This window comes from Enterobacter sp. DTU_2021_1002640_1_SI_PRY_ASU_LCPMC_013 (assembly GCF_032389435.1).
In the GTDB taxonomy this organism is placed as follows: Bacteria; Pseudomonadota; Gammaproteobacteria; order Enterobacterales; family Enterobacteriaceae; genus Enterobacter; species Enterobacter hormaechei_C.
Genome location: NZ_CP135594.1, coordinates 1,264,737 through 1,322,407 on the forward strand (window position 1 = coordinate 1,264,737; position 57,671 = coordinate 1,322,407).

53 protein-coding genes, 7 tRNA genes and 1 pseudogene (2 of these 61 cut by a window edge) are annotated in these 57,671 nt (G+C 54.4%); 17 read left to right on the forward strand and 44 right to left on the reverse strand.

Annotated features, from left to right (window positions below):
* From RS584_RS06005 to cspE, 7 genes are all read left to right on the forward strand, one after another.
* Positions 1-84: the final stretch of a hypothetical protein gene (locus tag RS584_RS06005; protein ID WP_032620077.1), read on the forward strand. It extends 318 nt beyond the left edge of the window; the window shows 84 of its 402 coding nt (coding positions 319-402); its start codon lies beyond the left edge, outside the window; the stop codon is at positions 82-84.
* A 53-nt stretch (positions 85-137) separates the two neighbouring features.
* A complete protein-coding gene (locus tag RS584_RS06010) occupies positions 138-431 on the forward strand; it encodes a copper-binding protein (protein WP_045328957.1) in 294 nt (97 codons plus the stop codon).
* Between the two features lie 11 nt (positions 432-442).
* Positions 443-1,699: a TolC family protein gene (locus RS584_RS06015; protein ID WP_315749100.1), complete on the forward strand. Its 1,257-nt coding sequence runs from the start codon at positions 443-445 to the stop codon at positions 1,697-1,699.
* Positions 1,696-2,895, forward strand: coding sequence for an efflux RND transporter periplasmic adaptor subunit (locus tag RS584_RS06020; protein WP_315749101.1), 1,200 nt, complete (start codon positions 1,696-1,698; stop codon positions 2,893-2,895). The genes RS584_RS06015 and RS584_RS06020 overlap by 4 nt, the downstream gene beginning before the upstream one ends.
* The gene (locus RS584_RS06025) at positions 2,892-6,008 is read left to right on the forward strand and encodes an efflux RND transporter permease subunit (protein ID WP_315749102.1); all 3,117 of its coding nucleotides are present in this window, start codon (positions 2,892-2,894) and stop codon (positions 6,006-6,008) included. Before RS584_RS06020 ends, RS584_RS06025 begins: the two co-directional genes overlap by 4 nt.
* A 161-nt stretch (positions 6,009-6,169) precedes the next feature.
* Positions 6,170-6,745 (forward strand): lipid IV(A) palmitoyltransferase PagP, encoded by a 576-nt coding sequence (gene pagP, locus RS584_RS06030; RefSeq protein ID WP_032647688.1) that lies wholly within the window; start codon positions 6,170-6,172, stop codon positions 6,743-6,745.
* A 190-nt stretch (positions 6,746-6,935) separates the two neighbouring features.
* Positions 6,936-7,145: a transcription antiterminator/RNA stability regulator CspE gene (gene cspE / locus RS584_RS06035; RefSeq protein ID WP_002439184.1), complete on the forward strand. Its 210-nt coding sequence runs from the start codon at positions 6,936-6,938 to the stop codon at positions 7,143-7,145.
* 219 nt (positions 7,146-7,364) lie between these two features.
* Here cspE and crcB read toward each other — a convergent pair whose 3' ends face one another.
* Positions 7,365-7,748 (reverse strand): fluoride efflux transporter CrcB, encoded by a 384-nt coding sequence (gene crcB / locus RS584_RS06040; RefSeq protein ID WP_017382474.1) that lies wholly within the window; start codon positions 7,746-7,748, stop codon positions 7,365-7,367.
* Positions 7,749-7,815: 67 nt separating this feature from the next.
* On the opposite strand from crcB, the gene RS584_RS06045 reads away from it, so the two are divergent.
* Both RS584_RS06045 and tatE read left to right on the forward strand, forming a co-directional pair.
* Entirely contained in the window at positions 7,816-8,604 is a 789-nt protein-coding gene (locus tag RS584_RS06045) for a deaminated glutathione amidase (protein ID WP_047717940.1), read from the forward strand.
* 125 nt (positions 8,605-8,729) lie between these two features.
* A complete protein-coding gene (tatE, locus tag RS584_RS06050; RefSeq protein ID WP_003858723.1) occupies positions 8,730-8,933 on the forward strand; it encodes a twin-arginine translocase subunit TatE in 204 nt (67 codons plus the stop codon).
* A gap of 80 nt (positions 8,934-9,013) precedes the next feature.
* Here the strand turns inward: tatE and lipA are convergent, their stop codons facing one another.
* From lipA to leuS, 14 genes are all read right to left on the reverse strand, one after another.
* Positions 9,014-9,979, reverse strand: coding sequence for a lipoyl synthase (gene lipA / locus RS584_RS06055; RefSeq protein ID WP_006809637.1), 966 nt, complete (start codon positions 9,977-9,979; stop codon positions 9,014-9,016).
* A gap of 207 nt (positions 9,980-10,186) precedes the next feature.
* Complete coding sequence (locus RS584_RS06060) at positions 10,187-11,140, reverse strand: YbeF family transcriptional regulator (protein ID WP_032647690.1); 954 nt, start codon at positions 11,138-11,140, stop codon at positions 10,187-10,189.
* Between the two features lie 291 nt (positions 11,141-11,431).
* On the reverse strand, positions 11,432-12,073 hold the full coding sequence (gene lipB / locus RS584_RS06065; protein ID WP_017382471.1) for a lipoyl(octanoyl) transferase LipB: 642 nt from the start codon (positions 12,071-12,073) through the stop codon (positions 11,432-11,434).
* 94 nt (positions 12,074-12,167) lie between these two features.
* A complete protein-coding gene (gene ybeD / locus RS584_RS06070) occupies positions 12,168-12,431 on the reverse strand; it encodes a DUF493 family protein YbeD (protein WP_003858718.1) in 264 nt (87 codons plus the stop codon).
* A 107-nt stretch (positions 12,432-12,538) separates the two neighbouring features.
* Positions 12,539-13,750 (reverse strand): D-alanyl-D-alanine carboxypeptidase DacA, encoded by a 1,212-nt coding sequence (gene dacA, locus RS584_RS06075; RefSeq protein ID WP_003858714.1) that lies wholly within the window; start codon positions 13,748-13,750, stop codon positions 12,539-12,541.
* Positions 13,751-13,889: 139 nt separating this feature from the next.
* Positions 13,890-14,996 carry an endolytic peptidoglycan transglycosylase RlpA gene (gene rlpA, locus RS584_RS06080; protein WP_315749103.1) on the reverse strand — a complete coding sequence of 369 codons (1,107 nt, stop codon included), beginning with the start codon at positions 14,994-14,996 and terminating at the stop codon, positions 13,890-13,892.
* A 16-nt stretch (positions 14,997-15,012) separates the two neighbouring features.
* A complete protein-coding gene (mrdB, locus tag RS584_RS06085) occupies positions 15,013-16,125 on the reverse strand; it encodes a peptidoglycan glycosyltransferase MrdB (RefSeq protein WP_015571139.1) in 1,113 nt (370 codons plus the stop codon).
* Between the two features lie 2 nt (positions 16,126-16,127).
* Complete coding sequence (gene mrdA / locus RS584_RS06090) at positions 16,128-18,029, reverse strand: peptidoglycan DD-transpeptidase MrdA (RefSeq protein ID WP_015571138.1); 1,902 nt, start codon at positions 18,027-18,029, stop codon at positions 16,128-16,130.
* A 28-nt stretch (positions 18,030-18,057) separates the two neighbouring features.
* Positions 18,058-18,525 (reverse strand): 23S rRNA (pseudouridine(1915)-N(3))-methyltransferase RlmH, encoded by a 468-nt coding sequence (gene rlmH / locus RS584_RS06095; protein WP_003858701.1) that lies wholly within the window; start codon positions 18,523-18,525, stop codon positions 18,058-18,060.
* 3 nt (positions 18,526-18,528) lie between these two features.
* On the reverse strand, positions 18,529-18,846 hold the full coding sequence (gene rsfS / locus RS584_RS06100) for a ribosome silencing factor (protein WP_003858696.1): 318 nt from the start codon (positions 18,844-18,846) through the stop codon (positions 18,529-18,531).
* Positions 18,847-19,114: 268 nt separating this feature from the next.
* Positions 19,115-19,780: a nicotinate-nucleotide adenylyltransferase gene (gene nadD / locus RS584_RS06105; RefSeq protein ID WP_003858694.1), complete on the reverse strand. Its 666-nt coding sequence runs from the start codon at positions 19,778-19,780 to the stop codon at positions 19,115-19,117.
* Complete coding sequence (gene holA / locus RS584_RS06110) at positions 19,773-20,804, reverse strand: DNA polymerase III subunit delta (protein ID WP_017382469.1); 1,032 nt, start codon at positions 20,802-20,804, stop codon at positions 19,773-19,775. The genes nadD and holA overlap by 8 nt, the downstream gene beginning before the upstream one ends.
* Complete coding sequence (lptE, locus tag RS584_RS06115; protein ID WP_006809628.1) at positions 20,804-21,373, reverse strand: LPS assembly lipoprotein LptE; 570 nt, start codon at positions 21,371-21,373, stop codon at positions 20,804-20,806. Before lptE ends, holA begins: the two co-directional genes overlap by 1 nt.
* Before the next feature lie 14 nt (positions 21,374-21,387).
* A complete protein-coding gene (leuS, locus tag RS584_RS06120) occupies positions 21,388-23,970 on the reverse strand; it encodes a leucine--tRNA ligase (RefSeq protein WP_015571136.1) in 2,583 nt (860 codons plus the stop codon).
* 214 nt (positions 23,971-24,184) lie between these two features.
* Here leuS and RS584_RS06125 point away from each other — a divergent pair, with 214 nt between their 5' ends.
* Positions 24,185-24,667, forward strand: coding sequence for a zinc ribbon-containing protein (locus RS584_RS06125; protein WP_003858689.1), 483 nt, complete (start codon positions 24,185-24,187; stop codon positions 24,665-24,667).
* Between the two features lie 80 nt (positions 24,668-24,747).
* On the opposite strand, the gene rihA is transcribed toward RS584_RS06125, so the two are convergent.
* From rihA to miaB, 10 genes are all read right to left on the reverse strand, one after another.
* The gene (gene rihA, locus RS584_RS06130; protein ID WP_315749104.1) at positions 24,748-25,689 is read right to left on the reverse strand and encodes a pyrimidine-specific ribonucleoside hydrolase RihA; all 942 of its coding nucleotides are present in this window, start codon (positions 25,687-25,689) and stop codon (positions 24,748-24,750) included.
* A gap of 120 nt (positions 25,690-25,809) precedes the next feature.
* A complete protein-coding gene (locus RS584_RS06135; protein WP_006809622.1) occupies positions 25,810-26,535 on the reverse strand; it encodes an amino acid ABC transporter ATP-binding protein in 726 nt (241 codons plus the stop codon).
* Positions 26,532-27,209 (reverse strand): glutamate/aspartate ABC transporter permease GltK, encoded by a 678-nt coding sequence (gene gltK / locus RS584_RS06140; protein WP_315749105.1) that lies wholly within the window; start codon positions 27,207-27,209, stop codon positions 26,532-26,534. Before gltK ends, RS584_RS06135 begins: the two co-directional genes overlap by 4 nt.
* Complete coding sequence (gltJ, locus tag RS584_RS06145) at positions 27,210-27,950, reverse strand: glutamate/aspartate ABC transporter permease GltJ (protein ID WP_015571133.1); 741 nt, start codon at positions 27,948-27,950, stop codon at positions 27,210-27,212.
* Between the two features lie 155 nt (positions 27,951-28,105).
* Positions 28,106-29,011, reverse strand: a complete 906-nt coding sequence (locus RS584_RS06150; RefSeq protein ID WP_003858681.1) for an amino acid ABC transporter substrate-binding protein — start codon at positions 29,009-29,011, stop codon at positions 28,106-28,108.
* A gap of 380 nt (positions 29,012-29,391) precedes the next feature.
* Entirely contained in the window at positions 29,392-30,930 is a 1,539-nt protein-coding gene (gene lnt / locus RS584_RS06155) for an apolipoprotein N-acyltransferase (protein ID WP_315749106.1), read from the reverse strand.
* A 5-nt stretch (positions 30,931-30,935) separates the two neighbouring features.
* On the reverse strand, positions 30,936-31,814 hold the full coding sequence (gene corC / locus RS584_RS06160) for a CNNM family magnesium/cobalt transport protein CorC (RefSeq protein ID WP_003858679.1): 879 nt from the start codon (positions 31,812-31,814) through the stop codon (positions 30,936-30,938).
* Between the two features lie 84 nt (positions 31,815-31,898).
* Positions 31,899-32,366: an rRNA maturation RNase YbeY gene (ybeY, locus tag RS584_RS06165; protein ID WP_003858677.1), complete on the reverse strand. Its 468-nt coding sequence runs from the start codon at positions 32,364-32,366 to the stop codon at positions 31,899-31,901.
* Positions 32,363-33,409: a PhoH family protein gene (locus tag RS584_RS06170; RefSeq protein ID WP_003858674.1), complete on the reverse strand. Its 1,047-nt coding sequence runs from the start codon at positions 33,407-33,409 to the stop codon at positions 32,363-32,365. The genes ybeY and RS584_RS06170 overlap by 4 nt, the downstream gene beginning before the upstream one ends.
* A gap of 163 nt (positions 33,410-33,572) precedes the next feature.
* The gene (gene miaB / locus RS584_RS06175) at positions 33,573-34,997 is read right to left on the reverse strand and encodes a tRNA (N6-isopentenyl adenosine(37)-C2)-methylthiotransferase MiaB (RefSeq protein WP_315749107.1); all 1,425 of its coding nucleotides are present in this window, start codon (positions 34,995-34,997) and stop codon (positions 33,573-33,575) included.
* Positions 34,998-35,132: 135 nt separating this feature from the next.
* On the opposite strand from miaB, the gene ubiF reads away from it, so the two are divergent.
* On the forward strand, positions 35,133-36,308 hold the full coding sequence (gene ubiF, locus RS584_RS06180) for a 3-demethoxyubiquinol 3-hydroxylase (protein WP_003858670.1): 1,176 nt from the start codon (positions 35,133-35,135) through the stop codon (positions 36,306-36,308).
* Between the two features lie 114 nt (positions 36,309-36,422).
* On the opposite strand, the gene RS584_RS06185 is transcribed toward ubiF, so the two are convergent.
* The 12 genes from RS584_RS06185 to nagB all read right to left on the reverse strand — a co-directional run bounded on the left by RS584_RS06185 (position 36,423) and on the right by nagB (position 43,288).
* Positions 36,423-36,497: transfer RNA gene (locus RS584_RS06185), tRNA-Gln, on the reverse strand.
* A 34-nt stretch (positions 36,498-36,531) separates the two neighbouring features.
* Positions 36,532-36,606, reverse strand: a tRNA-Gln gene (locus RS584_RS06190).
* A 41-nt stretch (positions 36,607-36,647) separates the two neighbouring features.
* Positions 36,648-36,724: transfer RNA gene (locus RS584_RS06195), tRNA-Met, on the reverse strand.
* Positions 36,725-36,741: 17 nt separating this feature from the next.
* Positions 36,742-36,816: transfer RNA gene (locus RS584_RS06200), tRNA-Gln, on the reverse strand.
* Positions 36,817-36,848: 32 nt separating this feature from the next.
* Positions 36,849-36,923 (reverse strand) — tRNA-Gln (locus RS584_RS06205).
* A 23-nt stretch (positions 36,924-36,946) separates the two neighbouring features.
* A tRNA-Leu gene (locus RS584_RS06210) sits at positions 36,947-37,031 on the reverse strand.
* Positions 37,032-37,039: 8 nt separating this feature from the next.
* Positions 37,040-37,116: transfer RNA gene (locus tag RS584_RS06215), tRNA-Met, on the reverse strand.
* Positions 37,117-37,341: 225 nt separating this feature from the next.
* The gene (gene asnB, locus RS584_RS06220; RefSeq protein ID WP_015571128.1) at positions 37,342-39,006 is read right to left on the reverse strand and encodes an asparagine synthase B; all 1,665 of its coding nucleotides are present in this window, start codon (positions 39,004-39,006) and stop codon (positions 37,342-37,344) included.
* A gap of 250 nt (positions 39,007-39,256) precedes the next feature.
* Entirely contained in the window at positions 39,257-40,009 is a 753-nt protein-coding gene (nagD, locus tag RS584_RS06225; RefSeq protein ID WP_003858667.1) for a ribonucleotide monophosphatase NagD, read from the reverse strand.
* A gap of 45 nt (positions 40,010-40,054) precedes the next feature.
* Positions 40,055-41,275, reverse strand: a complete 1,221-nt coding sequence (locus RS584_RS06230) for an N-acetylglucosamine repressor (RefSeq protein ID WP_315749108.1) — start codon at positions 41,273-41,275, stop codon at positions 40,055-40,057.
* 8 nt (positions 41,276-41,283) lie between these two features.
* Positions 41,284-42,432, reverse strand: a complete 1,149-nt coding sequence (gene nagA, locus RS584_RS06235) for an N-acetylglucosamine-6-phosphate deacetylase (protein ID WP_315749109.1) — start codon at positions 42,430-42,432, stop codon at positions 41,284-41,286.
* A gap of 55 nt (positions 42,433-42,487) precedes the next feature.
* A complete protein-coding gene (gene nagB / locus RS584_RS06240) occupies positions 42,488-43,288 on the reverse strand; it encodes a glucosamine-6-phosphate deaminase (protein ID WP_003858663.1) in 801 nt (266 codons plus the stop codon).
* 325 nt (positions 43,289-43,613) lie between these two features.
* On the opposite strand from nagB, the gene nagE reads away from it, so the two are divergent.
* Both nagE and glnS read left to right on the forward strand, forming a co-directional pair.
* Positions 43,614-45,563, forward strand: coding sequence for a PTS N-acetyl glucosamine transporter subunit IIABC (nagE, locus tag RS584_RS06245; RefSeq protein WP_017382457.1), 1,950 nt, complete (start codon positions 43,614-43,616; stop codon positions 45,561-45,563).
* Between the two features lie 169 nt (positions 45,564-45,732).
* Positions 45,733-47,400 (forward strand): glutamine--tRNA ligase, encoded by a 1,668-nt coding sequence (gene glnS, locus RS584_RS06250; RefSeq protein ID WP_254308509.1) that lies wholly within the window; start codon positions 45,733-45,735, stop codon positions 47,398-47,400.
* 58 nt (positions 47,401-47,458) lie between these two features.
* Here the strand turns inward: glnS and RS584_RS06255 are convergent, their stop codons facing one another.
* The 3 genes and pseudogenes from RS584_RS06255 to RS584_RS06265 all read right to left on the reverse strand — a co-directional run bounded on the left by RS584_RS06255 (position 47,459) and on the right by RS584_RS06265 (position 51,304).
* The gene (locus RS584_RS06255; protein WP_315749925.1) at positions 47,459-48,457 is read right to left on the reverse strand and encodes an ABC transporter substrate-binding protein; all 999 of its coding nucleotides are present in this window, start codon (positions 48,455-48,457) and stop codon (positions 47,459-47,461) included.
* A gap of 951 nt (positions 48,458-49,408) precedes the next feature.
* A pseudogene (locus RS584_RS06260) lies at positions 49,409-50,269 on the reverse strand (ADP-ribosylglycohydrolase family protein); the annotation flags it as partial.
* A gap of 33 nt (positions 50,270-50,302) precedes the next feature.
* A complete protein-coding gene (locus RS584_RS06265; RefSeq protein WP_315749110.1) occupies positions 50,303-51,304 on the reverse strand; it encodes a LacI family DNA-binding transcriptional regulator in 1,002 nt (333 codons plus the stop codon).
* Between the two features lie 515 nt (positions 51,305-51,819).
* On the opposite strand from RS584_RS06265, the gene chiP reads away from it, so the two are divergent.
* Complete coding sequence (gene chiP / locus RS584_RS06270; protein ID WP_017694280.1) at positions 51,820-53,217, forward strand: chitoporin ChiP; 1,398 nt, start codon at positions 51,820-51,822, stop codon at positions 53,215-53,217.
* 47 nt (positions 53,218-53,264) lie between these two features.
* Positions 53,265-53,591 carry a ChiQ/YbfN family lipoprotein gene (chiQ, locus tag RS584_RS06275; protein ID WP_032102682.1) on the forward strand — a complete coding sequence of 109 codons (327 nt, stop codon included), beginning with the start codon at positions 53,265-53,267 and terminating at the stop codon, positions 53,589-53,591.
* 142 nt (positions 53,592-53,733) lie between these two features.
* On the opposite strand, the gene fur is transcribed toward chiQ, so the two are convergent.
* The 4 genes from fur to ybfF form a co-directional block, all read right to left on the reverse strand.
* On the reverse strand, positions 53,734-54,180 hold the full coding sequence (gene fur / locus RS584_RS06280) for a ferric iron uptake transcriptional regulator (RefSeq protein WP_010428651.1): 447 nt from the start codon (positions 54,178-54,180) through the stop codon (positions 53,734-53,736).
* A 291-nt stretch (positions 54,181-54,471) separates the two neighbouring features.
* Positions 54,472-55,002 carry a flavodoxin FldA gene (fldA, locus tag RS584_RS06285; protein ID WP_003858653.1) on the reverse strand — a complete coding sequence of 177 codons (531 nt, stop codon included), beginning with the start codon at positions 55,000-55,002 and terminating at the stop codon, positions 54,472-54,474.
* A 155-nt stretch (positions 55,003-55,157) separates the two neighbouring features.
* Positions 55,158-55,445, reverse strand: coding sequence for a LexA regulated protein (gene ybfE / locus RS584_RS06290; RefSeq protein ID WP_003858652.1), 288 nt, complete (start codon positions 55,443-55,445; stop codon positions 55,158-55,160).
* Between the two features lie 128 nt (positions 55,446-55,573).
* Complete coding sequence (gene ybfF, locus RS584_RS06295) at positions 55,574-56,347, reverse strand: esterase (protein WP_315749111.1); 774 nt, start codon at positions 56,345-56,347, stop codon at positions 55,574-55,576.
* Positions 56,348-56,530: 183 nt separating this feature from the next.
* Between ybfF and seqA the strand changes: the two genes are divergently transcribed.
* Positions 56,531-57,076, forward strand: coding sequence for a replication initiation negative regulator SeqA (seqA, locus tag RS584_RS06300; protein ID WP_003858650.1), 546 nt, complete (start codon positions 56,531-56,533; stop codon positions 57,074-57,076).
* A 24-nt stretch (positions 57,077-57,100) separates the two neighbouring features.
* Positions 57,101-57,671, forward strand: the 5' end (the start) of a protein-coding gene (pgm, locus tag RS584_RS06305) for a phosphoglucomutase (alpha-D-glucose-1,6-bisphosphate-dependent) (RefSeq protein WP_003858649.1). The gene runs 1,070 nt beyond the window's last position; 571 of the gene's 1,641 nt are visible here — the first part of the coding sequence; it begins with the start codon at positions 57,101-57,103; its stop codon lies beyond the right edge, outside the window.

The following is a 57,671-nucleotide window of genomic DNA, read 5'->3' on the forward strand; positions in this document are numbered from 1 at the left end:
TCTGCAAGCCATTCTGCGTGGTCCGTTACCCCTCCTGCTGTGGGGCCGCCGGCAACGATCCGCTACTGCCGGTTTCGGGAGTAAAAACCTGTTAATTCGTTGATTTTATTTACTTAACGTTTAACAGGAGTTTTATCATGCGTACCGTATTCCTTTCCGCGCTGGTTGGCGCGTCCGTCTCTTTCGCTTCTTATACCGTTCAGGCAAACCAGACCTGGCAGGGCCACGGCGTGGTTCAGTCGATCTCTGACAGCGCCGTCATGCTCCGGCACGAGGCCATACCGGAACTAAAATGGCCAGCAATGACCATGCCGTTTACTTTATCTGCCGGCGCCACGCTGAATGATGCCAAACCAGGGGATGAAGTGACCTTCACGCTTGAGCGTGCGGGTGACGGTTTCCAGATTATCTCGCTGACGCCAGCGCGCTAAGCGAGGTCACCATGAAACAACACACACTGAGCCTGTGGCTCGGTGGGGTGTTGTTCGGCCTGTTAACCTCCGCCGCGCAGGCGGAGCCGTGGACGCTCGAACACACCCTGACCGAAGCCCAGCGCTACTCGGCAGAACTCTCTGCCAGCCGTAACGAAGCGCAGGCGCTGGATGCGATGGCGGATTCCGCCATGCAATTACCTGACCCGAAACTGAAATTCGGCATCGAAAACGTGCCGGTACAGGGCAGCAACGATCGGCGGCTGACGCGCGAAGGGATGACCATGCAGAAGGTTGGCATCATGCAAAGCTACGTCAGCTCAGAGAAGCGGGAACGTAAAGCGCAGACCTTTCAGGCGCAGGCGCGAAGCGTGCTGGCAAAATCCGAAGCCGTCCGCGCCGCGCTTCAGCGTGATACCGCCCAGGCCTGGCTGGATCTGGCGCTGGCCCAGCAGGCGCTGAACACGGCCAGAACGCTGGTACGCGAAACGGAACGCCAGCGCGGCGTGCAGAAGGCGAGCGTCGGGGCGGGAAGCGCAACGCCGGACAGCGTACTGGCCCTGCGAATGATCCTCAGCGCCATGCGCGACAAAGAGACGCTGGCGCAGCGGGATGTGCAGCTGGCGCAAAGCCGTCTGCTGGAGCTTACGGGGCACGCGATTACGGCGGTTCGCGGTCCGCTGCCGCGCTATCAGCGTCTTCCTGCCGATGAAAAAACGTTGCAGGAGGGGATCGTCAGGCACCCGGAAGTGGAGGCCGCACGACGTGAAGCCGAGACCGCGAAAGCGCGTTCAGCGCAATCTGCCGTGGCGGCGATACCCGATGTGGATGTGGAGGTTTATTACGCCCACCGCGCCGAAGGCTATGACGATATGGCTGGCGTGATGTTCAGCGTGGATCTGCCTTTGTTCCAGTCAAAACGTCAGGACAAAGATTACGCCGCCGATGTTTCCCGCTCAATGCAGGCGGTGGATCAACTGACGCTGCTCAAACGTGAACACATTGCCCAGGTGCAAACGCTGGTGGCGCAGTATCAGGCTGCGCAAACGGTGTGGCAGCGACAGCGGGACGAGGTACTACCGTTGCAGCGTCAACGGCTGGCGGTACTGACGGCGCAATATCGCTCTGGACAGTCGGCGCTTCCGGCCCTGCTGGAAGCGCGTCGTGGCGTACTGGATACGGAACTGGCGGTGAACCAGGCGGAGCGCGAAATGGCGCGAACCTGGGCTGCCGTGAACTGGCTGATCCCGCAGGAGCTGGCACAATGAAAAAAACAACGTTAATGGCGATTGCCATCGCGATAGCTGCCGCTGGCGGCTATTTTGTCGGACAGAAGCAGACGCATCAGCCGGCTGCTGCTGCACAACCCTCTGAACGTAAGGTGCTTTACTGGTACGACCCTATGGTACCCGGTCAGCGCTTCGATAAGCCGGGTAAATCCCCCTTTATGGATATGGATCTGGTCCCGCGCTACGCCGATGAAGCACAGGCGGCGTCAGGTGTGGCCATCAGCACTCAACAGCAGCAAAACCTGGGGATGAAAACCGCCAACGTTGAGATGCGCCAGCTGGTTTCGCCGTTCTCGGCCTTTGCCACGGTTGCAACGGATGAACGTAACGTCTCGGTGGTGTCAGCCCCGGCCAATGGCGTGGTGTCAAAATTGTTTGTTAATGCGCCGCAGCAGCAGGTGAAAGCCGGAGAGGCGCTGGCGCAACTGTGGATCCCGCAATGGACCACCGCCCAGCAGGAGTACCTCGCAGTTCGTCAGCTTGGCGATGCCGCATTGACCCGCGCCGCACGCGAGCGGCTGGCGTTGCAGTTTATGCCGGAAGAGGTCATTCGTTTGCTGGAGCGTAGCGGTAAGCCGCAGACCACGCTCACCCTGCGCGCTGACCGGGCGGGCTATGTGGTGAAGCTGGACGTGCGGGAAGGGGCGCAAATCACCGCAACGGCGCCGCTGTTTGAGATCGCCAGCCTCGATCCGGTCTGGCTGGTGGTCGACTACCCGCAAACGCAGGCGCAGTCTCTGGCAGTGGGCAGCAACGTGGTAGCAACGTCAGAAAGCTGGCCGGGGGAGCAATTCCACGGCACGGTCAGCGAATTGCTGCCGCAGATGGAGGCGACCACGCGAACCCTGAAAGCCCGTATCGTACTGGAAAATACCGCACATAAGCTGAAGCCAGGCATGTACCTCTCCGTCAGGCGTGCGGAAGAGCTGAAAGGCCCGCCGGTGCTGGCGGTGCCGGAAGAGGCGGTGATTAACAGCGGAGAGTCTGCGCGTCTGCTGCTGGCCACCGGGGACGGTTATTTCCAGCCTGTGACGGTGACAACCGGCCTGACGGCGCAGGGCTGGACGGCGATCCTGTCCGGGGTCAAAGAGGGCGATAAGGTGGTGACGTCCGGGCAATTCCTCATTGATTCCGAAGCCAGCCTGCGTAGCGTGATGCCGGAGGTGACTCCATGATTGCCGCTGTGATTCGCGCCTCGTTGCGTAACCGCCTGCTGGTGATCCTGGCCGCGCTGATGATGGCCGGCTGGGGCTGGTGGGCGGTGCAGCGCGCGCCGCTGGACGCGTTGCCCGATCTGTCTGATGTGCAGGTCATTATCAAAGCGAGTTACCCCGGAAAAGCGCCGCAGGTGATTGAAGATCAGGTGACCTGGCCCCTGACAACCTCCATGTTGTCCGTGCCGGGTGCTAAAACCGTGCGTGGTTTTTCAATGTTTGGTGACGCTTATGTGTATGTGCTGTTTGAGGATGGCACCGATCTCTACTGGGCGCGATCCCGGGTGCTGGAATATTTAAGCCAGGTACAGGCGCAGTTTCCGCCAGGCGTGAAGGTGTCGCTGGGGCCAGATGCGACGGGCGTGGGCTGGATCTACGAATATGCGCTGATCGACCGTAGTGGAAAACACAGCCTGGCAGATCTGCGGGCCCTTCAGGACTGGACGCTTAAGTTCGAGCTTAAGACGGTACCGAATGTATCTGAAGTGGCAAGCATTGGCGGAATGGTGCGTCAGTATCAGATCGTGGCGGACCCGGCGAAGATGCGCGCGCTGAATATTACCCACAGCCAGCTATCGGGCGCGGTGCAGGCCGCCAATAAAGAGAGCGGCGGCGCCCTGCTGGAGATGGGCGAAGCGGAGTATATGGTGCGGACAACGGGCTATTTGCGCTCGCTGGAGGATTTTCGCAATGTGGTGATCGCCACCCGCGATGGCGTACCTGTCCTGCTGAAAGATGTCGCCACCATTGGCATTGGCCCGGAGATCCGCCGGGGCGTGGCGGAGCTTAACGGTGAAGGGGAGGTCGCTGGCGGCGTGATCGTGATGCGCTACGGGCAGAATGCGCTGGAAACGCTTCGTGCGGTAAAAGCGAAACTGAGCGAGCTGCAAAAAACGCTGCCGCAGGGCGTCGAGATTGTTCCGGTCTACGATCGTTCCACGCTGATTGAGGAATCGGTCAAAACGCTGACGCACAAGCTGCTCGAAGAGTTTGCCGTGGTGGTACTGGTGTGCGCGCTGTTCCTGTTCCACCTGCGCTCCGCGCTGGTGGCGATGGTCTCTCTGCCGCTGGGGATCCTCGGGGCTTTTGTGGTGATGCACTATCAGGGCATTAACGCGAATATGATGTCGCTCGGCGGGATCGCCATTGCCATCGGGGCGATGGTGGATGCGGCAATTGTGATGATTGAAAACATGCACAAGGTGCTGGAGCAGTGGCGGCATGATAATCCGGGCAAGGAGCCCGCGCCGGGGGAATACTGGCGTCTGGCGGAAAAGGCGGCGGTTGAAGTGGGACCAGCGCTGTTTTGCAGCCTGTTAATCATCACGCTGTCATTTATACCGGTTTTTTCGCTGGAAGCGCAGGAGGGGCGAATGTTCTCGCCGCTGGCGTTCACCAAAACCTGGTCGATGGCCGTGGCCGCCGGGCTTGGGATCACCCTGGTGCCGGTGCTAATGGGCTTTTTCATTCGCGGGAAAATCCCGGATGAGAAGGCAAACCCGATCAACCGCCTCCTGATCCGCCTGTATGAGCCGCTGCTGGACAAGGTACTGACCTTCCCGAAAATGACGCTGGCACTGGCATGTCTGCTGCTGATCGCCACACTGTGGCCGCTGAGCCGCCTGGGAAGCGAATTTATGCCGCCGCTGGATGAAGGGGATTTACTCTATATGCCCTCCACGCTGCCGGGGATCTCTGCTCGCGAGGCATCGCGGCTGCTTCAGCAGACGGACCGCTTGATCAAAAGCGTACCGGAGGTCGCGAGTGTGTTTGGCAAAGCCGGTCGCGCGGAGTCGGCAACCGATCCCGCGCCATTAACCATGCTGGAAACAACCATTCACTTTAAGCCCCGCGAGCAGTGGCGGCCAGGAATGACGCCGCAAAAGCTGGTGGAGGAGCTTGATAAAACCGTGTCGCTGCCGGGTATTGCCAATGTGTGGGTGCCGCCTGTCCGTAACCGTCTGGACATGCTAGCAACCGGGATCAAAAGCCCGGTAGGCATTAAGGTGAACGGCAATAATATTGCCGACATTGAGCGTGTGGCCCGGCAGATTGAGCAGGTGGTGAAGGGCGTTCCTGGCGTCTCCTCTGCGCTGGCGGAGCGTCTGGAAGGCGGGCGCTACGTGGATATTCGTATCGACCGACAAAAAGCCGCGCGCTACGGCGTTTCCGTCGATGAACTGCAAAGCCTGGTCTCCACGCTGGTCGGGGGTGATAACATTGGCGAGGTGATCCAGGGACGCGAGCGGTATCCCATCAACCTGCGTTATCCCCGCGATTTGCGTGATAACGTCGACACGTTGCGGATGTTGCCGGTAGTGACCGCCAGCGGTAGCCAGGTGGCGCTGGGGGAATTGGCCGATATTGTCGTGACGGAAGGCCCACCGATGCTAAAAAGTGAAAACGCGCGCCTTTCCAGCTGGATCTACGTGGACTTGCGCGGGCGCGATCTGAAGTCCGCCGTGGATGAAATGCAAAAACGGGTGGAGGAGAAGGTGGTATTGCCGCAGGGCGTGTCTCTCTCCTGGTCCGGGCAATTTGAATATCTGGAACGGGCGACCGCGACGCTCAAAATAGTTTTACCTGTCACGCTGATGATTATATTCGTCCTTTTATGGTTAACCTTCAGGCGGATATCAAATGTCCTGATAATAATGGGGACATTGCCGTTCGCGCTTATTGGGGGCGTGTGGTTATTGTGGCTGCTTGAATATAATTTGTCAGTGGCGGGGGCTGTTGGTTTTATCGCCCTTTCCGGGGTGGCGGCAGAATTCGGCGTAATTATGGTTCTTTATTTGAATCATGCGCTCGATAAATATCACAGGCTGGAGCCTGAAGGGGGAAATACGGTGCTGATGCGGGCGATCCACGAAGGTGCCGTGCTGCGCGTGCGTCCGAAGGTGATGACGGTCGCCACTATTATGGCAGGACTGCTGCCCATCATGTGGGGCAGTGGGAGTGGCTCGGAGGTGATGCAACGTATTGCCGCGCCGATGATTGGTGGCATGGTAACGGCACCGTTATTGTCGATGTTAGTTATTCCTGCACTCTACAAATTGTTACATCAACGTTAAATATGTCAACTGCATGTGCTTATTCAGGCATGCAGTTTATGTATCCTCAGATTATTCCCAGAGACGGGATGGTAATTAGGAATAACACCCATGCTGTTAAGCGTTCATTCAAGTATTCTGTGTTAAGGTCTGCACCGAATACTAAATATGGTAATGGCATTGTGATTGTAAGAATTAAATTTCCCCTGATTTTGTTGTTTATTATTGGGCAGTTATCGTTTGCGTCTGCTGTTAATGCAGAGAGCAATACAGCGGATAAAGGCTGGTTCACCACCTTCACGGATAACGTCGCGCAAACATGGAACGAACCTGAGCATTACGATCTCTATATTCCGGCCATTACGTGGCATGCACGTTTTGCCTACGATAAAGAAAAAACTGACCGTTATAACGAGCGTCCGTGGGGGGCCGGCTTCGGTCAGTCTCGCTGGGATGAAAAAGGTAACTGGCATGGCCTGTACCTGATGGCGTTTAAAGACTCCTACAATAAATGGGAGCCTATTGGTGGCTACGGCTGGGAAAAAACCTGGCGTCCGTTATCAGACGACAACTTCCGTCTGGGGCTGGGCTATACGGCAGGGTTCACGGCGCGTGATAACTGGAAATACATTCCTGTTCCGGTACTGCTGCCGCTTGCCTCCATCGGCTATGGTCCGGCAACGTTTCAGATGACCTACATACCGGGTACCTATAACAACGGTAACGTTTACTTTGCCTGGATGCGGTTTCAGTTTTAACTGAATTTTTCTGCTAAATCGGCCAAAAAACGCACAGACACTGAAATGTAAAGGATAAAAATCGAACAGCGAAAATTAACGCGACTTTTGTCACTTTTTATCAAATATCCGCTGGACAAAACGCCTCACAATTGTTGTACTGATACCCGACACAGCATTTGTGTCGTTTTTTAATGTAAAGGTAATTTTGATGTCTAAGATTAAAGGTAACGTTAAGTGGTTTAATGAGTCCAAAGGATTCGGTTTCATTACTCCTGAAGATGGCAGCAAAGATGTGTTCGTACACTTCTCTGCAATCCAGTCTAATGGTTTCAAAACTCTGGCTGAAGGTCAGCGCGTAGAGTTCGAAATCACTAACGGTGCCAAAGGCCCTTCTGCTGCTAACGTAATCGCTCTGTAATTCAGACGCGTCAGCAAGAATTTCAAAACCCGCTCAATGAGCGGGTTTTTTTCGTTCTGAATCAACCAATAAGATAGATCTTCAGGAAGCTGGCGACGATCGCGACGCTTAGCAATACCATACCCACGCCTGACAGAGTTTCTTTCATGCTATCACCCTCGTTCAATATTGAGCCAAGAGTGACAGAGAAAAATTAAGCCAACATTAAGGTTGCCGCGCTTAATGTCCGCTGGCGGAGGAAAATAACCAGAATGCGATCGCAGTCATCGCAAACGAGCCAAGCATGTTAACGGCAATGTTGGTCAGCGCCCAGCCCATCCGGCCTTCCTGAAACAGAAATACTACCTCCGCAGAGAAGGTAGAAAACGTTGTTAAACCGCCGCAGAAACCGGTCGTAATCAGAACCTTCCACATAGGGTCGATGTTGGTCATACGATTAAACCAGGCCAGCCCCATCCCAATAATAAACGCCCCGATCAGATTTGCCGCCAGTGTCCCCATCGGAATGGCCTGATGCAGAGGGTTAAACCGCATGCTTAAGAGCCACCGCGCAACGCTACCCGTGCCTCCACCAATAAAAACGGCTATAAGTAGTTGTAACACTGTCAATACCTGCTATTTGCTGTGTAAGTGCGTCGAGTGTAACGCTGTTTTGAACCGGGAGACAATTATGTATGTTGCAGTAGGGCAGTTCGCGGTGACGCCGGACTGGAATGAAAACGCGGAAAAATGCGTCTCCCTGATGCATCAGGCGAAGCAAAAGGGGGCGTCGTTGCTGGTACTTCCCGAGGCGTTACTGGCCCGTGATGATGGCGATCCAGACCTGTCGGTAAAGTCTGCGCAAACGCTGGAAGGGGCGTTTCTGAAACGACTGCTGGCCGAAAGCGTTGGCAACACGCTCACCACCATATTGACGGTCCATATTACGTCCTCGCCGGGGCGCGCGGTAAACACGCTGGTGGCGATACGTGAGGGTGCCATCGTCGCGAGCTACGCCAAACTTCATCTGTATGATGCGTTCAGCGTTCAGGAGTCGCGCCTGGTCGATCCGGGGAGTGTAATTCCGCCGCTGATTGAGGTGGAGGGATTTAAGATTGGCCTGATGACCTGCTACGATATCCGTTTTCCCGAGCTGGCGCTGAACCTGGCATTGCAGGGGGCCGAGGTGCTGGTTCTGCCTGCCGCGTGGGTCAAAGGACCGCTTAAGGAGCATCACTGGGCGACGCTGCTGGCAGCACGTGCGCTGGATACCACCTGTTACGTGGTAGCCGCGGGTGAATGTGGTAACAAAAATATCGGGCAGAGCAGGGTTGTCGATCCGCTGGGGGTGACGGTTGCGGCAGCAGCGGAGACGCCTGCGTTATTGCTGACGGAGATAATTTCCGCCCGAATAGCGCTTGCGCGTCAGCAATTACCTGTTCTGCGCAACCGCAGGTTTGCGCCACCGCAATTAATGTGATGTTTTTTTCAACAATGCTTGATTCACCTTGTTACAGATTGCTATTGTGTGCACGCGCCAAATGACCGTTAATACGTTCAGGTTTTTTGGCGGAATGCAGCCTGTTTCATGTAAAGAAGGTATTTATGGGTGAGATTAGTATTACCAAACTGCTGGTGGTTGCCGCACTGGTCGTCCTGCTGTTCGGTACCAAGAAGTTACGCACGCTGGGTGGAGACCTGGGTGCTGCCATTAAGGGCTTTAAGAAAGCAATGAACGATGACGACGCGGCAGCAAAGAAAAGCGCCGAAGATGACATCACTGCACAGAAGCTTTCACACAAAGAGTAATGGCAATGCTGCAAGGCTTGCATAAAAAAACCGGCTCACGAGGCCGGTTTTTTGTTTTACTGTAAATAAATTTTACAGCTTTATTTCACTTCTTCGCCCTTCGCCTGCATATCGGCGTGATAAGAGGAGCGAACAAACGGACCGCACGCGGCATGGGTAAAGCCCATCGCCATCGCTTCGGCTTTCATTTCATCGAACTCATCCGGGCTCACGTAACGCTGTACAGGCAGGTGGTGACGGCTTGGCTGGAGGTACTGGCCCAGCGTCAGCATGGTGACGCCGTGGCGGCGCAGATCGCGCATCACTTCAATGATCTCAGCGTTGGTTTCACCCAGGCCGACCATCAGGCCGGACTTGGTTGGAATATGCGGATGGGCTTCTTTAAAGCGCTCCAGCAGCTTCAGCGACCAGTTGTAGTCTGCACCGGGACGTACCTGACGGTAGATACGCGGTACGTTCTCCAGATTGTGGTTGAACACGTCTGGTGGCGTCGCGGTCAGAATATCGAGCGCGCGATCCATACGGCCACGGAAGTCCGGCACCAGCGTCTCAATTTTAATGTTCGGGCTTTTTTCGCGGATGGCGGTAATACAGTCAGCAAAATGCTGAGCACCGCCATCGCGCAGATCGTCGCGGTCAACGGAGGTGATAACAACATAACGCAGCGCCATATCGGCAATCGTCTGCGCCAGTTTTTGCGGTTCGTTTGCGTCAGGCGCAACAGGACGGCCATGGGCAACGTCACAGAACGGACAGCGGCGGGTGCAGATGGCACCCAGAATCATAAATGTCGCGGTACCGTGATTGAAACATTCAGCAAGGTTAGGGCAGGAGGCCTCTTCACAGACAGAGTGAAGGCCATTTTTGCGCATCGCCGCTTTGATCCCCTGGATACGCGAAGAGTCGGCCGGAAGTTTGATTTTCATCCATTCCGGTTTTCTTAACAGCGCCTCGCGCTCTGTAGCCACGTTTTTAACCGGGATAAGGGCCATTTTATCGGCATCGCGGTATTTAACACCGCGTTCCATCACAATGGGTTTACTCATAGCGTGCGTGTTCCAGTTGCGAATATCGAAGGAAAGCGTTTCAATTCAAGGGAATGTTGTAATTATCAACTATTTTTGAACGAACGACAGGCAGTATATCATTTAAAGGGGCGATAAAGCAGCCTGCCAGGTCGCCAATTTGTAAAATAGTTGTTGTTTTGTGCCTTTTGCCCCGCTTGCGGCAGGGGCTTGTGCTGAAAGGCGGGATCAGAACGCCTGGCGGATCACGTTAATGACGTTTTCCAGCACCGGATCGCGCAGGCTTAGCTTGTTGTAATGCAGTGAGATTTCAACAGATTCCGTCGTAAGTTGACTCAATGGAATGCTCTCCAGCGGCCAGCACTTTTGAAGCAGAGTGAAGAGACGCACAGGCATAATACAGAGCAAATCGCTGCTGCCAATAAGGGCCGCGAGGGTAAACATATTGTAACTGCTGAAGCTGATCAGACGGTCCGGGAACAGTTCGTCAATACGCTGGCGCAGCGGATCCGGACCCTGCCCCTCGGACATAAAGGTTGCATGTTCGTAATGACGCAAATTTTCAGGCGTCAAAGCTGCGCCCAAAGCAGGATGACTCTGACGACACACGAGCGCCAGAGAGTCGGTATAGAGAACGTTATGCCCTAATGCCCTGGCCGCGAAGCTGTTGCTGTCGATGATCAGGTCCGTCTGGAATTGTGCCAGCTGAGTTTCCGGATCGTTAACGGGCACGTTGCGGATCAGCAGCTGTGGCGCATGCTGTTTAACAGCCTGGTAAATAGCGGGCATGACCAGAACGCCCACAGAGGGAGAGGTGCCTATGGTGATGGTTCGTTGCTTATCGTAACTGCCGGTGAGATCCAGCGCGCCCAGAATCGATTCCAGACCCTGGCTGATGTACTCATGCAGATGGGTGGCGTACGCGGTGGGGGTTACGCCCTGGCCTTTACGAATAAATAAGGGATCGGGAAATATCGCGCGCAATTTTTGAATTGACTGGCTAATAGCGGAGGGCGTGAGATTAAGAATTTTCGCAGCATTAACGATACCTTTGTGGACATATACCGCCTCAAAAATAGTCAATAAATTGAGATCAATATTACGTAAAGTCCGGAAAATTTGCGGCTTATCTTCGCCGCTGGTTTCATTCAGGCGTTTGGCTGGTAAATTAGTAGGCTCCACGCTCTTACTCCGTATCCATTCACAATATGAATGATAGTTGAATTTATTTATTATGCTTGCAGAGATTCGTAAAGTGTTTCGCAAGTTTCCCTTGTTTATCGAAAACAAGCAGTTGGGTGATTATCACGCACGTTACACGATACCCGGTGATGGTACTATTAAGGTTCTAATTAATATGGGACGCTAATATATGGGCGACTCGAAAATATAGAATATGCGGTTTATTGTAAAGCGTAAATGCGGTAATTAAGCAGTGGCTGGTCAAATAACCGAACCACTGCCGGAAGTGTGTTAAGCAGCAATATATTCGTAGTCAGGATTGTTAAGCAGCGCTAAAAACTTCTTCAGAAGCACGGGGCGGATATTCTCAGGGGTGGCGGTATCGACCCACTGGCGCATTTGCGTCATTTCCATACCGGCATACCCGCATGGGTTGATGCGCTGGAAAGGGGTCAGATCCATATTGATATTCAGTGCCAGCCCGTGGAACGAGCAGCCTTTACGGATACGCAGCCCCAGCGAACAGATCTTCATCTCTCCCACGTAGACGCCCGGGGCATCGGCGCGAGGGTGAGCATCGATACCGTACTCAGCGAGCGTGTTCACCACGGTTTGTTCCAGTAAGGTCACGAGCTCACGCACGCCCAGCTTTCTGCGTTTCAGGTTAAGCAGGACATACATTACCTGCTGGCCCGGGCCGTGGTAGGTTACCTGTCCACCGCGATCGCTCTGGATCACCGGGATATCACCCGTCATCAATAAATGTTCGGCTTTTCCTGCCTGGCCTTGAGTAAACACCGGCAAGTGTTCAACCAGCCAGATTTCATCAGGGGTGGTGTCATCGCGCATATCGGTAAAGTCATGCATAGCCTGAGAGACTGGCTCGTAAGGCTGTAGCCCAAGATGGCGGACAAGAATTTTATCCTGGTACAAAAGGACGTCTCCGAAGACAAGGGAGAATAGGTAACGGGGAGTATATCACAGCGGGGAAGTGGGTTACCCGGCAAACCGGGTAACCGCTGAGGGACTACAGCACCATACGAACAATTTCGATATTGCCGAGCTCTTCGTACAGCGTCTCAACCTGCTCAATATGTGTCGCAGTGATGGTGATTGAGACCGAGTGGTAGTTACCTTTGCTGCTCGGTTTGACTGATGGAGAGTAGTCACCCGGCGCATGGCGCTGTACCACTTCAACCACCTGATCAACCAGCTCAGGTTTCGCCAGACCCATTACTTTGTAAGTAAAAGGGGTAGGGAATTCAAGCAGTTCGTTAAGTTTGGTTTTCATGTCAGCTCCGGCGTGTGTATAAAAAATAATAACTCCCGCCACGGGGCGGGAGTTTTACTGATACGTAGTATATGGGGATCAAAATCACACTTTCAAGTGTTCAATTTTTAACCAAACCAGTGATGGAACATCAGCTTAATGTAATCAATGATTTTGCCGAAGAAATTGCCTTCAGGAATTTCCTCCAGCACCACCAGCGGGCGCTGATCGATGGTTTTGCCATCCAGTTGGAAGTTAATGGTACCCACGACCTGATTCTTTTGCAGCGGGGCGTGCAGCTCTGTGGTATTCAGCACGTAGCTGGCTTTCAGATCTTTCATACGACCGCGTGGGATCGTCAGATAGAGATCTTTGTCCACGCCCAGGGAAGCGCGGTCGTTATCGCCAAACCAGACAGGTTCAGAGGCAAATTCTTTACCGGCTTTCAGCGGGTTCACGGTTTCGAAGAAGCGGAAGCCCCAGGTCAGCAGCTTTTTGCTTTCCGTTTCGCGGCCTTTAAACGTACGTCCCCCCATCACGGCAGAGATCAGACGCATCTGGCCTTCAGTGGCGGAGGCCACCAGGTTATAGCCGGCTTTATCGGTGTGGCCAGTTTTGATGCCGTCGACGTTCAGGCTGTTGTCCCACAGCAGGCCGTTACGGTTGGTCTGACGAATGCCGTTGAAGGTGAACTCTTTCTCTTTGTAGATAGAGTACTCGTTTGGCACATCGCGGATCAGCGCCTGACCGATCAGCGCCATGTCACGCGCGGAGCTGTACTGACCCTCGGCGTCCAGGCCGTGAACGGTCTGGAAGTGGCTGTTTTTCAGGCCCAGGGCGGAGACGTAGCTGTTCATCAGGCCCACAAATGCGTCCTGGCTGCCCGCTGCAAAATCGGCCATGGCCACGCAGGCGTCGTTACCGGACTGCAAGTTGATGCCACGGATAAGCTGAGAGACCGGAACCTGCATGCCTGGCTTCAGGAACATCAGCGATGAACCTTTGAACACCGGGTTGCCGGTTGCCCACGCATCGTTACCGATGGTCACCAGGTCGGTTTCTTTGAATTTGCCTGCTTTCATGGCCTGGCCGATAACATAGCTGGTCATCATTTTGGTCAGGCTGGCCGGATCGCGGCGGGCATCGGCGTTCTGTTCTGCCAGAACTTTGCCGGAGTTGTAATCAATCAGGATGTAGGATTCCGCGTCGATCTGCGGAACGCCAGGGATCATGGTCTTGATGTTCAGGTCGTCCGCGTGAGCTGCGGAGAACGCAGCAGCGCAAAGGGCCGTGGTCAGCGCCATGCGCTGCACAAAACGAGCAGAAAAAGTGGTCTTCATGGTCAGAACTACGACATCCGTGATGGAATTAAAAAAAGTGCCTTACTATAGCAAATGCTATACGGGCAGGCATCCGACTTTCATCATGAGAGTGTTAACGTGCTTTACACAAACTGACATTTCGGATACCACCGAATAATTATTTTGCAACAGCGATAAACGACTGGAGCTGCGCCTCGCTCTGCAAACGCTGTTGCAGGGACGCTGCCTGCGATTTGCTGGCAAACGGACCCATCTGGATACGCCATACCGCACCGTTTTGCTCAACGCGGCCTGGCACGCCAAACTGCTTGCTTAAACGCTGCTGATATTGCTCTGCACGGGTCCGATCGCTGACGGCGCCAACCTGAACCACGTAGCTGCCGCTCGCCGTCGCAGGCGCCGCAGTCTGCGTAGCAGCAGGCGCGGTCACCGGGGCGGGTTGTGTAGCGGGTGCAGCAGCGACGGGCGCAGGCGCTGGGGCAGGTTCATTTGATTCAATCACGCCCGGCGCTAACGTGGTGGGTGCGCCAAGGAAACCACTGCTTTTCACCGGGGCGCCTGTCGCGTCTTCACTTTGCAGCGTATCGTTGCTGATAGCGCGCACTTCACCCTGCGGCTGTGTGGGCTCTGCCGGCGTTGAAGCGCCCCCCATACCACCGCTCAGATCCGGGCGAGCGGGCAGGGCATAGGTCTGTTTCGCGACCGTGGTACAGGCCGTGCCCGGGCCAGACAGTGAACCATCCTGCGCCACGATAATCGGGTCGATACGCACTTTAGTATTGTTTGAGGTGTTCAGACGGTCGGCCGCCGCGCGGGACAGGGAGATCACGCGATCGGTGCCGTAAGGACCGCGATCGTTGATACGCACCACGATCATTCGGCCATTCGCCAGGTTAGTGATGCGCGCATAGCTCGGGACAGGCAACGTCGGGTGTGCCGCCGTGATCTGCATCGGATCGAAGGTTTCACCCGACGCGGTCAGGTTGCTGCCGGGCTCAGCGTCATAGATGGCAGCAAAGCCAGCCTGGCTGAAACGGGAAGGATCCTGAACGATTTTATAGCTTTTACCGTCGCGCTGATAATCCTGATTCACGCTGGCGTTCAGCGGTTCATAAACGGGATCGGCACCGCTAATCTCAACAATCGGGCCATTACAGACCGCAGGCTGCGGCGGCGCGACGGTTGCCTGTTGCTGACCATCATCACTTGTACAGGCGGCAAGTAAACTTGCTGCGATGCAGATCCCCAGCCACTGCTTACGCATTGCGATCCCCTTATTTTTATACGCTTTTGGACAACATTTTCCTGTGGGTATGGATCGACATGACGATACCAAACCCGGCCATCAACACGATCAGTGCCGAGCCCCCGTAACTCACCAGCGGCAGCGGTACGCCAACAACCGGCAGAATACCACTCACCATACCAATATTTACGAAGACATAAACGAACAAAATCAACATTAATCCGCCTGCCATCACGCGACCAAAGGTGGTTTGCGCGCGCGCGGCAATCCACAAACCTCGCATGATCAGCAGCACGTAGAGTGCAAGCAGCACCAGGATGCCAACCAGCCCTAACTCCTCAGCCAGAACGGCAAAGATAAAGTCGGTGTGGCGTTCCGGTAAAAATTCGAGCTGCGACTGCGTACCGTGCAGCCAGCCTTTACCACGCAGGCCTCCGGAGCCAATCGCAATCTTCGACTGAATAATATGATAGCCTGCGCCCAGCGGATCGGTCTCGGGATCGAGCAGCATCATAACGCGCTGACGCTGGTAATCATGCATCAGGAAGAACCAGAGGATAGGGATAAACGCGGCAACCAGCACCACGGCGATACCAATCAGACGCCAGCTCAGGCCGGACAGGAACAGGACGAACAGGCCGGAGAGCGCGATAAGAATTGAAGTACCGAGGTCCGGCTGTGCGGCCACGAGCAGCGTCGGCAGGAAAATCAGCACCAGCGCAATGGCGGTATTTTTCAACGACGGCGGGCAGACGTCGCGGTTAATAAAGCGCGCCACCATCAGCGGGACGGCGATTTTGGCGATTTCCGACGGCTGGAAGCGGACAATCCCCAGATCCAGCCAGCGTTGCGCCCCTTTCGAGATGGCGCCGAAAGCATCTACTGCCACCAACAAAATAATACAGAAAATATAGAGATAGGGCGCCCAGCCCTCGTACACGCGCGGCGGTATTTGCGCCATCACCACCATAATGACCAGACCCATGGCGATCTGGCCGATTTTACGCTCCATCATGCCGATATCCTGGCCGCTGGCGCTCCAGATAACGAGGGCGCTATAGACCAGCAGAGCCAGCAGGATCAGCAGCATGGCTGGGTCGATGTGGATCTTGTCCCACAGCGATTTTTTATTCGGATTATCCGTCATGATTATTGGTCCTCCGCCGCAGCGGCTGCCGGGTTTTCAGCTGGCAGTTCGGTGTTGTTGTCACCCAGCATGATGTGGTCGAGGATTTGACGCATGATGGTACCCACCGCCGGGCCTGCGCCGCCGTTCTCAAGAATCATCGCCACCGCAACCTGCGGGTTATCATAAGGGGCAAACGCCGTCATGAGCTTGTGGTCACGCAGACGTTCGGCAATTTTATGTGCATTATAAGTTTCATTCGCTTTCAGACCGAAGACCTGAGCCGTACCTGATTTCGCGGCTACCTTATACGGTGCGCCAGCGAAATATTTGTGCGCCGTCCCGTTAGGGCGGTTGGCTACACCGTACATGCCGTCTTTCGCGATTTCCCAGTACCCGGAATGAATGTCACCCACCGGCGGCTCGTGCGGCTGTATCCACGGCACTTTTTTGCCGTCTTCAACGGTGCTTTGCAGCAGGTGCGGCACTTTCACAACGCCATCGTTAATGAGGATCATCATCGCCTTGTTCATTTGCAGCGGCGTTGCCGTCCAGTAGCCCTGGCCGATCCCCACCGGAATGGTGTCACCCTGATACCAGGGTTTTTTAAAGCGCTTCAGCTTCCATTCGCGGGTTGGCATGTTGCCGGAACGCTCTTCCGCCAAATCTATGCCGGTGTAATGCCCGTAGCCGAATTTGCTCATCCATTCAGACAGACGGTCAATACCCATGTCGTAGGCAACCTGATAGAAGAAGGTATCCGCCGACTCCTCCAGTGATTTGGTCACGTTCAGATGGCCGTGGCCCCATTTTTTCCAGTCGCGGTAGCGTTTCTCAGAGCCAGGTAACTGCCACCAGCCGGGGTCAAACAGACTGGTATTACGGGTGATGACGCCCGCGCTTAGCGCAGACACGGCAACATACGGTTTAACCGTTGAAGCTGGAGGATAAACCCCCTGCGTCGCGCGATTCACCAGCGGCGTGTTTGGATCGTTGAGCAGGCCGGAGTAATCCTTGCTGGAGATGCCATCCACGAAGAGGTTCGGATCGTAGCTTGGCATCGAAACCATCGCCAGAATACCGCCGGTACGCGGGTCGGTCACAATAACCGCAGCACGGCTACCCGCCAGCAGCGTCTCGATATACTGCTGTAGCTTCAGGTCGAGTGTCAGATAGACGTCATGTCCCGCCTGCGGGGGAACCTCTTTCAGCTGACGGATCACGCGGCCACGGTTGTTAACTTCAACCTCTTCATACCCGGTCTGACCGTGCAGCACGTCTTCGTAATAACGTTCGATCCCCAGCTTGCCAATATCATGGGTTGCGGCGTAGTTAGCCAGCTTGCCGTCTTTATCAAGGCGTTCGACGTCTTTATCGTTGATTTTGGAGACGTAACCAATGACGTGCGTCAGCGCGGAGCCGTAAGGATAGTAGCGGCGTTTATAGCCTTTGACCTCCACACCGGGGAAACGGTATTGGTTAACGGCAAAACGGGCGACCTGCACTTCCGTCAGGTTGGTTTTTACCGGAATGGAGGTGAAGCGGTGAGAACGTGCGCGCTCTTTTTTGAACGCAGCGATATCGTCATCAGTCAGGTCGACAACGCTTCTCAGCGCGTTCAGCGTATCCTGCACGTTATCCACTTTCTCGGGCATCATCTCTATCTGGTAGATGGTGCGATTAAGCGCCAGCGGCGTGCCGTTACGATCGTAGATAATGCCGCGGCTGGGCGCGATGGGCACCAGCTTGATACGGTTTTCGTTTGAGCGGGTCTGGTAATCGGTATAGCGGACAATTTGCAGATTATAGAGGTTGGCGATCAGCACGCCGGTAAGCAGCAAAATCCCCGTAAAGGCGACCAGCGCCCGGCGCACAAACAGCGCGGACTCAGCCGTATAGTCGCGAAAAGAATTCTGTAGTTTCATCCGCTGCTTAAATTACCCTGGTCAGTCATTACTCGCGGTGATAAGGGTGGTTGGTAGTGATGCTCCATGCGCGATACAAACTTTCTGCCACGAGAACCCGTACAAGCGGGTGGGGCAGCGTCAGCGCCGAGAGTGACCAACTTTGTTCTGCTGCCGCTTTGCAGGCGGGAGATAACCCCTCTGGTCCGCCAATCAACAGACTGACGTCCCGACCATCCTGCTTCCAGCGCTCCAGTTCGTGCGCCAGCTGCGGCGTATCCCAGGGTTTGCCCGGAATATCGAGGGTCACGATGCGGTTTTTGCCTGCGGCAGCCAGCATCAGTTCTCCCTCTTTATCGAGAATACGTTTGATATCTGCGTTCTTGCCGCGCTTTCCTGCTGGGATCTCCACCAGTTCGAACGGCATATCTTTTGGAAAACGACGCAGATACTCAGTAAAACCGGTTTGTACCCAGTCCGGCATTTTGGTGCCGACGGCGACCAGTTGCAACTTCACGCATTAACCCCAGAGTTTTTCCAGCTCATACAGGCGACGGCTCTCTTCCTGCATGACGTGGACAATCACATCGCCGAGATCGACAACCACCCAGTCAGCGGTCGCTTCACCTTCAACGCCCAGCGGAAGCAGCCCTGCCGCGCGCGATTCCTGAACAACATGGTCAGCAATCGAAACAACGTGACGAGTTGAGGTCCCGGTGCAGATGATCATGCAGTCGGTGATGCTGGATTTACCCTTAACGTCGATAGCGATGATGTCCTGACCTTTCAGGTCATCAATTTTGTCGATAACAAAATCCTGGAGTGCTTTACCCTGCAAGTTTTCCCCCTGGGTGAATGAGATTGTACAACTATGAATTCGTGGTCAGTCAGTATACCTGAACTGACGCCAGTCGCGGGACAAATGTCACCGCCCGGCTTTTGAAGGCGGGTATCATCCCACCCTCCGCCTGATATTGCATCGCCATTTTTGTAAAACAATTTCTGTAAAGCAGCGATCGGCGGGAAAGTCTGGCAGCGGAGGATATCAGTATGGCTTAGCCTGTCAAGGCAGGATAATCATTAACGGACAATTTCGCCGGCGATGCTCAGACATCTGTACTTTTCTGATACAGACCGTGTGCGTGGATATAGGCCAGCACGGGCGAGGGGAGGAGATCGTCACAGTCTAAACCCTGCTGGAGACGCTCGCGGATGAGGGTTGCGGAAATATCAAACCACGGCGTTTCAGCGAGATAAATTTTCCCGGCGGGGAGACTGTGCAGGTCTTCTATATTGTCCGTCAGATGCGCGTCAAGCCACTGCTGATGCTGTGCGTCGCGCATGGTCAGCGGGTAGCCCGGACGGCGGCAGACCAGCAGATGACTGTTTTCCAGAATGGTTTCGTACTGGTACCAGCTGGGAAAGTTGAGCAAGGAATCCTGGCCGATGATAAACGCCAGCGGTTTCATGGGCCCTTGCTCAGCGCGCCACTCCCGCAGCGTTTGCGATGTCCAGGAAGGGGTATCCCTGCGCAGTTCACGCTCATCCAGCGTGAAGAGAGGCTTATCGGCGATAGCCAGTGCGAGCATCGCTTTACGCTGCTCGCTGGTTGCTTCTGGCTGAGGACGGTGCGGCGGAACATTGTTGGGCATGATGATTACCCGCTGCAACCCAATCAAATTCGCGAGGATTTCTACCGGCTTAAGATGCCCATAGTGTACCGGGTCGAAGGTCCCGCCATACATTGCCTGTAAAGAATGCATATCACCCATCGATAAATACGTCTGCCAGCGCCTTATGGCAGAGCAGCAAAGAGAGGCTCTCCAGCTCCGCCCAGACAGACTGGCCGTAATCCTGTTTTAACGTCAGTTCGGCGCGCATCAGAAGTTGTACTGCCTGACGCAACTGCTCCTGGCTCAGGCGGTTTATCGCCTCCGTGGTCATCGCCCGACGGTTTTGCCAGACGCGATGTTTGTCGAATAAGGCGCGCAGGGGCGTGTGTGCTGACTGGCGTTTAAGGTTGTTCAGCAGCAGTAATTCGCGCTGGAGCGTACGGAGCAGGATGACCGGCTCACTCCCTTCCAGGCGCAGCTGTTGCAGGATGTGCAGAGCACGCTTACTTTTCGCCGACAGCAGCGCATCAACCCAGTGGAAGGGGGTAAAGTGCGCGGCATCATTCACCGCCTGTTCCACGCGCGGCAGCGTCAGCTTACCATCGGGCCACAGCAGGGCGAGCCTGTCCAGCGCCTGCGCCAGTGCCAGAAGGTTGCCTTCGTAGCAGTAGCACAGGAGCTGGCTGGCGGCCTCATCCAGCTGCAAATTGTGCTGCTTTGCTCGCGCGGCAACCCATTTTGGCAGATGCGCCTGCTCTGGCGTCTGGCAGGTGACCAGCACCGCATTGGGGGCTAGCCGGGTAAACCAGGCCGCGTTTTCCTGCGCTTTTGTGAGTTTGTTGCCGCGTACGATAAGCAGCAGATCGCCGTGTAACAAACTCACCAGCATAGCCAGCTGTTCATTGATGGCAGCGTTAGGACCATTCTCCGGCAGCAGGATCTGGATTGTCTGACGAGAGGCAAACAGGCTCATGGCCTGACAAAGCGAGAAGATAGCGTTCCAGTCGGTACTGTTATCGATCTGGAACGTATGATGTTCATCGAAACCCTGCGCGGCTGCCGCATGGCGAACCGCATCAAGGCTTTCCTGAAGTAACAGGGGGTCATTGCCGAGTAGCAGATAGGCCGCGCGCAGCCCTTCGTTGAGCTGCGCGCGGAGTTGTTCAGGATACAACCTGATCATCAGTTACCCAGAGACGTTGGCATATCCGGCGTGCTGGCATCCGGTGTTTCGATGACGTCAGCGCCTTTTTTCGTCGACGCGGCAATGGCAGGCAGTCTGCGGATCAGCTGTTCCGCGGCCTTATCGTACATCTCTTTGATGATAATCTGCTGTTCGGCGTCTTTTGCCAGCGCCGTCTGCGGGTTATCGAAGAACGAGCGGTAGACTTTGGTATTGATAGGGTAAATATCTTTACCTGGCATCAAGACGGCCGCATCAACGGTAAGCACCATCTGATATTCCGCCGTCCGCCCATCCTGGAAGATCGAGGCCGTATCTTGTGACAGCGTAGATTTCAGGACGCGAAGCGAAGGAACATCCTGACGCAGGGTTCCCTTCTCGATCAGCTCAACATCGTTCAAACGCAGCTGGTTACGAATGGCCCGGCTCAGCGGTCCGTTCGGATCGGATGAGTCGAAGATCATCGTTTTCATCTGAGCAGGCACTGCCGTGGTGTTGCGCAGGTGCCAGCCGCAGCCAGCGGTGACCAGCACCGCCAGAGATAAGAGTATTGTTGCCAGTTGTCGCACGTTTCCTCCCGCGCTTAGCCAACGACCAGATTCAGCAGTTTACCAGGTACGTAGATCACTTTACGTACGGTAACGCCCTCAAGGTATTTCGCGACCAGATGCTCCTGGCCTGCGCGCTCGCGAACCTGTTCTTCGGTTGCGTCGACCGCGACGGTAATTTTACCGCGCACTTTACCGTTAACCTGCACCACCACCAGCGTGGTGTTTTCCACCATAGCGGATTCATCCGCCACTGGCCACGGCGCGTTGTCGATATCGCCTTCGCCTTTCAGCTCCTGCCACAGGGTGAAGCTAACGTGCGGCGTGAACGGGTTAAGCATGCGAACGACCGCCAGCAGCGCTTCACGCATTAAGGCGCGATCCTGCTCGCCGTCCTGCGGGGCTTTCGCCAGCTTGTTCATCAGTTCCATAATAGCCGCAATTGCGGTATTGAAGGTCTGACGACGACCAATATCATCGGTGACTTTCGCAATGGTTTTATGAACATCACGACGCAGCGCCTGCTGATCTTCGCTCAGTGCAGCCACGTTCAGCGCTGGCGCATCACCCTGAGAGGTGTGCTCGTACACCAGTTTCCAGACGCGTTTCAGGAAGCGGTTTGCCCCTTCAACGCCGGATTCCTGCCATTCCAGCGTCATATCTGCCGGGGAGGCGAACATCATGAACAGACGCACGGTGTCAGCGCCGTAACGCTCAACCATTACCTGCGGGTCGATACCGTTATTTTTCGACTTGGACATCTTGCTCATGCCGGTATACACCAGTTCATGACCTTCGGCGTCTTTCGCCTTCACGATACGGCCTTTCTCGTCGCGCTCCACAATCGCATCAACCGGAGAAACCCAGTTGCGCTCGCCGTTCGCGCCAACGTAGTAGAACGCATCTGCCAGCACCATGCCCTGACACAGCAGCTGTTTTGCCGGCTCGTCGGAGTTGACCAGGCCTGCGTCACGCATCAGTTTGTGGAAGAAGCGGAAGTAGAGCAGGTGCATGATGGCGTGTTCAATGCCACCGATGTAGATGTCTACCGGCAGCCAGTAGTTTGCTGCATCGGAATCCAGCATGCCTTCTTTGTACTGCGGGCAGGTGTAGCGCGCATAGTACCAGGAGGATTCCATAAAGGTGTCGAAGGTGTCGGTTTCACGCAGCGCTGGCTGACCGTTGACAGTGGTTTTCGCCCACTCAGGATCGGCTTTGATCGGGCTGGTGATGCCGTCCATGACCACGTCTTCCGGCAGGATCACCGGCAGCTGATCTTCCGGCGTTGGCATCACGGTGCCATCTTCCAGAGTCACCATTGGGATTGGCGCACCCCAGTAACGCTGACGGGAAACGCCCCAGTCGCGCAGACGGTAGTTCACTTTACGCTCGCCCACGCCCAGGGAGGCCAGCTTGTCGGCGATGGCGTTGAAGCCTTCTTCGAAGCTCAGGCCGCTGAACTCACCGGAGTTAAACAGGGTGCCTTTTTCAGTCAGCGCTTGCTCAGAGAGATCGGGCTCAGAGCCGTCAGCGGCAAGAATAACAGGCTTGATGGTCAGGCCGTATTTGGTGGCAAATTCGTAGTCGCGCTGGTCGTGACCCGGCACGGCCATCACTGCGCCTGTGCCGTATTCCATCAGTACGAAGTTGGCTGCCCAGACAGGGATCGCTTCGCCCGTCAGCGGGTGAATGGCTTTAAAGCCGGTATCAACGCCTTTTTTCTCCATCGTCGCCATGTCGGCTTCGGCCACTTTAGTATTGCGGCATTCGTCGATGAAGGTCGCCAGTTCCGGATTGTTTTCTGCCGCTTTCTGCGCCAGCGGGTGACCTGCGGCCACGGCCAGGTAGGTCGCGCCCATGAAGGTGTCCGGACGGGTGGTATAGACGGTCAGGGTCTGGTCGTAGTTCTCAACGTTGAAGGTAATTTCCACACCTTCGGAACGGCCGATCCAGTTGCGCTGCATGGTCTTAACGGTATCTGGCCAGTGGTCCAGATTATCCAGATCGTTCAGCAGTTCGTCAGCGTAGGCGGTGATTTTGATAAACCACTGCGGGATCTCTTTACGCTCTACTTTGGTGTCGCAGCGCCAGCAGCAGCCGTCGATAACCTGTTCGTTCGCGAGAACGGTCTGGTCATTCGGGCACCAGTTAACGGCAGAGGTCTTCTTGTACACCAGGCCTTTTTTATACAGCTCGGTAAAGAATTTCTGCTCCCAGCGGTAGTATTCCGGGGTACAGGTTGCCAGCTCGCGACTCCAGTCATAGCCAAAGCCCAGCATTTTCAGCTGGTTTTTCATGTACGCAATGTTGTCGTACGTCCACGGAGCCGGTGCCGTGTTGTTTTTCACCGCCGCGCCTTCAGCAGGCAGGCCGAACGCATCCCAGCCGATAGGCTGAAGAACGTTTTTGCCCAGCATACGCTGGTAGCGCGCAATCACGTCACCGATGGTGTAGTTACGCACGTGGCCCATGTGTAGTCGACCAGAAGGATAGGGAAGCATCGACAGGCAGTAATACTTCTCTTTGCTCTCGTCTTCGGTTACTTCAAAGGTGCGCTTCTCGTCCCAGTGTTGCTGGACTTTTGATTCTATCTCTTCCGGGCGGTATTGCTCTTGCATGGCAGCCAGTGGTCCTGTGTTCAATACAGCTACAAATGTAGCCAATGGATGTGGTAATTCAGATCCGCATAGCATAGCCCAAACGCCCGCGTCAAAACAGCCTTTCACGCAAATGCACTTTGCAGGAATTTACCGGGTCTGTGCTTCACCTGACAAAGCGGCGGCGAAATAAGGTCTATTATTAGAGACAGTTACTTACCCGGGAGGCAAAATGATGAACAAGGTTGCTCAATTTTACCGTGAACTGGTAGCGACTCTGACGGAACGGCTGCGTAACGGCGAGCGTGATATCGACGCGCTGGTCGAACAGGCACGCGCACGCGTGACGCAAACGGGTGAGTTAACGCGAACCGAAGTGGAAGAGGTGACGCGCGCCGTGCGCCGTGACCTGGAGGAGTTCGCGCGAAGCTATGAAGAGAGCCAGGACGAGATCGCCGACAGCGTTTTTATGCGGGTCATCAAAGAGAGCCTGTGGCAGGAGCTGGCGGATATTACCGATAAAACTCAGCTGGAATGGCGTGAGGTGTTTCAGGATTTAAACCACCACGGTGTCTATCACAGCGGCGAAGTAGTGGGGTTGGGGAACCTGGTGTGTGAGAAGTGCCACCACCATATAGCCGTTTATACGCCGGAGGTGTTGTCGCTGTGTCCGAAGTGCGGGCACGACCAGTTCCAGCGTCGGCCGTTTGAGCCTTAAATAAAAGCAAAACGGCAACCACGTTGCCGTTTTTTAGTGTTTGCTCCCTCTCCCTGTGGGAGAGGGGTGGGGTGAGGGCATCAGGCCGCACTATAGTAAGCCAGCCGCTCCGCCAGCAAATCCACAAACGTTTCCCGATCGATATCCACCATCACCGTGGTATTCGGCTTGTTTCCCGTTAGCGAGTAATAGTCCACCACCGTCATTCCCTGGGTATATTTCCCCTGTGTTTCCACACCAACCCAACGCTCGACCGTGGTAAACATCTCCGGCTTCAGCAGCCAGGCGATGGTGCAAGGGTCGTGCAGCGGGGCGCCGTGGAAGCCCCACTTCTCGGCTTTGTGATACTCCATAAAGAAGTCGAGCAGCTCGGCCACGGTCGTTGCAACCGGGTTGCCCACGGCGCGGAAGCGTTCAATATCGTCTGTCATAATCTGTGCCCGATGCGTCACGTCCAGCCCCGCCATCACAATCGGCAGGCCCGACTGGAAGACGATTTCCGCGGCTTCCGGGTCAACGAAGATGTTGAACTCTGCTGCTGGCGTCCAGTTCCCCAGCCCCATTGCCCCGCCCATGATGACGATACGGGCGATGTTGCTGTGCAGTTCAGGATGGCTGTTCAGCAGCAGCGCTACGTTGGTCTGCGGGCCGGTTGCCACCAGCGTCACGGGCTCTGCGCTCTCACGCAGCACCTTCGCCATGAGCTCGACGGCAGTGCAGTTTTGCGGGGCGAAATTCGGCTCCGGTAGCGCCGGGCCATCCAGCCCACTTTCACCGTGAACATTATCCGCAATGATCAGCTCGCGCATCAGTGGCTTAACGGCGCCACCTGCGACCGGAATATCGGTGCGTTTCAGCAGCGTCAACATGCGCAACACGTTTCGCAAGGTTTTATCCGGCGTCTGGTTCCCGGCGGAGGAGGTGACAGCTTTTACGTCCAGTTCAGGGGAAGTAAGCGCGAGGACGAGCGCGATCGCGTCATCATGACCCGGATCGCAGTCGAGAATTATAGGGTGTGCCATAGCGTTCTCCATTCTTAGCATTATTTTGTGACAAGGTTAACGCTGCGATGTGACGCCGAATAGAAAAAGAGAGCTAAAGCGTGAAGCAGTGCGCAATCCGCAGATTGCGCACTAAAAAGATTAATGCAGGATTTTGGCGAGGAAGTCTTTTGCACGTTCAGATTTAGGATTTGCGAAGAACTCTTCTTTTGGTGAGTCTTCAACAATTTTCCCTTCATCCATGAAGATCACGCGGTTGGCCACTTTACGGGCGAAGCCCATTTCGTGCGTCACCACCATCATGGTCATCCCTTCGTGCGCCAGCTCCACCATGACGTCCAGCACTTCGTTGATCATCTCAGGGTCGAGCGCGGACGTCGGCTCATCAAACAGCATTGCCACCGGATCCATGCACAGCGCACGCGCGATTGCCACACGCTGCTGTTGGCCGCCCGAAAGCTGGGCCGGGAACTTATCCGCATGCGCAGACAGCCCGACGCGTTCCAGCAGCTTCAGCCCCTTTTCGCGCGCCGCTTTTTTGTCTCGTTTCAGCACCTTGACCTGCGCCAGCGTCAGGTTCTCAATGATGGACAGGTGAGGGAACAGCTCAAAATGCTGGAACACCATCCCTACGTGGGAGCGAAGCTGGGCAAGGTTGGTTTTGCGGTCATTCACTTTGGTGCCGTTAACGACAATCTCGCCCTGCTGGACAGGTTCCAGCCCATTAACGGTTTTGATAAGCGTGGACTTACCGGAACCGGACGGGCCGCATACCACTACCACATCGCCTTTTTTTACTTCTGTTGAGCAGTCGGTCAGCACCTGAAAGTGCCCATACCATTTAGAAACATTTTTCAGGGAAATCATTGTACCGTCCTTTTCTTCAGCCAGCTGACCAACAGCGATGCGCTTAAACTAATCACAAAATAGACCCCGCCCGCGAAGAGGATCATCTCAACCTGCGTTCCGTCACGTTCGCCAATGGTGGAGGCGGTACGGAAGAAGTCTGCCAGACTCAGCACGTAGACCAGGGAGGTATCCTGGAACAGGACGATGCCCTGCGTCAGCAGCAGCGGAACCATGGCGCGAAACGCCTGCGGCAGAATAATGAGCTTCATGGACTGCCAGTGCGTCATACCGAGCGCCAGCGCAGCGCTGGACTGCCCGCGAGAGATACTCTGAATACCTGCGCGGATGATCTCTGAGTAGTAGGCGGCTTCAAACATGGAAAACGCCACCATGGCAGAGATCAGGCGGATATCGGTCTTTGGCGACAGTCCCAGTACGTTCTGTAAAAAGCCGGGAACAATCAGATAAAACCACAGCAGCACCATGACCAGTGGAATGGAGCGGAATACGTTAACGTAAGCCGTGGCAAACCAGGCGAGCGGCTTAAAGCTCGACAGGCGCATCACTGCCAGCAGGGTGCCCCAGACAATACCGACGATAATGGCGATAACGGTGATCTTTAAGGTGATTGCCAGTCCATCCAGCAGATAGGGCATGGAGGGAACAATGGAACTCCAGTCAAAATCGTACATTTATTTGCCCCCCAGATTGCCCGGCAGGCGTACTTTGCGTTCAACCAGGTTCATCACCAGCATGATGAAAGCGTTAATCAGAACATAGGCGAGCGTAATCGCCGTGAAGGATTCCCAGGCGTGAGCGGAGTAATCCAGCAGTTTGCCCGCCTGTGCCGCCATATCCACCAGACCGATGGTTGAGGCGATAGCCGAGTTTTTTACCAGGTTCATCATCTCGGACGTCATCGGCGGAACGATGACGCGGTAAGCGTTAGGCAGCAGTACGTAACGGTAGGCCTGGGGCAGAGTCAGGCCCATTGCCAGTGCCGCATTCTTTTGCCCGCGCGGCAGTGACTGTATGGCGGCACGTACCTGCTCGCAGACGCGCGCAGCGGTGAACAGCCCCAGACACAGCATAGAGGAGACAAAAAATTGTACGTTAGGATCCAGCTCGGCCTTAAACCACATGCCGAGATCTTCCGGCAGCAGTTCCGGGATCACCAGATACCAGGTAAAGAACTGCACGATCAGCGGAACGTTACGGAACAGTTCCACATAGAGCGTGCCAATCGAAGAGAGAAAACGGTTAGGGACGGTACGCAGAATACCGAACAGCGAACCGACAAGAAACGCGATAATCCACGCCGTTATCGATAACGCAACGGTAACCTGAAAACCGCTCCACAGCCAGCCGAGATAGGTGGTGTTGCCGAACGGGGCTTGTTGCAGAAAGATGCCCCAGTTCCAGTCAATTGACATAGTAAACTCCAGAAAAAAAAGGGTAGCAGCGCTACCCTCGAAGATTGGTGAGAAGCTCAATTTTTGCGCTGAGTGGGGAACGACCACTCAACGTATAGTCTGTCCATGCTTCCCGACAATCGAGAGGGCAGGAGATCCCGCCCCTGTCGTTCTAATTAGTTAAGAGCTTTGTCGTTTGGTGATTTGAACAGCGCTTTCATGTCGTCAGACAGTTCAAAGTTCATGTTCAGGTTTTTTGGTGGAATTGGGTTCTTGAACCATTTGTCGAACCATTTTGCCGCTTCGCCGGAGGTTTGCGCCTGAGCGATGGTGTCATCGATCAGTTTCTTGAAGTCCTCGTCCCCTTTACGCAGCATACAGCCGTAGGCTTCTTTCGACTGGGCGGTACCGACGATTTCCCAGTTGTCTGGTTTCTTCGCTTTCGCGCGCTCGCCTGCCAGCAGGGCGTCATCCATCATAAACGCGACAGCACGGCCGCTTTCCAGGGTACGGAAGGAGTCGCCGTGGTCTTTCGCGCTGATGATGCGCATGTCCATTTTCTTCTCGTCGTTCAGCTTGTGCAGCAGCACTTCGGACGTGGTACCGGAGGTCACGACAACCGCTTTGCCTTTCAGGTCAGCAAAATCTTTGATGTCGCCGCCTTTCTTCGTCAGCAGGCGGGTGCCCACAACGAAGATGGTGTCCGAGAAAGCGGCCTGTTTCTGACGCTCAAGGTTGTTGGTGGTTGAGCCACATTCAAAATCAAAAGTGCCGTTTTGCAGCAGAGGAATACGGTTCTGTGAAGTGATGGGGATCAGCTTCACTTGCAGGTCAGGTTTGTTCAGCTTTTTCTTCACGGCTTCAACGATGGCGTTGGAGTAATCCTGTGAATAGCCCACGACTTTTTGCGTGTTGTCGTAGTAAGAGAACGGGACAGAAGATTCACGGTGGCCGACCACGATCACGCCGTTTTTGGCAATCTTGTCGAGAGTGCTTCCTGCTGCCGGAGCGTCTTCAGCGTGGACAACCCCCGCAGACATTCCCATAACCAGCATTGCTGTGGCCAGTTTACGTAATTGCATACCCAACTCCTTTCTTATCAGCGCCAGTGACGCATAGATACCCATTGTGATGTTGTTATATCTCGCGCAATGCGAGTGCAGTGTTATGCAAGCTTGTTAACATTTAGTCTGGCTTAATGTAAAGATTTTGCTGCGTTATTGTTTATTTTTGCGAAGCGCGCCGCACCATTCAGAGGCAATAATCCCTCGTTGCACCGTTTCGGTGCTACCGATGGTCTACGCTGGTGCGACAAAGTTGCACGTTAAGCCAGACAGCGTTGATGTGAATAAACAAAGCAACAGGCGTGCCAGAATTGAAGTTTGGGAGGAAATTGCCGGGTGGTGGCGCTGGAGAGTAGGCCGGGTAAGGCGTAGCCGCCACCCGGCAACAGAAGGTAAGGTTATTTACGACGCTGACGCAGGCTCATCAGTACTGCGCCAAAGCCGAACAGCGTAGTCAGGATCCACAGCGGCCAGTTCCCGGTGCGCGCGTAAGGCGTAAGCCCGGTAGTTGGCGTGACGTTAGTAGTCAGCACCTCACGGGTAAATTGCGGGATCATGGCCTGGATTTCACCCTGCGGACCAATCACGGCGGTAATGCCGTTATTGGTGCTGCGCAGCAACGGACGCGCCAGCTCCAGAGAACGCATTCGCGCCATCTGGAAGTGCTGCCACGGGCCAATCGATTTACCGAACCACGCATCGTTTGAGATGGTCAGCAGATAGTCGGTGTCCGGGCGGAAATTATCGCGCACCTGCTCGCCGAGGATAATCTCGTAGCAAATGGCGGCCGTCAGGGCAAAACCGTGCGCATGCAGCTGCGGCTGAACGTAAGGGCCCCGGCTGAATGAGGACATCGGCAAATCAAAGAACGGTGCCAGTGGGCGCAGAATAGACTCCAGCGGAACAAATTCGCCAAACGGTACAAGGTGGTTTTTGTTGTAGCGATTGGTGGAGGTATAGCTGTATTCGCTGTCCTTACCGAGCGTAATGATCGTGTTGTACGTGTCATAGCGGTTCTGCTGATTGAGACGCGCATCCACAATTCCGGTGATCAGCGTACTGCCGCGCGCGCGCAGCAGATCGTCCATCATCTTCAGGAAGGGCTGCTGATTGATCTCCAGGTCCGGGATCGCAGACTCAGGCCAGATGATGAGCTGCGATTTGCCCATCACCTTTTCAGTGGCGTTGGCGTAGATTTTCAGCGTGTTCAGCAGCTGATTCTCATCCCATTTCAGGGACTGTGGGATATCGCCCTGGACCAGAGAAACCTGCGTGGCGCGCGCGGGCTCCAGCGTAAACCACTGGATATAACGCAGCGGGAAGGGCAGGGCAAACAGGATCAACGAGGCAACCAGCGGCTTCCAGTTACGTGTCACCAGAGCCAGCACCAGAAGGCCGCTGACGATCATCAACAGGAAATTGATGGCTTCCACGCCCATGACCGGGGCCAGGCCTTTCAGCGGGCCGTCTACCTGGCTATAGCCGAACTGCAACCACGGGAAGCCGGTCAGTACCCAGCCGCGCAGAAATTCGGTGATTTGCCAGACAACGGGTGCCGCTATCGCCACGCGCAGCCAGGTCGTTTTTGGCCACAGGCGAGACAGGATGCCCGCGAACAGGCCGGTGTAGAGCGAGAGATAGGCGGCGAGCAGCACAACCAGGAAGACGTTAACCGGCCCCGGCATTCCGCCAAATTGCGCGATACTGACGTAGACCCAGTTGATACCAGAGCCGAACAGCCCCAGCCCCCAGAAGTAGCCAATGGCCGCGGCCTGTACCGGACGACGGTTCAGGGTAAGACCCTGTAGCCCGATCAGGGAGAGAATAGCGGCCGGCCAGATATCGTAAGGAGAAAAAGCCAGCGTACCGCTGGCTCCGAGTAACAGCGCCAGCAGCAAACGGACGCGCTGGCGTTCAAAGAGTGGGGCAAATGCCATTTACATTAATCTTCCAGTTTTGGCACCGGTGAGTCGTCCGGCATTCTGACGTGAACCTGAATAATACGTCGGCTGTCAGCCATTGCGACCTTGAACTGGTAACCATCGATGTCAACGGTTTCACCGCGGGCCGGAAGATGGCCGAAGGCCTGCATCACCAGACCACCAATGGTGTCCACTTCTTCATCGCTGAAGCTGGTGCCAAAGGTATCGTTGAAGTCTTCAATGGAGGCCAGCGCGCGCACGGTCCAGGTGTGGCGGCTCAGCTGACGGAAGTCGATATCCTCTTCTTCGTCATACTCATCTTCGATTTCGCCCACGATCAGCTCAAGGATGTCTTCGATTGTGACCAGACCGGAAACGCCACCAAATTCATCAATAACAATCGCCATGTGATAGCGCTGGGAGCGAAACTCCTTCAGCATCCGATCCACACGTTTACTTTCCGGCACAACCACGGCCGGGCGTAACACCTTTTCCATACTGAAGGCTTCGGCATCGCTGCGCATAAACGGCAGCAGATCTTTCGCCATCAAAATCCCTTCAATGTGATCTTTATCTTCGCTGATGACCGGGAAACGTGAGTGAGCCGATTCGATAATCACATCGAGGCACTCGTCCAGCGTCTGGTTGCGTTTCAGGGTAATCATCTGCGAGCGGGGGATCATGATGTCGCGGACGCGCTGGTCGGCGATGTCCATCACCCCTTCGAGCATTTCGCGCGTATCTTCGTCGATAAGGTCGTTCTGCCCGGAATCACGAATCAGCTCCAGCAGTTCATCACGGTTTTTCGGTTCGCCGTGGAAAAGCTGGTTCAGAATGAGGGAGAAAAATCCCTTTTTAGTGGTTGTCGTGTCGCTACTGTGTGAATTGTCGTCGCTCATGGCGTTTGTTAAGGGTTCTCTTGTTAGTTCAATGTTAACCGCCGCGCTATGTCCCTGCGCGGCGGCATGGTAGTCAGTGACTGACTATTCTTTCTCGGCAATGTACGGATCCTCATAGCCCAGAGCAAGCATTATCTCTGTCTCGAGGGATTCCATCTCTTCCGCTTCGTCATCTTCAATATGGTCGTAACCCAGAAGATGCAGGCTACCGTGCACCACCATGTGTGCCCAGTGCGCTTCCAGCGGCTTTTGCTGCTCTTTGGCTTCCTGCTCAACCACCTGACGGCAGATGATCAGATCGCCCAGCAGCGGCATCTCAATGCCCGGAGGGGCTTCGAACGGGAAAGAGAGCACGTTGGTCGGCTTATCTTTCCCGCGGTAGGTCAGGTTGAGCTCATGGCTTTCTGCTTCATCCACCAGGCGAATCGTGACCTCTGATTCTTCCTGAAACTGGGGGATAACGGCATCCAGCCATTTCTGAAACTGTGCCTCTTCTGGCATGCCGGAATTATCTTCACAGGCCAGCTGTAAATCGAGGATCACCTGACTCATTTCTGTTCATGCTCCTGCGCTTCGCGCTTACGTTCTGCGGCCAGTTCGGCCCTGCGCTTCTGATCTGCCTCTTCCCAGGCCTCATAAGCGTTAACGATACGCGCGACGACCGGATGGCGTACCACGTCTTCACTGTGGAAGAAGTTAAAGCTGATTTCCTCTACCTCGGCCAGGACTTCGATGGCGTGACGCAGACCCGATTTGGTGTTACGCGGCAGGTCAATCTGGGTGACGTCACCGGTGATAACCGCTTTCGAGTTAAAGCCAATACGCGTCAGGAACATCTTCATCTGTTCGATGGTGGTGTTCTGGCTCTCATCCAGAATGATGAACGCGTCGTTAAGCGTACGGCCACGCATGTAGGCCAGCGGAGCAACTTCAATCACGTTACGCTCGATGAGCTTTTCAACTTTCTCGAAGCCGAGCATTTCGAACAGCGCGTCATACAGCGGGCGCAGGTAGGGATCTACTTTCTGACTCAAATCGCCCGGCAGGAAGCCCAGTTTTTCACCGGCTTCAACAGCAGGGCGGGTCAGCAGGATACGGCGGATCTCCTGACGCTCGAGCGCATCGACCGCAGCGGCAACGGCCAGATAGGTTTTACCCGTACCCGCCGGACCCACGCCGAAGGTGATGTCGTGGTCGAGAATGTTGGCGATGTACTGTGCCTGGTTCGGGGTACGAGGCTTAATCACGCCGCGTTTAGTTTTGATGTTGATGGCTTTGCCATAGTCCGGCACGCTCTCCGCGCTCTGCTCAAGCACGCGTGCCTCTTTGATGGCCAGGTGGATCTGTTCAGGTTCAATATCCTGGATCTCTCCGCGCATCGGGGCGGTATCAACATACAGGCTGCGGAGAATATCCGCCGCGGCGTTGACGCAGATTGGGCGTCCGGTGAGTTTGAAATGGTTATCGCGACGATTGATTTCGATACCCAGACGTCGCTCCAGTTGTTTGATATTGTCATCAAACGGCCCGCACAGGCTCAGCAGGCGAGCGTTATCTGCGGGCTCAAGGCTAATTTCACGCGTATCTATGTTCAAACTGTTCCTCTTTAATTGGTTAACTGACCTGTGGCCACACGGCGTAATAAAACGGTCATTACCGAAATTATTCACGCCATAGAATAAAGGCGCAAGCGTTGCGGTAGATATTGGGGGCGATGAGAGGAAATACAAGGCCTGCCGGACAGGCAGGCCAGAAGGATCAAGGCTGGTAAATACCCACGCCAGATTCGTTGACTTTGCGGGTGCGAGAGATAACGGATTCCGGCGTCTCGGCAATACGCAGACCCATTTCGTCCTCAGTGCGTACCACCTTCCCGCGCAGCGAGTTCGTGAGTACTTCGACAATCTCGACGTCCACAAACTTACCGATCATGTCCGGGGTGCCTTCAAAATTCACCACGCGGTTATTTTCGGTTCGACCAGACAGTTCCATGACACTCTTACGGGAGGTGCCTTCCACCAGAATACGCTGGACAGTGCCGAGCATACGACGACTCCAGGCGTTGGCCTGCTGGTTGATACGCTCCTGTAGAATATAGAGACGCTGCTTTTTCTCTTCTTCCGGCACATCGTCAACCATATCGGCCGCAGGGGTGCCCGGGCGCGCAGAGAAGATAAAGCTGTAGCTGACGTCGAAATTCACCTCGCCGATGAGCTTCATGGTGTGCTCGAAGTCATCAGCGGTTTCGCCAGGGAAGCCGACGATAAAGTCGGAGCTAATCTGGATATCCGGGCGCGCTTCACGCAGCTTGCGGATGGTGGACTTATACTCGAGCACCGTATGTGGACGCCCCATCAGGTTCAGCACGCGATCAGAACCGCACTGGATCGGCAGGTGCAGGAAGCTCACCAGCTCTGGCGTATCGCGATAGACGTCAATAATGTCGTCGGTAAATTCCATCGGATGGCTGGTGGTAAAGCGAATGCGGTCGATGCCGTCAATCGCCGCCACCAGACGCAGCAGTTCAGCAAAGCTGCCGGTGGTGCCGTCGTAGTTTTCCCCGCGCCAGGCGTTCACGTTCTGACCCAGCAGGTTCACTTCACGAACGCCCTGCGCGGCAAGCTGCGCGATTTCAAACAGGATATCGTCTGCCGGGCGGCTCACTTCTTCACCGCGGGTATAAGGCACCACGCAGTAAGTACAGTATTTGTTGCAGCCTTCCATGATGGAGACGAAGGCGGTCGGGCCATCAGCGCGCGGCTCAGGCAGACGGTCAAATTTCTCGATCTCCGGGAAGCTCACGTCAACCACCGGGCTACGGCTGCCGCGAACCTGATTAATCATCTCAGGCAGGCGGTGCAGGGTCTGAGGGCCAAAAACGATATCCACATAGGGGGCTCTCTGGCGGATCAGCTTACCTTCCTGCGATGCGACGCAGCCACCCACGCCAATGATCAGGTCCGGATTTTTCCGTTTGAGAAGCTTCCAGCGGCCTAACACATGAAAGACTTTTTCCTGTGCTTTTTCACGAATTGAACAGGTGTTCAGCAGCAGCACATCGGCTTCTTTCGCATTTTCAGTCAGCTGGTATCCGTGGGTGGTATCCAGCAGATCGGCCATCTTCGATGAATCGTATTCGTTCATCTGACAGCCCCAGGTTTTTATATGGAGTTTTTTAGTCATCGACTTGCTCAGCTCAGGATTGCAAGCCGCGTATTGTAATGCTTTGGTGCGGTTGTGACCAGTATGAAGGTTGTCAACCTCAGGGCCGCAAAAATCCGGTAAACTTAAGGTATTCTTCAATAAGGAATAGTGACCATGACACTCCTGAACACCGAAGTTGCCGTTGTTGGCGGCGGTATGGTCGGCGGCGCACTGGCGCTGGGGCTGGCGCAGCAGGGATTTGACGTAACCGTTATTGAACAGGCGGCTCCGCCGGCATTCGATCCTGCCAGCCAACCGGACGTGCGTATTTCCGCCATCAGCGCGGCCTCTGTTGATCTGCTTCGCGGGCTGGGCGTCTGGGAGGCGGTGCTGGCGATGCGCGCGCACCCATACAGCCGTCTTGAAACCTGGGAGTGGGAAAATGCTCACGTGTCGTTTGATGCCGCCGAGCTGAAACTGCCGCGCCTGGGCTATATGGTGGAAAACAACGTGCTCCAGCAGGCGCTCTGGCAGGCGCTGGAGGCGCACCCGAAGGTGACGCTGCGCGTTCCGGACTCGCTGAAAGGCCTGCATCGTCATGAGGGCGGGTATCTCCTGACGCTGGACAACGACGATGAGCTGGCCGTGAAGCTGGTGGTAGGGGCAGATGGCGCGAACTCGCAGGTCAGGCAGATGGCAGGCATTGGGATCCATGCCTGGCAGTACCAGCAGTCCTGCATGCTGATCACCGTTCAGTCAGAAAACGCGCCGGGCGAAAGCACGTGGCAGCATTTTACGCCGAACGGCCCGCATGCATTCTTACCGCTGTTTGATAACTGGGCTTCGCTGGTGTGGTACGACAAACCGGCGCGCATTCGACAGTTGCAGGGGCTGTCCATGGATCAGTTGCAGCGCGAAATCCGCCAGCACTTCCCGAGCCGTCTGGGCAACGTGACCCCGGTTGCCGCCGGCGCATTCCCGCTGATGCGACGCCATGCGTTACAGTATGCCCGTGAAGGACTGGTGCTGGTGGGGGACGCGGCGCACACCATTCATCCGCTGGCGGGGCAGGGGGTGAATCTGGGATACCGTGACGTCGATGCGTTACTGGATGTGCTGGGTAACGCTCGCGCCCACGCGGAAGCCTGGGCCAGCCATCAGGTACTGAAGCGCTACCAGACGCGCCGTATGGCGGATAACTTCATTATGCAGTCGGGGATGGATCTGTTCTATGCCGGGTTCAGCAATGATGTTGGTCCGGTGCGTATAGTGCGCAATATTGGATTGATGGCGGCGGAGCGTGCCGGTGGGCTGAAGCGTCAGGCCCTGAAATACGCCCTCGGACTCTGATCTTTATTCCCTCTCCCCGTGGGAGAGGGTTAGGGTGAGGGCATCAGGCCGCACTATTCTGAACAACAAAAACAAAAACAAAAAAGCCCGCAGAGCGGGCTTGTTTGTTTTAAGTGGCTGGGGTGCAGGGATTCGAACCCCGGAATGCTGGTATCAGAAACCAGAGCCTTACCGCTTGGCGACACCCCAATTGCGTTAAACAAACTGCTTAACGACTTTAAAGTGGCTGGGGTACGAGGATTCGAACCTCGGAATGCCGGAATCAGAATCCGGTGCCTTACCGCTTGGCGATACCCCAACAATGTTCAGTTTACCGAATCGTATTCGATAACATAAATATGGTGGCTACGACGGGATTCGAACCTGTGACCCCATCATTATGAGTGATGTGCTCTAACCAACTGAGCTACGTAGCCAGTACTGCAATCTTCGATGGCTGGGGTACCTGGATTCGAACCAGGGAATGCCGGTATCAAAAACCGGTGCCTTACCGCTTGGCGATACCCCAATACCGCGGAGAACCGCATAATCGAAGAAATATGGCTGGGGTACCTGGATTCGAACCAGGGAATGCCGGTATCAAAAACCGGTGCCTTACCGCTTGGCGATACCCCATCCGTGCAACGCTTACCTGGGAATGGTGCGGGAGGCGAGACTTGAACTCGCACACCTTGCGGCGCCAGAACCTAAATCTGGTGCGTCTACCAATTTCGCCACTCCCGCAAAAAAGATGGTGGCTACGACGGGATTCGAACCTGTGACCCCATCATTATGAGTGATGTGCTCTAACCAACTGAGCTACGTAGCCATCTTTTTTTCGCGTTACCTTATCGGCGTTGCGGGGCGCATTATGCGTATAGACCCTTGCAGCGTCAACACCTTTTTCAATGAAAATAGCCGGAATGTGACTGTTTGGTTAGGTTGCGAACAGCGAGGCCGAATATTCGACAATTATTGGTTATTTATCGTTTTTGACGGGGGAAAAGAGAGGCAAAAAAATCAGGCCCCGGAGGGCCTGATGATACTCTGAACATTATTTATAGGCAGACTGGTGAACGCCCACCGCGCGTCCTGACGGATCGTTCATCGCTTTGAATGATTCATCCCATTCAATGGCTTTAGCAGAAGAGCAGGCGACCGATGGGCCACCCGGTACGCACTCTGCTGCGCTTGGAACCGGGAACAGCTCCTCAAAGATCTCACGGTACAAATACGCTTCTTTCGAGGCTGGCGTGTTGTACGGGAAACGGAAGCTCGCAGTTTCCAGTTGTTGATCAGAAACCTGTTTCGCCGCCACCTCTTTCAGGGTGTCGATCCAGCTGTAACCCACGCCATCCGAGAACTGCTCTTTCTGACGCCACGCCACGCTCGCCGGCAGGTAGGATTCAAAACATTCACGCAGGATATGTTTCTCCATTTTGCCGTTGCCGCACATTTTGTCCTGCGGGTTGATGCGCATCGCCACATCGAGGAATTTCTTATCGAGGAACGGCACGCGGGCTTCCACACCCCAGGCGGACATCGCTTTGTTGGCGCGCGCGCAGTCAAACATGTGCAGCGCCTGTAGCTTACGCACCGTTTCTTCATGCAGCTCTTTGGCGTTTGGCGCTTTGTGGAAATAGAGGTAACCGCCAAACACTTCGTCAGAACCCTCGCCGGAGAGCACCATCTTGATGCCCATCGCTTTGATCTTCCGCGACATCAAATACATCGGCGTGGAGGCGCGAATGGTGGTCACATCATAGGTTTCAATGTGATAGATCACATCGCGGATCGCATCCAGACCTTCCTGTACGGTGAAGTGAATTTCATGGTGCACCGTGCCGAGATGATTTGCCACTTCCTGGGCGGCTTTCAGGTCAGGTGCCCCTTCCAGACCCACGGCAAAGGAGTGCAGCTGCGGCCACCAGGCTTCAGAGCGCTCCTGATCTTCCACGCGACGTGCGGCGAATTTCTTGGTGATCGCGGAGATCACGGAGGAGTCCAGACCGCCGGAGAGCAGTACGCCGTAAGGTACGTCTGACATCAGGTGGCTTTTCACTGACTCTTCCAGGGCCTGACGCAGTTCGGCTTTGTCCGTCACGTTGTCTTTCACCGCCTCATAATCAAACCAGTCGCGCTGGTAGTACGGGCGGATCTCGCCGTCTTTACTCCACAGGTAGCTACCTGCCGGGAACTCTTTGATGGTGCGGCACACCGGTACCAGGGCTTTCATCTCTGAGGCAACGTAGAAGTTGCCGTGCTCATCGTGACCCATGTACAGCGGGATAATACCGATATGGTCGCGGCCAATCAGGTAAGCGTCTTTTTCGCTGTCGTACAGGGCGAAGGCGAACATCCCTTGCAGGTCGTCGAGGAACTCCGGGCCTTTCTCCTGATACAGCGCCAGGATCACTTCGCAGTCTGAGCCGGTCTGAAACGCGTAGCGATCGCCGTACTCGGCGCGCAGCGCCTGATGGTTGTAAATTTCACCGTTAACAGCCAGCGCGTGCGTTTTTTTCTCGTTATACAGCGGCTGTGCGCCAGCGTTGACATCAACAATGGAGAGACGTTCATGAGCCAGAATCGCTTTATCGCTGGCGTATACGCCTGACCAGTCCGGACCGCGATGGCGCATCAGGCGGGACAATTCGAGTGCTTTTTTACGCAGTTCGCCCGCGTCAGTTTTAATATCCAGTACGCCAAAAATAGAACACATAACCTTCTCCGTTAACCCTGTTGCGTTGTGATGTTGCTTGCTTATGAAAATGCCGCAAAAGGGGGAGGGGGCGCAAGCGTTTTACCGATGAAAACGTAAAAAGTGCAATGGCAATTGCCGAATCTTAAAAAAAGAGTATGTGTTAAGCGATATTATTGATGATTTCTCAATGAAGGGCTGATTTCGTTAGATGAAGTGATGTTTTCAGACGGCAGAAATGAAAAACCACGCCCTGAGGCGTGGTTCTGAATCAAATAACGTCGATTTCGTCGACAGAGGGGTAAATCCAGCTTGGCCGGAACGGCATCGTATCAATGTCATCAAGCTGTGAAACGCCAGAAAGCACCAGGATGGTTTCAAGCCCCGCCTGGAAGCCAGCCAGAATATCGGTACGCAGGTTGTCGCCCACGATGACGGTTTCTTCTGAGTGTGCCTGCATCGTATTCAGTGCGGCGCGGATGATCCACGGGCTCGGTTTACCGACAACAAACGGCTTACGACCCGAGATTTTTTCGATACCGGCGCACAGCGCACCGCAGGCGGGATAAAAACCACGACCGTGCGTGTCCGGGTTGGTGGCGATAAAACGCGCACCGTTGGCGACAAAGTAGGCTGCCTTATGCATCATCTCCCAGTTAAAGGAGCGCGTTTCGCCCACGATGACAAAGTCCGGGTTCACGTCGGTGATGGTGAAGCCCGCTTTATACAGCTCGTGGATCAGCGCACCTTCACCAACGACATAGGCTTTTTTGCCTTCCTGACGCTTCAGGAAATCCGCGGTCGCCATCGCAGAGGTATAGAACACGCTGTCCGGGACGTTGACGCCTGCGGTAGCAAAGCGGTTTGCCAGATCCTGACCAGTCTGTGAAGGGTAGTTCGTGAGAAGAACCAGTGGCATTCCTTTGTCGATGATGCGGTGAAGAAACTCCGCAGCACCCGGCACGGCAACGTTGTCGTGCATCAGCACGCCGTCGATATCACAAATTACATTCTTAATGGTCATGGACAATCCGACATCAAAAAAAGAAGGCGTTACTATAAGGTCCGATCAGGATTCCAGCAAATGTTGCAGCAGGATCCCGTTGAGCATGGCACGTTTTACCAGGGCGAATGCGCCAATTGCCGAGCGGTGATCGAGCGTAGATCGCACCACCGGCAAATTCTGGCGAAATGCCTTCAGCGCCTGGGTATTGATGCAGCCTTCAATGGCGGGCAGTAACATTTTTTCGGCTTCAACGATCTCGCCGGCAATCACCACTTTTTGCGGATTAAACAGGTTGATGGCAATGGCGATGGTCTTACCCAGGTGGCGTCCTACCTGTTCGATCACTTCGCAGGCCAGCGCATCGCCTTTGTTTGCCGCTTTGCAGATGGCGCCGATCTTACAATCGTCCAGCGTGACGCGGCTCTGGTAACCCTGCTCCAGCAGATGGCGAACGCGATGTTCAATGGCGGCATTGGCGGCAACGGTTTCAAGACAGCCAAAGTTACCGCAGTGGCAACGCTCGCCAAGCGGTTCCACCTGGATATGACCAATCTCGCCTACGTTACCGTTACGACCAATAAAAATGCGGCCATTCGAGATGATGCCCGCACCTGTACCACGGTGAACGCGCACCAGAATAGAGTCTTCGCAGTCCTGGCTCGCACCAAAGTAGTGCTCCGCCAGCGCCAGCGAGCGAATATCGTGACCAACAAAGCAGGTCAGCTTGAAGCGCTTTTCCAGCGCCTCAACCAGCCCCCAGTTCTCTACCTTAATATGCGGCATGTAGCGAATAACGCCGCTTTCCGGGTCAACCAGGCCGGGCAAAATCACCGAGATGGCGATGAGTTCACGGATCTTGCGCTGACAGCTTTCGATGAAATGCGCAATGGTATTCAGCAACGCGTGTTCAAGCGTCTCCTGCGTGCGCTCAGGAAGGGGGTAGTGTTCTTCGGCAATGGCCTTGCTGCTCAGATCGTAGAGCGTAAGCGTGGTGTCATGACGTCCTAAGCGAACGCCAATGGCCTGAAAATTGCGGGTTTCCGTGACGATGGAAATCGCGCGGCGGCCCCCGGTGGAGGCCTGCTGATCGACTTCTTTGATCAGGCCGCGCTCAATAAGCTGACGTGTAATTTTTGTCACGCTGGCGGGAGCAAGCTGGCTTTGTTCGGCTATCTGAATGCGTGAGATTGGCCCGTGCTGGTCAATCAGGCGATAAACCGCCGCGCTGTTAAGTTGTTTAACGAGATCGACATTACCGATTTGAGCTTGTCCGCCTGGTGTCATACTTTTACTTACTCAGTGACGACCTCGTTACCATTAACGATGGTCTTAATAATTTTATAATCGTGTGTGAACGCCGTCAGGTTTGCAACCATACCTGGCGCAATACCGCCGAGCTGTTTATCGACGCCAATGGCGCGCGCCGGATAAAGCGTGGCCATGCGCAGCACTTCCTCAAGCGCGATGCCGCAATGTTCAACGAGGTTACGTACCCCTTCGATCATCGTCAGAGAAGAACCGCTCAGCGTGCCGTTCTCATCCACACACAGTCCATTCCGGTAGTATATTGTTTTACCAGCAAAAATGAACTGCTCAATATTCGCTCCTGCCGGAGCGGTAGCATCCGTCACCAGGCAGAGCTTGTCGCCTTTCAGACGCTTGGCGTTGCGGATGTTGGTGTAATCGACATGCAAGCCGTCGGCGATAATGCCGCAGTAGACGTCTGGTTCATCCAGAATTGCGCCAACCAGTCCCGGTTCGCGGCCAGTAATATAGGGCATCGCGTTATAAAGGTGTGTGGCAAACGTAATGCCTGCGCGGAAACCGGCCTTCGCCTCTTTCAGCGTCGCGTTCGAATGGCCCGCAGACACCACAATCCCGGCGGCGGCCAGTTTGCTGATAACGTCCGTGCCGGTCATTTCCGGGGCCAGCGTTACTTTGGTGATCACATCGGCATTGGCGCACATGTAATCCACCAGCTCGGCATCCGGTTTGCGCACGTAGTTTGGGTTATGGGTGCCTTTCTTGACCATATTCAGCCATGGTCCTTCCAGGTGCAGGCCCAGCGCCTGATTCGGATGTTTTGCCAGGTATTTGCGCATGACGCGGATACCCTGTTTCATCAGGTCATCGCTGCTGGTGATCAGCGTTGGCAGATAGCTGGTGCAGCCCGATTTCTCGTTGGCTTTTTGCATGATTTCCAGCGTTTCAACCGATACCGCCTCTGCGGTATCGTTAAACTGGACACCGCCGCAGCCGTTGAGCTGTAAGTCGATGAAACCGGGGGAGATTACTGCTCCATTGAGGGAACGCTGTTCGATCTCCGGCGGCAGTTCCGCCAGCGGGCAAACACGTTCAATCAGGCCATTGGCGATTACAATCGCATGGTCATCCAGAATTTCATGGCCGGTATAAATCCGACCGTGGGTTAAAGCGTACATATCGACCCCCGGTTAAAAAAGCGACCGCCCCGGATATAAAGAGGCGGTTATTCAATTACAGACCTTTGATGTTCTCAGCTTCCAGCTCGTTGAAGTATTTCAGCGTTTTCACTTTCAGCTCCATGGTGGACGGTTCGTCACACACGACAACCGCTTTTGGATGCAGCTGTAAGCAGCTGATCGTCCACATATGGTTCACGTTGCCTTCAACGGCAGCCTGAAGCGCTTGCGCTTTCACCGCGCCCAGCACCAGAATCATCACTTCTTCGGCATCCAGCAGCGTGCCCACGCCTACGGTCAGCGCGTATTTAGGCACCTGATTGACGTCGCCGTCAAAGAAGCGGGAGTTAGCCACGCGCGTATCATGGGTCAGCGTTTTAATACGGGTACGGGAAGCCAGTGAAGATGCCGGTTCGTTGAACGCGATATGACCATCATTGCCTACGCCGCCCATAAACAGGTGGATTTTACCGTAGGAACGGATTTTTTCTTCATACTGACGGCATTCTGCGTCAATATCAGGCGCGTTTCCATTCAGCAGGTTAATGTTTTCAGCCGGAATATCAACGTGATCGAAGAAATTACGGTGCATAAAGCTGTGGTAACTTTCCGGATGTTCCTTCGGCAGGCCGACATATTCGTCCATGTTGAAGGTCACAACGTGTTTAAAGCTAACCTGGCCCGCTTTGTGCATTTCAACCAGAGCTTTATACGCGGTCAGGGGCGTGCCACCGGTTGGAAGACCGAGAACGAAAGGACGATCGGCTGTTGGTTTGAACGCGTTGATGCGATTAACGATATGACGAGCAGCCCATTTTCCGACTTGTTCAGCTGTTGCCAGGGGAATCAGTCTCATTATTCACCTCTAAAGTTTAAGTAAAAGTGGGCGGATGATTAGTGCAACCTGAACTAAGCGTAACCTGGAACCTTTCAGGCCGGATCAATCCGTCTTGATTTTTTGAATGATAAAATAAGTTTTCGTCGTTAGCCAGTGAAAGGGAGGGTTTAATACGATATTTGGTGACAATAATCACAAAAAATAGGTGTTTAATTTGCGATACGAATTAATTTTTCACACACTCACACTGCCAGTGAATCATCAACTGTATCTATCGTTCGTGACACAATAAAAACATAGTTTATGCGCGAGTCTTAACAAAGGGTCTCGTAGGGGGAATAGGATGAATATTTTAGGTTTTTTCCAGCGCCTCGGTAGGGCTTTGCAGCTCCCTATCGCCGTGCTACCGGTTGCAGCGTTGCTGCTGCGATTCGGGCAACCCGATCTTCTTAACGTGCCGTTTATTGCCCAGGCAGGCGGCGCAATTTTTGACAACCTGGCGCTGATTTTCGCCATCGGTGTGGCGTCAAGCTGGTCAAAAGACAGCGCTGGTGCCGCGGCACTGGCAGGGGCTGTCGGTTACTTCATCCTCACGAAAGCGATGGTAACCATCAACCCTGAAATCAATATGGGTGTGCTGGCAGGTATCATTACCGGCCTGGTGGGTGGCGCCGTGTACAACCGTTGGGCAGGTATCAAACTTCCTGACTTCCTGAGCTTCTTCGGCGGTAAACGTTTTGTGCCGATTGCGACGGGCTTTTTCTGTCTGATCCTCGCCGCCATCTTTGGCTACGTTTGGCCACCGGTGCAGCATGCTATCCATGCGGGTGGCGAGTGGATCGTGTCTGCGGGCGCAATGGGCGCGGGCATCTTCGGTTTCATTAACCGTCTGCTGATCCCAACCGGTCTGCATCAGGTACTGAACACCATCGCCTGGTTCCAGATTGGTGAGTTCACCAACGCGGCCGGCGCGGTATTCCACGGTGATATCAACCGCTTCTACGCAGGCGACGGCACCGCGGGCATGTTCATGTCTGGCTTCTTCCCAATCATGATGTTTGGTCTGCCTGGCGCGGCGCTGGCAATGTACCTGGCTGCGCCGAAAGCGCGTCGCCCAATGGTTGGCGGGATGCTGCTGTCCGTTGCGATCACCGCCTTCCTGACCGGCGTGACCGAGCCACTGGAATTCCTGTTCATGTTCCTGGCTCCGCTGCTGTATCTGATGCACGCGATCCTGACCGGTATCAGCCTGTTCGTCGCCACCCTTCTGGGGATCCATGCTGGCTTCTCCTTCTCCGCAGGCGCCATCGACTATGTGTTGATGTACAACCTGCCGGCGGCAAGCAGCAACGTCTGGATCCTGATGGTGATGGGCCTGATCTTCTTCGTTATCTACTTCGTTCTGTTCAGCGCGGTTATTCGTATGTTTAACCTGAAGACGCCGGGCCGCGAAGATACGAAAGATGATGTCGTGACCAGTGAAGCCAACAGCAATACCGAAGAGGGTTTAACCCAGCTGGCAACCAACTACATTGCCGCTGTGGGTGGCACCGACAACCTGAAAGCGATCGATGCCTGTATTACCCGTCTGCGTCTGACCGTAGGTGACTCCGCACGCGTGAGCGATGCAATGTGCAAACGCCTGGGTGCGTCTGGTGTGGTGAAACTGAACAAACAAACCATCCAGGTTATCGTGGGTGCGAAAGCCGAATCTATCGGCGATGAAATGAAAAAAGTGGTTGCCCGTGGGCCGGTCGCTGCCGCCTCAACGGATAACGCGCCAGTGGCTGACGCGCCGGTTGCAAAACCGCAGGCTGTGCCAAACGCGGTGACCATCGCTGCGCTGGTTTCTCCGGTGACAGGTGACGTTGTTGCGCTTGAGCAGGTGCCTGACGAAGCGTTCGCCAGCAAAGCGGTCGGTGACGGCGTGGCGGTGAAACCAACGGACAAAACCGTGGTCTCTCCGGCTGCCGGTACTATCGTGAAAATCTTCAACACCAACCACGCGTTCTGCCTGGAAACGGAAAAAGGCGCGGAGATCGTTGTTCATATGGGTATCGATACCGTTGCGCTGAACGGTCAGGGCTTTACTCGTCTGGTGGAAGAGGGTGCTGAAGTGGCGGCAGGTCAGCCGATTCTGGAAATGGATCTGGACTTCCTGAATGCCAACGCGCGCTCCATGATAAGCCCGGTCGTGTGCAGCAACATCGACGACTTCAGCGGTCTGGTGATCCAGGCGCAGGGTCAGGTGGTTGCAGGCCAGACGCCACTGTATGAGATTAAAGGCAAGTAATCGCTCCTGAGTAGAGTTATGCCTTTAGCGGCGGGGGATATCCTCCGCCGCTTTTTTTTGCAGCAATTGCCCCCATTATTTTCTTCCGGGACGTTTTAAGGGTTGTCACTACGTCCGGCTTATAAGATCATATGCCGTTATACGTTGTTTACGCTTTGAGGAATCCACGATGAGTGAGGCAGAAGCCCGCCCGAGTAACTTTATTCGTCAGATCATCGATGAAGATCTGGCCAGTGGTAAGCACACCACAGTCCACACGCGTTTCCCGCCGGAGCCAAATGGCTACCTGCACATTGGTCACGCCAAATCGATCTGCCTGAACTTTGGTATTGCGCAAGATTACCAGGGGCAGTGCAACCTGCGTTTCGATGACACCAACCCAGTAAAAGAAGACATCGAATACGTTGAGTCGATTAAAAACGACGTGCAATGGCTGGGCTTCAACTGGTCTGGCGATATCTGCTACTCCTCAGACTATTTCGATCAGCTGTATGCCTATGCGGTTGAACTGATTAACAAAGGTCTGGCATACGTCGACGAATTGTCTGCTGACGAAATCCGTGAATACCGCGGTACGCTGACTCAGCCTGGTAAAAACAGCCCGTTCCGCGATCGTAGCGTGGAAGAGAACCTGGCGCTGTTTGAAAAAATGCGTGCCGGTGGCTTCGAAGAAGGTAAAGCGTGTCTGCGTGCCAAAATCGATATGGCGTCTCCGTTCATCGTGATGCGCGATCCGGTGCTGTACCGCATTAAGTTCGCTGAACACCACCAGACCGGTAACAAGTGGTGCATCTACCCGATGTACGACTTCACCCACTGCATCAGCGATGCGCTGGAAGGCATTACGCACTCTCTGTGCACGCTGGAATTCCAGGACAACCGTCGTCTGTACGACTGGGTGCTGGATAACATCACCATTCCTGTGCATCCGCGTCAGTACGAGTTCTCTCGTCTGAACCTGGAATACACCGTGATGTCCAAGCGTAAGCTGAACCTGCTGGTCACCGACAAGCACGTTGAAGGCTGGGACGACCCGCGTATGCCGACCATCTCTGGCCTGCGTCGTCGTGGCTACACCTCGGCGTCCATTCGTGAGTTCTGCAAACGCATCGGCGTTACCAAGCAGGACAACACCATCGAAATGGCGTCTCTGGAATCCTGCATTCGTGAAGACCTGAACGAAAACGCGCCGCGCGCGATGGCAGTGATCGATCCAGTGAAACTGGTCATCGAAAACTATCCGCAGGGCGAAAGCGAACTGGTCTCGATGCCTAACCATCCGAACAAACCGGAAATGGGCACCCGCGACGTGCCGTTCAGCGGTGAAATCTGGATCGATCGCGCCGACTTCCGCGAAGAAGCAAACAAGCAGTACAAGCGTCTGGTGCTGGGCAAAGAAGTGCGTCTGCGTAACGCCTATGTGATCAAAGCCGAGCGCGTAGAGAAAGATGCGGAAGGTAACATCACGACCATCTTCTGTACGTACGACGCAGAGACGCTGAGTAAAGATCCGGCGGATGGCCGTAAAGTGAAAGGTGTAATCCACTGGGTGAGCGCGCAGCATGCGCTGCCGGTTGAGATCCGTCTCTACGATCGTCTGTTCAGCGTGCCTAACCCAGGCGCTGCGGAGGACTTCCTGGCGGTTATCAACCCTGAGTCGCTGATTATCAAGCAGGGTTATGCCGAGCCGTCTCTGAAAGCCGCTGAAGCCGGTAAAGCGTTCCAGTTCGAACGTGAGGGCTACTTCTGCCTGGACAGCCGTTACAGCACGGCGGAAAAACCGGTATTTAACCGTACCGTCGGTCTGCGTGATACCTGGACTAAGATCGGCGAATAATAACGCTGGCCTGGTCAATGAGAAACAAACGCCGCGTAATGCGGCGTTTTTTTGAGGGTTAATGGCGTTGCAAAAGTTCAGCTACTCGTTGCTGGCTGCGTTCCAGCGCGGGGGCCGTCTCCTGTTTTCCTACTGTCACCTGATTGACCATTTCACTGAGAATAGCGGAGCCGGTGACATCCCCCATCCCGGTGAAATTCTTCTCACCGACGGAACCAAAGACCTGCATATGCGGATACTGAGCAATCAGTTGAGTCGTCAGATCGCCAAAGGCTTTAATAGCCGGGTTATCTTTGTAAACGGTGTGTGCAGCAACGGCTTTTGTCACCGGCAGCATCGCCCCTGGCGACATTAATACCCATTGTGCGGTATTTTCCGCTTGCTCCATAAATGACACGAATTTTTCAGCGGCTTCCGTCTCTTCTTCCTTCTGCCCAGTAGTGATGGTTAATGAAGTGATTACGCCATACACCGCAGAGGATTTTTCAGTCGGAACGACAAAGCCGAGGTCGGCCAGCGAACCTTCCTGAGCGATAGCTGGCAGGATGTAGGTCGAATAGACCGCCATCGGTGCAGTCTCGTTCATAAAGGCGTCTTTGATCTCCATAACATTATTAGAGCCGGGCATCGTGTATCGGGAAAGATCGCGGTAATAATTCAGCGACGCGAGCATTTCCGGTGAGTTGACGGTGACCTTGCCGTCAGCATTAAATACGTTGGCATGATTTGAAAGCGCAAACTGGGAAAAAGTTTGCTCGGTCATCACACTCTCTGCCGTCGGCAGAGCGATACCGTATTTTTTATCACCGCTTTTGGTCAGCTTGCGCGCCGCATCCAGCAATTGGGCCCAGTTTTTGGGCTCACTAATCCCTGCCTTAGCCAGTACGGATTTTCGATACCAGATCCCCTGTAACCAGGCGCTGATGGGTACGCCAGTATATGCATTTCCGTCTTCGGTGCGGACAATACGCAACACGCCGTCATAGAAAGACGCTTCCCCTTGTTTCTCTATCAGGGCTTTTACCGCCTTGTGATCGATTAGCGACTCTTTGTCCATTACCCGGAAGGCCAGACCACCGTAGTCACCCAAATGCAGCGTGATGTCACTTTGCACCCGATAGTTATTCCACTGGCGAGTTCCGTGAATGATTAAACCCTCATCGTATTCTTTTGAGATCCGAAAGCTGGTTGGATAATGGCGGGAAAAGAGATCCACTCCGTTGACCCATGAGCGCCACCAGAAGTCGTTCTCTCCGGCGGGTTTGCGCAGGGTCAGTTTCGGGACGCCATCCCAGCGCATGCTGTCGATAAGGAGTCGACCACGGGCAATACGGGCGTCGGTACTCAGCGTCACGCCAATTTCACCTATTGGTTGGCCTTTACAGTCAGGGATATCCAGCGAGAGCGTTATTTCTTCGCCTGGGGCAACGTGGTGCGTGTCACCGTAGCAAGGGATCAGACAATTGTTATCGTCATAGACCCGATAGCACAGCCGCACGTTAAGCGACGAGATATTGTCCGATGGGGCAATAAGCGTAGCGTGCAAGCGTTGTCCAGGGTAGATCAGTGGCGTGGCCATGAGATCGTAACTGCGCATTTCCACGATTTCCGGCGGGGTAAAAGTTTGCGTGGTCACACTGGCCTGAAGACCCTGCGCGAGGTGATGATAATGAATGCTCAGCATCTGCTGCCCCTGCCAGGCTTCGTTTTTCACCTCAACCGGAGCGGTATTCTCTTCCTTCAGCCAGCGAAAACCCTGTACGCTTCCCGGCAGGGAGAAATGGTATTGAGCCCCACCTTTCTTCGGTTCAGGGCGCGGAAGCCCGGCAATCTGATGGCCTAGATCCACCAGATAATCCGTAATGCGTACCGCGTTGTTGATGGAAAAACCGCCGTCCGCGGAAGAGATTAGCATTCTGTCCGCCAACGGACCGCGCCAGTCCGGGCCGGCGTCAATACCCTGTAACCCGAGCATAATTCCAGACAGGCAGCCAACGTTGCCCGCATTGCAGTCGGTATCCCATCCGGAGGTATTAACGATGCACTGGGACTGCTGGAAATCGTCCGGCGCGTAGAGCATCGCCATAATCATCAACGCGTGGTTGGGGATCACATGGCAGTTGCTGGGATATTTATGGTAGCCGTAGTGGTCTTCAATTTTCTGGCGCGTCGTCTGCCAGTCGTTATCCTCCTGGCGCCAGCGGCAGACATCGGCGACCAGTATGGCAATTTGCGAATCTGGGGGGATAACGGATAAGCCTGTGGCAATCAGTTTTTCGATGTCCTGGCAGATAAAAGCCTGTGACTCCATTGCCGCCCAAAGCATGGCGGCATAAACGGATTCCCCATCGTGACTCACGCTGGCGGCTGTTTTTGCCAGAGACGCCGCCAGTTGCGGTTGGCCGGGAGCCACGAGCGCCCAGCTATCAATGAAAATTTGCGCGCCGATTTGCTCTGCGATGGTCTTGCTATTGGTGGCGATAGCGCCACTCAGCGGGGCAGGGATACCCTTTTTAAGATTTAGCCACGCCGTATGTTCTGTTGAATTACCATTACCCCCCCACCAGAGGATAGTGCGCTTATCAATGATGTAATTCAGCCAACAGTGCCCCATCTGTTCGGCTGTCAGGTCTGGCGGTAACGCGTAATCCTCAAGCGCGCGAATAAATGTGAATGTTCCGGCTACGTCGTCATCGGTAATCACCAGGGGGCGATTGAATTTTTCATTAACGTAATACCGTATTGGCCCGAGTTCCCGCATGATTTTCTGCCAGGTCCAGCCTTCAAAAGGGCGACCCAGATACACGCCGATCAATTTCCCTAATACCCCAGCGTAAACGCGCTGGTAATAATCTGAAGGTAATTCCATTTTTTCATCCTTTTCTCTGTAATTAATCGCCAGTCAGGCGGATTCCCTTTTTACCAGGCGGTAGGGCATTTCGGTTGTGCTTCCCGGTGAAGCCTGTTCCCCGGACAGGTGATTCATCAGGATTTCACCGGCTTTTTGTCCGATGTGTTCCGGAAAGTGGGCGACAGTGGTCAGGGAAGGGGTGACCAGTCCGGCCGAGGGGATATCATCAAAACCGACCACGGCAAGCTGCCCGGGAATGGTTATTCCCGTCTCTCTTGCCGCCCGCATCACGCCGATAGCCATGACATCGTTGGCGGCAAAGATAGCGTCCGGGCGAGGAACATTGCGGAAAAGCGATCGTGCGCACTGATAGCTGGTAGGTTCTGAGAAATCTGCTTGCATAAGAATTTGTGGCGTAAGGCCAGCCTGCACCATCGCCTGCTGATAGCCTTTCACACGGGCACCAGCCGGGCCGCCAGCGCCTGCGATCATATAGATGTGTTTGTGCCCCTGAGCCAGCAGATATTCGACAGCGCGGCGGGCGGCAGCGGTGTTGTCGATAAAAATATTGTGTAACGGCAAATGCCCGGCGGTTTTGTTCTCCGCTTCAATCCGGACGATGGGAAAACCGGCCATCAGATAGGGTTCAAAGTCATTAACGCCGGCATGAAAAAAAGTGCCAACTACGGCATCGACGCGCCCCTGAGCCGACCAGTTCAGAAAATGCAGTTCCCTTTCCCGCACGGTATCGGTACTGGCAACGATGACATCGTAACGATGGGCATCCATCACCGATTGCACCCCGCGTATCAGCGAGGCATAAAACGGGTTGGCAATGTCCGGAACAATACAGGCCACGGACAGTGTTTTATTGGTTTTCAATGCCTGGGCGAAGCGGTTTGGTACATAGCCCAGTTGTTTCGCCGCGTTTTCCACTCTGGCAACTGTCTCCTGGGGATAGGCGTGTTTTCCCATGCCTAACACTACTGAGACCACCGCCTGAGAAACTCCCGCCAGTGCAGCGACATCGCGTTGCGTCATTCTTTTTGCCATATGTGCGCCAACTTATACGTATAACCTGACCACATAATTAATGAGGTCTTTTGGCAGCGTCAAGACGAGAATCAGTAAAAACAGACGGTTAATTTAGAAAAAGCGAGCAATCTCACATCCTTTAACGGGTACTGTCAGAGTAAGGGAGAACCCGCTTTGCGCAGCGAATTAATAACAATTCAAAATTTATTATTTTCATAAATGATTTCAATTAAAAAATAAACATCTCAAATGTTTAAACGATGAAACCGATTACATGTTTATGGAAATAAAAGGTTTTTTGTCAAACGCCCGCATTTTTGAAGTTATGAATGAAATGTAACAGAAAACGATGAAATATGTGCGGTTGCTCATATTCTTACATTCCCGTTACAGAAAGAGATTGATAATTCGCGTCGCGAAAAATAGTCTAACCATTGTAGTCAACGAGGTTTTTCTCAACGCTACTTTTTCATTTTATTTTTTCGCTGTTTGCCTTTGGTAACAGCAATTTATACGTCAAAGAGGATAAACATATGCGTACGTTTAGTGGCAAACGTAGTGCGCTGGCGCTGGCTATCGCCGGTGTGACAGCAATGTCAGGCCTGGTGGTTGCGCCAGAGGCAAAAGCAGCAGGTTTCATCGAAGATTCCACCCTCACGGGCGGTATTTATTACTGGCAGCGTGAGCGTGACCGTAAAGACGTCACTGAAGATAAATACAAAACCAACCTTTCTCACTCGACCTGGAACGCCAACCTTGATTTCCAGTCGGGATATGCCGCCGATATGTTCGGGATCGATATTGCAGCGTTCACCGCAATTGAAATGGCCGAAAATGGCGACAGCGGCCATCCGAACGAAATTGCGTTCTCCTCCAGCAATAAAGCCTACGACGAAGACTGGTCCGGCGATAAAAGCGGAATCAGCCTGTATAAAGCGGCTGCAAAATTCAAATATGGTCCGGTCTGGGCGCGTGGAGGTTATATCCAGCCAACCGGTCAGACGCTGTTAGCACCGCACTGGAGCTTTATGCCAGGCACCTATCAGGGTGCGGAAGCCGGTGCTAATTTTGACTACGGCGATGCGGGGGCGTTGAGCTTCTCCTATATGTGGACCAACGAGTACAAAGCGCCGTGGCACATTGAGATGGACAAGTTCTATCAGAACGATAAAAAAACCAAAGTTGATTATCTCCACTCGCTGGGGGCGAAGTACGACTTCAAAAACGATCTGGTGCTGGAAGCTGCTTTTGGTCAGGCTGAAGGCTATATCGATCAGTACTTTGCTAAAGCCAGCTACAAATTTGATATCGCGGGTAGCCCGCTGAGCACCAGCTATCAGTTCTACGGTACGCGCGACAAAGTCAGTGATGGCAGCGTAAATGATATCTATGACGGCACCGCGTGGTTACAGGCGTTGACCTTCGGCTACAAGGTAGGTCAGGTTGATTTACGTCTGGAGGGAACATGGGTCAAGGCAGAAGGGCAGCAGGGCTACTTCCTGCAACGTATGACGCCAACCTACGCCTCTTCCAATGGTCGTCTGGATATCTGGTGGGATAACCGCTCTGACTTCAACGCCGACGGCGAAAAGGCGGTCTTCTTCGGCGCAATGTATGACCTGAAGAACTGGAACCTGCCTGGCTGGGCGGTGGGTGCGTCCTACGCGTACGCCTGGGACGCGAAGCCAGCAGATATGGCTACGCCAGACGCCTACTACGATCCGAACTACCGTCTGAAAGAGTCTTCATACAGCCTGGATGCGATTTACACCCTTCAGGAGGGCCGTGCGAAAGGCACGATGTTCAAACTGCACTTCACCCAGTATGACAACCACTCCGATATCCCGAGCTACGCGGGCGGTTACGGCAACATCTTCCAGGATGAACGTGACGTGAAATTCATGGTCATTGCGCCATTCACAATCTTCTGATGAACACGCTGGCGGGCGAAATCCCGCCAGCATGGAGACTGCATATGATGAAAAAAATGGTAATCGTTGCGCTGCTGGCATCGGGGCTGGTGGCGTGTGCGCAGGATCAGGCGCAGAAAGAAGACTCCCGTCTGAAGGAGGCGTATAGCGCCTGCATCAATACAGCACAAGGATCGCCAGAGAAGATTGAAGCCTGCCAGAGCGTGCTGAATGTGCTGAAAAAAGAGAAAGCGCATGAGCAGTTTGCGACGCAGGAAAATGTTCGCGTGATGGATTATCAAGCCTGTATCCAGGCGCGGAAAAGCGGTAACGATCAGGAAGTGGCGAAGCGTTGCGATAAGATTTGGGACGAGATACGCAATAACAATAAATAAGTTGCTTTACGCCCGGTGGCGCTGCGCTTACCGGGCCTACAACGGTGTCACAGCCCGTAGGCCCGGTAAGCGCAGCGCCACCGGGCTTTTTTCAGGCAAAAAAAAGCCAACCTTACGGCTGGCTCAGAGTATGAACACGATATTATTTCGCGTCGTGCGCGTGGTCGTCTTCGCGGCAATCGCCTTCAGCGCAGTGACCGTACAGGTACAGGCTGTGGTTGGTCAGGCGGATGCCATGACGGGCGGCGATTTCACGCTGGCGTGATTCAATGGAATCATCGCTAAATTCAATGACCTTGCCACAGTCGAGGCAGATCAGGTGATCGTGGTGATGCTGCTGAGTCAGCTCGAACACGGATTTACCGCCTTCGAAATTATGACGAGTAACAATGCCCGCGTCATCAAACTGGTTCAGCACACGATAGACGGTTGCCAGCCCAATCTCTTCACCCATATCGATAAGACGCTTATAAAGGTCTTCCGCACTGACATGGTGATTGTCTGGCCCCTGAAGCACTTCAAGGATTTTTAACCGAGGAAGCGTTACTTTCAGGCCAGCTTTCTTTAATGCGGTATTGTTGTCAGTCATGCGGAATCTGTCCTGTTGCTAAACGATTCACTTCAAAAGAAGAAGTGACAGAAAATGCACTTGGGATAATGCGTCTCATTATAGAACTGCCATGGCTAAATGAAAACTGCAAGTCTCAAGCAAAGTATGCTTATAAAAACGTGGTATCACCAACAAACTTGTTCGATGGCACCCACTTTTTACCAGGGGGATATTGTACAGGTCTGGGCGAAAAAGTTAAAAGTTTGTAGCAATTAATTTAATCGGTTTTACCTGGAAAACGGGCGCAACCGGAGTTGCGCCGCAGAGATATCAGGCGTTAAGGATATCGTCCAGGTTCAGCTCTTCACGAACCTGCTTAACCCATTTTTCTACACGCTCAGCGGTCAGCTCTGGCTGACGGTCTTCATCAATGGCCAGGCCAACGAAGTGATCGTCATCTGCCAGACCTTTGGACGCTTCGAAATGGTAACCCGCCGTTGGCCAGTGACCGACGATCGCCGCACCGCGTGGCTCAATGATGTCGCGAATAGTGCCCAGCGCATCACAGAAATACTCAGCATAGTCTTCCTGATCGCCACAGCCAAACAGGGCAACCAGCTTGCCGTTGAAGTCTACTTCTTCCAGCGTCGGGAAGAAATCGTCCCAGTCACACTGTGCTTCACCGTAGTACCAGGTCGGGATGCCCAGCAGCAGGATGTCATAGCCCTCGAGATCTTCTTTGCTGCTCTTGGCGATGTCATGCACATCAGCAACGTCTTTACCGAGCTGTTTTTGAATGTTTTTTGCGATATTTTCAGTATTGCCGGTATCACTGCCAAAGAAAATGCCGATGATTGCCATGAGTAAAATAACCTCTTGAAACTTAATGGTATGGTGGCGAAAATTGTCCACGGATAAGGGCAATAATAGCAGAACAGGCAACCCTGCGGAAACAGCTATCACGCAGGACTGCACTCTGTGCTACATGAAAAAGGTAATATTGGGGATTTTCTGACTCACGCCTTGCCGCGTAACGTCTCAAGTTGGGCGATCAGCATCTCTTCGATCAGTTCGCTGCGGCTGATGTTGCGCGCGTCAGCTAACTCGTTAAGCGCATCGACGGCATCGGCATTCAGCTTCAGTTCGACACGCTTAAGCCCACGATTTTTATCGCGTTTAAGCTGGTTGCGTTTATTGATACGCAGCTGTTCATCGCGCGAAAGCGGATTCGTTTTCGGTCGTCCCGGTCGACGCTCATTCGCGAACAGATCTAGTGTCGTACGGTCCGTTTGTTCTTTGGCCATGATTCTGAGACTTCGGGGGAAACACGCCGCCCTGCTAATGCCCGGGCGATAAGCGCGCCATCATACATCACCCAAATCCACACGCCAACGACTGGAAGCCCGTCGTCTTCCGGTCGCTGGCTTTTTAATCAATTCGCTGTATCAGTAAGATAGCGGCGAATGGCGCGCAGGACGGCATCCGGTTTTTCCGCGTGTACCCAGTGTCCGGCACCGGCAATGACGTGAGCGCGAGTCTGCGGGAATTGCGCCAGCAGCGTGTCACGATACGCATCAGTGACGTAAGGGGAGTTGCCGCCGCGAATAAAAAGGGTAGGGTGCGGCCAGGCGGGGACGGTTTCCCAGCCCACAATATGCGAATACTGATCCCACAATACCGGGACGTTAAAGCGCCATTGTCCGTCAACAAACGATTTCAGCAGGAACTGAACTACGCCTTCCTCATCAAGATGCTCACGCATAACGGCAGCCGCCTGCTGGCGGGTTGCGACACCCGCTTCGGTGACCGCATTGATGGCGGTAAAAATCTCATCGTGACGGCGAACGTCGTAATTGACGGGCGCAACGTCGATGACCACCAGCCCGGAAATTCGCTCAGGGGCCAGCGCAGTGAGCGCCATCACCGCTTTGCCGCCCATTGAATGCCCGATAAGCGTCGCTTTCTGGATATTATTCGCATCGAGGGTGTCCCGCAGATCCTGCGCCATGGCTGCGTAGGTCATCTCCTCCGAGCGCCCAGAAAGACCGTGATTGCGCATATCAACCTGGAGGATCGCGTGATCGGTCACTAAATCGCGCGCCAGCACGCCCAGATTATCCAGGCTACCAAACAGGCCGTGAACCAGTACGATGGGAGAATTATTGTTCGGCGATTGTGCAGTTTGCGCTCGGGTATTCAATTTCATGGCAAAGTTCTTTTTTTAGGTTTGTCAGGTTAGGGTATCATGTTGACCATTCTGCCGCCCGGGGGCAAGGATCCAGTTTAATCTGACTTTTGCCGCCAACCTGGTTTGACGCTATCCGCTGTTGGGATTTGACCTTATAATCTCAACGACTTGTATTCAGATAAGATATCGCACTGGATTAAGATGAAAACAATCGAAGTTGATGACGAACTCTATCAGTATATTGCCAGCCAGACGCGGCATATTGGGGAGAGCGCGTCCGACATTTTACGGCGCATGCTTAAAATTTCCGCCGCCTCACAGCCCACTCCTGTCACTAAAGATGTCGTGTCTCAGCCGAGCGTTGTTGCACAAGTAAAACCTGCCGTCATGCCGGCAAAAGACAAAGTGCGCGCGATGCGCGAGCTGCTGCTGTCCGATGAATATGCCGAGCAGAAAAAGGCGGTTAACCGCTTTATGCTGGTGCTGTCTACACTTTATTCACTGGATAACAACGCATTTGCAGAAGCGACAGAGTCGCTGCACGGTCGCACGCGCGTTTACTTCGCAGGCGACGAGCAGACCCTGCTGCAAAATGGCAACCAAACCAAACCCAAACACGTTCCCGGTACACCATACTGGGTGATCACCAACACCAATACGGGCCGTAAGTGCAGCATGATCGAACATATCATGCAGTCCATGCAGTTCCCGGCGGAATTGATCGAAAAGGTTTGCGGTACAATTTAACCCTTGCATCAGAAGGACCAGGCAATGGCAAATCACAGCCGTGCAGGACAACCTGCACAACAACGCGATTTGATTAACGTCGCTCAACTGACCGCGCAGTACTACGTGCTGAAGCCGGTGGTGGGCAACGCAGAACACGCAGTGAAGTTTGGTACATCTGGCCACCGCGGTAGTGCGGCGCGCCACAGCTTTAACGAACCGCACATTCTGGCCATTGCTCAGGCCATCGCGGAAGAGCGCGCCAAAAATGGCGTCACCGGTCCGTGCTATGTAGGGAAAGATACCCACGCCCTGTCTGAACCTGCTTTTATCTCCGTGCTGGAAGTGCTGGCGGCGAACGGCGTAGACGTGATTGTTCAGGAGAACAACGGTTTTACGCCAACGCCAGCGGTTTCTAACGCTATTCTGGTACACAACAAAAAAGGTGGCGCGCAGGCTGACGGCATTGTGATCACCCCTTCCCACAACCCACCGGAAGATGGCGGCATCAAGTACAACCCACCTAACGGTGGCCCGGCGGATACCAACGTCACGAAAGTGGTGGAAGATCGTGCCAACGCGTTACTGGCTAACGGTCTGAACGGTGTGAAACGCA

What these genes read in the sequence shown, in the direction of transcription:
- RS584_RS06025 (WP_315749102.1), top strand. Translation starts at nt 2,892, where the DNA reads ATGATTGCCGCTGTGATTCGCGCCTCGTTGCGTAACCGCCTGCTGGTG.
- RS584_RS06015 (WP_315749100.1), top strand. Translation starts at nt 443, where the DNA reads ATGAAACAACACACACTGAGCCTGTGGCTCGGTGGGGTGTTGTTCGGC.
- ybeD (WP_003858718.1), bottom strand. Translation starts at nt 12,431, where the DNA reads ATGAAAACCAAACTTAACGAACTGCTTGAATTCCCTACCCCTTTTACT.
- RS584_RS06265 (WP_315749110.1), bottom strand. Translation starts at nt 51,304, where the DNA reads ATGGCAAAAAGAATGACGCAACGCGATGTCGCTGCACTGGCGGGAGTT.
- glnS (WP_254308509.1), top strand. Translation starts at nt 45,733, where the DNA reads ATGAGTGAGGCAGAAGCCCGCCCGAGTAACTTTATTCGTCAGATCATC.
- RS584_RS06150 (WP_003858681.1), bottom strand. Translation starts at nt 29,011, where the DNA reads ATGCAATTACGTAAACTGGCCACAGCAATGCTGGTTATGGGAATGTCT.
- RS584_RS06045 (WP_047717940.1), top strand. Translation starts at nt 7,816, where the DNA reads ATGTATGTTGCAGTAGGGCAGTTCGCGGTGACGCCGGACTGGAATGAA.
- nagB (WP_003858663.1), bottom strand. Translation starts at nt 43,288, where the DNA reads ATGAGACTGATTCCCCTGGCAACAGCTGAACAAGTCGGAAAATGGGCT.
- holA (WP_017382469.1), bottom strand. Translation starts at nt 20,804, where the DNA reads ATGATCAGGTTGTATCCTGAACAACTCCGCGCGCAGCTCAACGAAGGG.
- RS584_RS06020 (WP_315749101.1), top strand. Translation starts at nt 1,696, where the DNA reads ATGAAAAAAACAACGTTAATGGCGATTGCCATCGCGATAGCTGCCGCT.
- RS584_RS06230 (WP_315749108.1), bottom strand. Translation starts at nt 41,275, where the DNA reads ATGACACCAGGCGGACAAGCTCAAATCGGTAATGTCGATCTCGTTAAA.
- RS584_RS06255 (WP_315749925.1), bottom strand. Translation starts at nt 48,457, where the DNA reads ATGGACAAAGAGTCGCTAATCGATCACAAGGCGGTAAAAGCCCTGATA.
- miaB (WP_315749107.1), bottom strand. Translation starts at nt 34,997, where the DNA reads ATGACTAAAAAACTCCATATAAAAACCTGGGGCTGTCAGATGAACGAA.
- chiQ (WP_032102682.1), top strand. Translation starts at nt 53,265, where the DNA reads ATGAAAAAAATGGTAATCGTTGCGCTGCTGGCATCGGGGCTGGTGGCG.
- RS584_RS06010 (WP_045328957.1), top strand. Translation starts at nt 138, where the DNA reads ATGCGTACCGTATTCCTTTCCGCGCTGGTTGGCGCGTCCGTCTCTTTC.
- ybfF (WP_315749111.1), bottom strand. Translation starts at nt 56,347, where the DNA reads ATGAAATTGAATACCCGAGCGCAAACTGCACAATCGCCGAACAATAAT.
- ybfE (WP_003858652.1), bottom strand. Translation starts at nt 55,445, where the DNA reads ATGGCCAAAGAACAAACGGACCGTACGACACTAGATCTGTTCGCGAAT.
- nagD (WP_003858667.1), bottom strand. Translation starts at nt 40,009, where the DNA reads ATGACCATTAAGAATGTAATTTGTGATATCGACGGCGTGCTGATGCAC.
- lipA (WP_006809637.1), bottom strand. Translation starts at nt 9,979, where the DNA reads ATGAGTAAACCCATTGTGATGGAACGCGGTGTTAAATACCGCGATGCC.
- ubiF (WP_003858670.1), top strand. Translation starts at nt 35,133, where the DNA reads ATGACACTCCTGAACACCGAAGTTGCCGTTGTTGGCGGCGGTATGGTC.
- dacA (WP_003858714.1), bottom strand. Translation starts at nt 13,750, where the DNA reads ATGAAGACCACTTTTTCTGCTCGTTTTGTGCAGCGCATGGCGCTGACC.
- RS584_RS06125 (WP_003858689.1), top strand. Translation starts at nt 24,185, where the DNA reads ATGAACAAGGTTGCTCAATTTTACCGTGAACTGGTAGCGACTCTGACG.
- fur (WP_010428651.1), bottom strand. Translation starts at nt 54,180, where the DNA reads ATGACTGACAACAATACCGCATTAAAGAAAGCTGGCCTGAAAGTAACG.
- mrdB (WP_015571139.1), bottom strand. Translation starts at nt 16,125, where the DNA reads ATGACGGATAATCCGAATAAAAAATCGCTGTGGGACAAGATCCACATC.
- lnt (WP_315749106.1), bottom strand. Translation starts at nt 30,930, where the DNA reads ATGGCATTTGCCCCACTCTTTGAACGCCAGCGCGTCCGTTTGCTGCTG.
- corC (WP_003858679.1), bottom strand. Translation starts at nt 31,814, where the DNA reads ATGAGCGACGACAATTCACACAGTAGCGACACGACAACCACTAAAAAG.
- cspE (WP_002439184.1), top strand. Translation starts at nt 6,936, where the DNA reads ATGTCTAAGATTAAAGGTAACGTTAAGTGGTTTAATGAGTCCAAAGGA.
- nagE (WP_017382457.1), top strand. Translation starts at nt 43,614, where the DNA reads ATGAATATTTTAGGTTTTTTCCAGCGCCTCGGTAGGGCTTTGCAGCTC.
- seqA (WP_003858650.1), top strand. Translation starts at nt 56,531, where the DNA reads ATGAAAACAATCGAAGTTGATGACGAACTCTATCAGTATATTGCCAGC.
- ybeY (WP_003858677.1), bottom strand. Translation starts at nt 32,366, where the DNA reads ATGAGTCAGGTGATCCTCGATTTACAGCTGGCCTGTGAAGATAATTCC.
- rlpA (WP_315749103.1), bottom strand. Translation starts at nt 14,996, where the DNA reads ATGCGTAAGCAGTGGCTGGGGATCTGCATCGCAGCAAGTTTACTTGCC.
- gltK (WP_315749105.1), bottom strand. Translation starts at nt 27,209, where the DNA reads ATGTACGATTTTGACTGGAGTTCCATTGTTCCCTCCATGCCCTATCTG.
- rihA (WP_315749104.1), bottom strand. Translation starts at nt 25,689, where the DNA reads ATGGCACACCCTATAATTCTCGACTGCGATCCGGGTCATGATGACGCG.
- mrdA (WP_015571138.1), bottom strand. Translation starts at nt 18,029, where the DNA reads ATGAAACTACAGAATTCTTTTCGCGACTATACGGCTGAGTCCGCGCTG.
- nagA (WP_315749109.1), bottom strand. Translation starts at nt 42,432, where the DNA reads ATGTACGCTTTAACCCACGGTCGGATTTATACCGGCCATGAAATTCTG.
- asnB (WP_015571128.1), bottom strand. Translation starts at nt 39,006, where the DNA reads ATGTGTTCTATTTTTGGCGTACTGGATATTAAAACTGACGCGGGCGAA.
- tatE (WP_003858723.1), top strand. Translation starts at nt 8,730, where the DNA reads ATGGGTGAGATTAGTATTACCAAACTGCTGGTGGTTGCCGCACTGGTC.
- leuS (WP_015571136.1), bottom strand. Translation starts at nt 23,970, where the DNA reads ATGCAAGAGCAATACCGCCCGGAAGAGATAGAATCAAAAGTCCAGCAA.
- fldA (WP_003858653.1), bottom strand. Translation starts at nt 55,002, where the DNA reads ATGGCAATCATCGGCATTTTCTTTGGCAGTGATACCGGCAATACTGAA.
- nadD (WP_003858694.1), bottom strand. Translation starts at nt 19,780, where the DNA reads ATGGGTGATATGCATTCTTTACAGGCAATGTATGGCGGGACCTTCGAC.
- gltJ (WP_015571133.1), bottom strand. Translation starts at nt 27,950, where the DNA reads ATGTCAATTGACTGGAACTGGGGCATCTTTCTGCAACAAGCCCCGTTC.
- chiP (WP_017694280.1), top strand. Translation starts at nt 51,820, where the DNA reads ATGCGTACGTTTAGTGGCAAACGTAGTGCGCTGGCGCTGGCTATCGCC.
- RS584_RS06135 (WP_006809622.1), bottom strand. Translation starts at nt 26,535, where the DNA reads ATGATTTCCCTGAAAAATGTTTCTAAATGGTATGGGCACTTTCAGGTG.